Source organism: Actinophytocola sp., from assembly GCF_036378875.1.
Lineage (GTDB): Bacteria > Actinomycetota > Actinomycetes > Mycobacteriales > Pseudonocardiaceae > Actinophytocola.
The window spans coordinates 1-57,671 of the sequence record NZ_DASUVO010000015.1; the positions used below are offsets into that span (position 1 = coordinate 1).

51 protein-coding genes, 1 tRNA gene and 1 pseudogene (1 of these 53 running past the window's edge) are annotated in these 57,671 nt (G+C 69.0%); 12 read left to right on the forward strand and 41 right to left on the reverse strand.

What is annotated here, in order from left to right:
• Nucleotides 1-417, forward strand: a pseudogene (locus tag VF106_RS03975) (2-oxoacid:ferredoxin oxidoreductase subunit beta); the annotation flags it as partial.
• 33 nt (nucleotides 418-450) lie between these two features.
• On the opposite strand, the gene VF106_RS03980 reads toward VF106_RS03975, so the two are convergent.
• The 19 genes from VF106_RS03980 to VF106_RS04070 form a co-directional block, all read right to left on the reverse strand.
• Nucleotides 451-1,287: a sunset domain-containing protein gene (locus VF106_RS03980; protein ID WP_330838165.1), complete on the reverse strand. Its 837-nt coding sequence runs from the start codon at nucleotides 1,285-1,287 to the stop codon at nucleotides 451-453.
• Nucleotides 1,288-1,395: 108 nt separating this feature from the next.
• A complete protein-coding gene (locus VF106_RS03985) occupies nucleotides 1,396-2,988 on the reverse strand; it encodes a sunset domain-containing protein (protein ID WP_330838166.1) in 1,593 nt (530 codons plus the stop codon).
• 122 nt (nucleotides 2,989-3,110) lie between these two features.
• Nucleotides 3,111-4,124, reverse strand: a complete 1,014-nt coding sequence (locus VF106_RS03990) for a polyprenyl synthetase family protein (RefSeq protein ID WP_330838167.1) — start codon at nucleotides 4,122-4,124, stop codon at nucleotides 3,111-3,113.
• A 98-nt stretch (nucleotides 4,125-4,222) separates the two neighbouring features.
• Nucleotides 4,223-4,585 carry a VOC family protein gene (locus VF106_RS03995; RefSeq protein WP_330838168.1) on the reverse strand — a complete coding sequence of 121 codons (363 nt, stop codon included), beginning with the start codon at nucleotides 4,583-4,585 and terminating at the stop codon, nucleotides 4,223-4,225.
• Between the two features lie 66 nt (nucleotides 4,586-4,651).
• Entirely contained in the window at nucleotides 4,652-6,244 is a 1,593-nt protein-coding gene (nuoN, locus tag VF106_RS04000) for an NADH-quinone oxidoreductase subunit NuoN (protein WP_414638850.1), read from the reverse strand.
• A 22-nt stretch (nucleotides 6,245-6,266) separates the two neighbouring features.
• Nucleotides 6,267-7,841, reverse strand: a complete 1,575-nt coding sequence (locus tag VF106_RS04005; protein ID WP_330838169.1) for an NADH-quinone oxidoreductase subunit M — start codon at nucleotides 7,839-7,841, stop codon at nucleotides 6,267-6,269.
• Nucleotides 7,842-7,986: 145 nt separating this feature from the next.
• Nucleotides 7,987-9,936: an NADH-quinone oxidoreductase subunit L gene (gene nuoL, locus VF106_RS04010; RefSeq protein WP_330838241.1), complete on the reverse strand. Its 1,950-nt coding sequence runs from the start codon at nucleotides 9,934-9,936 to the stop codon at nucleotides 7,987-7,989.
• Nucleotides 9,937-9,964: 28 nt separating this feature from the next.
• Complete coding sequence (nuoK, locus tag VF106_RS04015; RefSeq protein ID WP_075127779.1) at nucleotides 9,965-10,264, reverse strand: NADH-quinone oxidoreductase subunit NuoK; 300 nt, start codon at nucleotides 10,262-10,264, stop codon at nucleotides 9,965-9,967.
• Entirely contained in the window at nucleotides 10,261-11,106 is an 846-nt protein-coding gene (locus tag VF106_RS04020; protein ID WP_330838170.1) for an NADH-quinone oxidoreductase subunit J, read from the reverse strand. The genes nuoK and VF106_RS04020 overlap by 4 nt, the downstream gene beginning before the upstream one ends.
• On the reverse strand, nucleotides 11,103-11,651 hold the full coding sequence (gene nuoI / locus VF106_RS04025) for an NADH-quinone oxidoreductase subunit NuoI (protein ID WP_330838171.1): 549 nt from the start codon (nucleotides 11,649-11,651) through the stop codon (nucleotides 11,103-11,105). Before nuoI ends, VF106_RS04020 begins: the two co-directional genes overlap by 4 nt.
• Nucleotides 11,638-12,960: an NADH-quinone oxidoreductase subunit NuoH gene (gene nuoH / locus VF106_RS04030; protein ID WP_330838172.1), complete on the reverse strand. Its 1,323-nt coding sequence runs from the start codon at nucleotides 12,958-12,960 to the stop codon at nucleotides 11,638-11,640. The genes nuoI and nuoH overlap by 14 nt, the downstream gene beginning before the upstream one ends.
• Nucleotides 12,961-12,963: 3 nt before the next feature.
• The gene (locus VF106_RS04035) at nucleotides 12,964-15,456 is read right to left on the reverse strand and encodes an NADH-quinone oxidoreductase subunit G (RefSeq protein WP_330838173.1); all 2,493 of its coding nucleotides are present in this window, start codon (nucleotides 15,454-15,456) and stop codon (nucleotides 12,964-12,966) included.
• Entirely contained in the window at nucleotides 15,457-16,758 is a 1,302-nt protein-coding gene (gene nuoF / locus VF106_RS04040) for an NADH-quinone oxidoreductase subunit NuoF (RefSeq protein ID WP_330838174.1), read from the reverse strand.
• Nucleotides 16,755-17,627, reverse strand: a complete 873-nt coding sequence (gene nuoE, locus VF106_RS04045; RefSeq protein ID WP_330838242.1) for an NADH-quinone oxidoreductase subunit NuoE — start codon at nucleotides 17,625-17,627, stop codon at nucleotides 16,755-16,757. The genes nuoF and nuoE overlap by 4 nt, the downstream gene beginning before the upstream one ends.
• 8 nt (nucleotides 17,628-17,635) lie before the next feature.
• Nucleotides 17,636-18,955: an NADH-quinone oxidoreductase subunit D gene (locus VF106_RS04050; RefSeq protein ID WP_330838175.1), complete on the reverse strand. Its 1,320-nt coding sequence runs from the start codon at nucleotides 18,953-18,955 to the stop codon at nucleotides 17,636-17,638.
• Nucleotides 18,952-19,734: an NADH-quinone oxidoreductase subunit C gene (locus tag VF106_RS04055; RefSeq protein WP_330838176.1), complete on the reverse strand. Its 783-nt coding sequence runs from the start codon at nucleotides 19,732-19,734 to the stop codon at nucleotides 18,952-18,954. Before VF106_RS04055 ends, VF106_RS04050 begins: the two co-directional genes overlap by 4 nt.
• A gap of 6 nt (nucleotides 19,735-19,740) precedes the next feature.
• Nucleotides 19,741-20,289 carry a NuoB/complex I 20 kDa subunit family protein gene (locus VF106_RS04060; RefSeq protein ID WP_330838177.1) on the reverse strand — a complete coding sequence of 183 codons (549 nt, stop codon included), beginning with the start codon at nucleotides 20,287-20,289 and terminating at the stop codon, nucleotides 19,741-19,743.
• A gap of 13 nt (nucleotides 20,290-20,302) precedes the next feature.
• Entirely contained in the window at nucleotides 20,303-20,722 is a 420-nt protein-coding gene (locus tag VF106_RS04065) for an NADH-quinone oxidoreductase subunit A (protein WP_414638846.1), read from the reverse strand.
• 219 nt (nucleotides 20,723-20,941) lie between these two features.
• Nucleotides 20,942-22,144, reverse strand: a complete 1,203-nt coding sequence (locus VF106_RS04070) for an MFS transporter (RefSeq protein ID WP_330838178.1) — start codon at nucleotides 22,142-22,144, stop codon at nucleotides 20,942-20,944.
• A 56-nt stretch (nucleotides 22,145-22,200) separates the two neighbouring features.
• Between VF106_RS04070 and VF106_RS04075 the strand changes: the two genes are divergently transcribed.
• Complete coding sequence (locus VF106_RS04075; RefSeq protein ID WP_330838179.1) at nucleotides 22,201-23,133, forward strand: ArsR/SmtB family transcription factor; 933 nt, start codon at nucleotides 22,201-22,203, stop codon at nucleotides 23,131-23,133.
• A gap of 235 nt (nucleotides 23,134-23,368) precedes the next feature.
• On the opposite strand, the gene VF106_RS04080 is transcribed toward VF106_RS04075, so the two are convergent.
• A complete protein-coding gene (locus tag VF106_RS04080) occupies nucleotides 23,369-24,169 on the reverse strand; it encodes a Bax inhibitor-1/YccA family protein (RefSeq protein ID WP_330838180.1) in 801 nt (266 codons plus the stop codon).
• A 214-nt stretch (nucleotides 24,170-24,383) separates the two neighbouring features.
• Between VF106_RS04080 and VF106_RS04085 the strand changes: the two genes are divergently transcribed.
• The 3 genes from VF106_RS04085 to VF106_RS04095 are packed head-to-tail and all read left to right on the forward strand — an operon-like array spanning nucleotide 24,384 to nucleotide 28,473.
• Nucleotides 24,384-25,496, forward strand: coding sequence for a polysaccharide deacetylase family protein (locus tag VF106_RS04085; protein WP_330838181.1), 1,113 nt, complete (start codon nucleotides 24,384-24,386; stop codon nucleotides 25,494-25,496).
• A gap of 40 nt (nucleotides 25,497-25,536) precedes the next feature.
• Nucleotides 25,537-27,531, forward strand: a complete 1,995-nt coding sequence (locus VF106_RS04090) for an SDR family oxidoreductase (RefSeq protein WP_330838182.1) — start codon at nucleotides 25,537-25,539, stop codon at nucleotides 27,529-27,531.
• Nucleotides 27,532-27,591: 60 nt separating this feature from the next.
• Complete coding sequence (locus tag VF106_RS04095; RefSeq protein WP_330838183.1) at nucleotides 27,592-28,473, forward strand: coiled-coil domain-containing protein; 882 nt, start codon at nucleotides 27,592-27,594, stop codon at nucleotides 28,471-28,473.
• A gap of 289 nt (nucleotides 28,474-28,762) precedes the next feature.
• Here VF106_RS04095 and VF106_RS50810 read toward each other — a convergent pair whose 3' ends face one another.
• The 12 genes from VF106_RS50810 to VF106_RS04150 all read right to left on the reverse strand — a co-directional run bounded on the left by VF106_RS50810 (nucleotide 28,763) and on the right by VF106_RS04150 (nucleotide 38,229).
• Complete coding sequence (locus tag VF106_RS50810; RefSeq protein WP_414638847.1) at nucleotides 28,763-29,122, reverse strand: transposase family protein; 360 nt, start codon at nucleotides 29,120-29,122, stop codon at nucleotides 28,763-28,765.
• 278 nt (nucleotides 29,123-29,400) lie between these two features.
• Complete coding sequence (locus VF106_RS04100; protein WP_330838184.1) at nucleotides 29,401-29,817, reverse strand: PPOX class F420-dependent oxidoreductase; 417 nt, start codon at nucleotides 29,815-29,817, stop codon at nucleotides 29,401-29,403.
• A gap of 34 nt (nucleotides 29,818-29,851) precedes the next feature.
• Nucleotides 29,852-30,667 carry an alpha/beta fold hydrolase gene (locus tag VF106_RS04105; protein ID WP_330838185.1) on the reverse strand — a complete coding sequence of 272 codons (816 nt, stop codon included), beginning with the start codon at nucleotides 30,665-30,667 and terminating at the stop codon, nucleotides 29,852-29,854.
• A gap of 239 nt (nucleotides 30,668-30,906) precedes the next feature.
• Nucleotides 30,907-30,983 (reverse strand) — tRNA-Leu (locus tag VF106_RS04110).
• A gap of 141 nt (nucleotides 30,984-31,124) precedes the next feature.
• Entirely contained in the window at nucleotides 31,125-32,450 is a 1,326-nt protein-coding gene (locus VF106_RS04115; protein ID WP_330838186.1) for an NAD(P)/FAD-dependent oxidoreductase, read from the reverse strand.
• A 64-nt stretch (nucleotides 32,451-32,514) separates the two neighbouring features.
• Nucleotides 32,515-33,069: a hypothetical protein gene (locus tag VF106_RS04120; protein ID WP_330838187.1), complete on the reverse strand. Its 555-nt coding sequence runs from the start codon at nucleotides 33,067-33,069 to the stop codon at nucleotides 32,515-32,517.
• Nucleotides 33,066-34,412, reverse strand: a complete 1,347-nt coding sequence (locus VF106_RS04125) for a DUF58 domain-containing protein (RefSeq protein WP_330838188.1) — start codon at nucleotides 34,410-34,412, stop codon at nucleotides 33,066-33,068. The genes VF106_RS04120 and VF106_RS04125 overlap by 4 nt, the downstream gene beginning before the upstream one ends.
• A complete protein-coding gene (locus VF106_RS04130; RefSeq protein ID WP_330838189.1) occupies nucleotides 34,409-35,374 on the reverse strand; it encodes an AAA family ATPase in 966 nt (321 codons plus the stop codon). The genes VF106_RS04125 and VF106_RS04130 overlap by 4 nt, the downstream gene beginning before the upstream one ends.
• The gene (locus tag VF106_RS04135) at nucleotides 35,371-35,823 is read right to left on the reverse strand and encodes a hypothetical protein (RefSeq protein ID WP_330838190.1); all 453 of its coding nucleotides are present in this window, start codon (nucleotides 35,821-35,823) and stop codon (nucleotides 35,371-35,373) included. Before VF106_RS04135 ends, VF106_RS04130 begins: the two co-directional genes overlap by 4 nt.
• Complete coding sequence (locus tag VF106_RS04140) at nucleotides 35,820-36,473, reverse strand: DUF4129 domain-containing protein (protein WP_330838191.1); 654 nt, start codon at nucleotides 36,471-36,473, stop codon at nucleotides 35,820-35,822. Before VF106_RS04140 ends, VF106_RS04135 begins: the two co-directional genes overlap by 4 nt.
• A gap of 56 nt (nucleotides 36,474-36,529) precedes the next feature.
• Nucleotides 36,530-37,027, reverse strand: coding sequence for an HAD domain-containing protein (locus tag VF106_RS04145; RefSeq protein ID WP_330838192.1), 498 nt, complete (start codon nucleotides 37,025-37,027; stop codon nucleotides 36,530-36,532).
• Between the two features lie 506 nt (nucleotides 37,028-37,533).
• The gene (locus VF106_RS04150) at nucleotides 37,534-38,229 is read right to left on the reverse strand and encodes a uracil-DNA glycosylase (RefSeq protein WP_330838193.1); all 696 of its coding nucleotides are present in this window, start codon (nucleotides 38,227-38,229) and stop codon (nucleotides 37,534-37,536) included.
• A gap of 35 nt (nucleotides 38,230-38,264) precedes the next feature.
• Between VF106_RS04150 and VF106_RS04155 the strand changes: the two genes are divergently transcribed.
• The 4 genes from VF106_RS04155 (at nucleotide 38,265) to VF106_RS04170 (ending at nucleotide 44,990) form a co-directional block, all read left to right on the forward strand.
• The gene (locus VF106_RS04155) at nucleotides 38,265-39,728 is read left to right on the forward strand and encodes a S10 family peptidase (RefSeq protein WP_330838194.1); all 1,464 of its coding nucleotides are present in this window, start codon (nucleotides 38,265-38,267) and stop codon (nucleotides 39,726-39,728) included.
• Nucleotides 39,729-39,802: 74 nt separating this feature from the next.
• The gene (locus VF106_RS04160; protein WP_330838195.1) at nucleotides 39,803-41,461 is read left to right on the forward strand and encodes a COG1470 family protein; all 1,659 of its coding nucleotides are present in this window, start codon (nucleotides 39,803-39,805) and stop codon (nucleotides 41,459-41,461) included.
• 20 nt (nucleotides 41,462-41,481) lie between these two features.
• Nucleotides 41,482-43,119 carry a hypothetical protein gene (locus tag VF106_RS04165; protein ID WP_330838196.1) on the forward strand — a complete coding sequence of 546 codons (1,638 nt, stop codon included), beginning with the start codon at nucleotides 41,482-41,484 and terminating at the stop codon, nucleotides 43,117-43,119.
• A 119-nt stretch (nucleotides 43,120-43,238) separates the two neighbouring features.
• Complete coding sequence (locus tag VF106_RS04170; RefSeq protein ID WP_330838197.1) at nucleotides 43,239-44,990, forward strand: hypothetical protein; 1,752 nt, start codon at nucleotides 43,239-43,241, stop codon at nucleotides 44,988-44,990.
• Nucleotides 44,991-45,041: 51 nt separating this feature from the next.
• On the opposite strand, the gene VF106_RS04175 is transcribed toward VF106_RS04170, so the two are convergent.
• The gene (locus VF106_RS04175) at nucleotides 45,042-45,326 is read right to left on the reverse strand and encodes a hypothetical protein (protein ID WP_330838198.1); all 285 of its coding nucleotides are present in this window, start codon (nucleotides 45,324-45,326) and stop codon (nucleotides 45,042-45,044) included.
• Between the two features lies 1 nt (nucleotide 45,327).
• Between VF106_RS04175 and VF106_RS04180 the strand changes: the two genes are divergently transcribed.
• Both VF106_RS04180 and VF106_RS04185 read left to right on the forward strand, forming a co-directional pair.
• Nucleotides 45,328-46,776: a hypothetical protein gene (locus VF106_RS04180; RefSeq protein ID WP_330838199.1), complete on the forward strand. Its 1,449-nt coding sequence runs from the start codon at nucleotides 45,328-45,330 to the stop codon at nucleotides 46,774-46,776.
• 80 nt (nucleotides 46,777-46,856) lie between these two features.
• Nucleotides 46,857-47,675: an inositol monophosphatase family protein gene (locus tag VF106_RS04185; protein WP_330838200.1), complete on the forward strand. Its 819-nt coding sequence runs from the start codon at nucleotides 46,857-46,859 to the stop codon at nucleotides 47,673-47,675.
• 57 nt (nucleotides 47,676-47,732) lie between these two features.
• Here the strand turns inward: VF106_RS04185 and VF106_RS04190 are convergent, their stop codons facing one another.
• The 7 genes from VF106_RS04190 to VF106_RS04220 form a co-directional block, all read right to left on the reverse strand.
• Entirely contained in the window at nucleotides 47,733-49,415 is a 1,683-nt protein-coding gene (locus tag VF106_RS04190; RefSeq protein ID WP_330838244.1) for a S8 family serine peptidase, read from the reverse strand.
• A 70-nt stretch (nucleotides 49,416-49,485) separates the two neighbouring features.
• Nucleotides 49,486-50,508 (reverse strand): ABC transporter ATP-binding protein, encoded by a 1,023-nt coding sequence (locus tag VF106_RS04195; protein WP_330838201.1) that lies wholly within the window; start codon nucleotides 50,506-50,508, stop codon nucleotides 49,486-49,488.
• On the reverse strand, nucleotides 50,501-51,511 hold the full coding sequence (locus VF106_RS04200; RefSeq protein ID WP_414638848.1) for an ABC transporter ATP-binding protein: 1,011 nt from the start codon (nucleotides 51,509-51,511) through the stop codon (nucleotides 50,501-50,503). The genes VF106_RS04195 and VF106_RS04200 overlap by 8 nt, the downstream gene beginning before the upstream one ends.
• A gap of 2 nt (nucleotides 51,512-51,513) precedes the next feature.
• On the reverse strand, nucleotides 51,514-52,464 hold the full coding sequence (locus tag VF106_RS04205) for an ABC transporter permease (RefSeq protein ID WP_330838202.1): 951 nt from the start codon (nucleotides 52,462-52,464) through the stop codon (nucleotides 51,514-51,516).
• Nucleotides 52,457-53,383 (reverse strand): ABC transporter permease, encoded by a 927-nt coding sequence (locus VF106_RS04210; protein ID WP_330838203.1) that lies wholly within the window; start codon nucleotides 53,381-53,383, stop codon nucleotides 52,457-52,459. The genes VF106_RS04205 and VF106_RS04210 overlap by 8 nt, the downstream gene beginning before the upstream one ends.
• Nucleotides 53,384-53,450: 67 nt before the next feature.
• Nucleotides 53,451-55,112, reverse strand: a complete 1,662-nt coding sequence (locus VF106_RS04215; RefSeq protein ID WP_330838204.1) for a peptide ABC transporter substrate-binding protein — start codon at nucleotides 55,110-55,112, stop codon at nucleotides 53,451-53,453.
• Between the two features lie 211 nt (nucleotides 55,113-55,323).
• Nucleotides 55,324-56,277 carry a Ppx/GppA phosphatase family protein gene (locus tag VF106_RS04220; RefSeq protein ID WP_330838246.1) on the reverse strand — a complete coding sequence of 318 codons (954 nt, stop codon included), beginning with the start codon at nucleotides 56,275-56,277 and terminating at the stop codon, nucleotides 55,324-55,326.
• Between the two features lie 73 nt (nucleotides 56,278-56,350).
• Here VF106_RS04220 and VF106_RS04225 point away from each other — a divergent pair, with 73 nt between their 5' ends.
• Nucleotides 56,351-57,115: an oxidoreductase gene (locus tag VF106_RS04225; RefSeq protein WP_330838205.1), complete on the forward strand. Its 765-nt coding sequence runs from the start codon at nucleotides 56,351-56,353 to the stop codon at nucleotides 57,113-57,115.
• Nucleotides 57,116-57,176: 61 nt separating this feature from the next.
• Here the strand turns inward: VF106_RS04225 and VF106_RS04230 are convergent, their stop codons facing one another.
• Nucleotides 57,177-57,671 carry the 3' portion of a lytic transglycosylase domain-containing protein gene (locus VF106_RS04230; RefSeq protein ID WP_330838206.1) on the reverse strand. 699 nt of this gene lie beyond the right edge of the window, so only the last 495 of its 1,194 coding nucleotides appear in the window; the start codon falls outside the window, past its right edge; the stop codon is at nucleotides 57,177-57,179.

The window sequence follows — 57,671 nt, forward strand, 5'->3', positions numbered from 1 at the left end:
ATCTACCAGAACTGCCCCATCTTCAACGACGGCGCCTTCGACGTACTGAAGGAACCCGGCGAGAAAGAGCAGAGGCTCATCCCGCTGGAGGACGGCAAACCCATCCGCTTCGGACCCGACGGCGAATACGGCGTCGTCCGCACCGAACTCGGCGGACTCGAGGTCGCGAAGATCAGTGAGGTCGGCGAGGACCGGATCGTGGTGCACGACGCGGGAGTCGAGGACCCGTCCTACGCGTTCGCGCTGTCACGGCTCTCGACACAGGACCTGTCCCACACGGTCACCGGCGTGTACCGCAACGTTCAGCGGCCGACGTACGACGACATGGCGCGCCAGCAGGTGGCCGCCGCTACCGAGGCGAAACCGCCGAACCTGCAGGCGTTGCTGAACGGCAACGACACCTGGACTGTCGGCTGAGAAGAGGCCCCGGCCTTGCCCGGGGCCTTTCTTCTACTTCTTGGCCGCGGCGCGCTTCTTGTGGTCCCAGGCCTGGAAACCCGCGCTCTCCGCGTCGGCCTCGCTCTTGAACCAGACGTCGGCCTTGGTGCGGGTGAAGTACGGGGACTTCTGCGTGTGGAAGAGCTTCGAGGAAGCCTTGGCCTTGACCGTGAAGTCCGCGGAGGGAGCGGAGCCGTCGGCGGTCGGCTTGCCGGAGCCGGGGCCGTAGGGGCCTTCTGCGATGAGCTCGGCGGTGCGGCCGTCGTCGTCGAGCGTGTTTATCGCGGGGTTCGCGGCCTCGACCGGAACAGCCTCGGCGTCCAGGACCGCCTCTGCAGCCCCGGCAACGGACGACTCCTCAGCAGCAGCGTGCTCAGGCTCCGCGTCAACGACGGAGTCGGGGACGGCCGACTCCTCGGCGGGCTCCGGCTCGGCCACCGCGGCAGCGGGTTCCACCTCGGCGGGTTCTGCCTCGGCTTCCGGCTTCGCGTCGACGACAGATTCGGTGACGGCCGGTTCCTCGGCCGCCGCTTCTTCGCTGGCGGCAGCGGAGTCGGAGGCGGCAGGCTCGGCGATGTCAGACGCGGTGGCCGGCTTGGCTTCCGTTGCGGCGGCCGGCTCGACGGCGACCGTCTCCTCTGCGGGAGCAGGCTTTTCGGCAGCTGCCTCCGGGGTGACGTCGTCCGGGACGTCCTCAGTGAGGACCGTGGTCACGGGGGCGGCCTTCTCCGCGGCTTCAGGGCTCCCCGCCTTCACGGACGTGCCCGCCGCTGTAGTCGGCTCGCCTTCGGCACCCTTGCGCCGCCCGACCGACTTCAGCTTGACGACAAGTTGCTGCAACCAACTCACGGCGTCTGCCTCCTCGCGGATAACGCGGTAACGATCACCGGTTGGCGAGAAGAATAGGGTATTTGCAACCACGTCCGGAGACCGGCCGTCAAGTCAGTGTCGAGAAGATCATCCAACCGGACGAAATCCCACCCGTTCGGCGTCAGCGGCGGTGCGGAACCAGACCTCGGCCACCGTACGGCCGAACTGCGGAGACTCCGGGGTGCAGTACCGCAGGGCCGCGACACTCGCCTTGATCGTGAACTCCGGCGACGGGGACGCACCGCCCGGCAACGGCATCGCCGAGCCTGGGCCGAACGGGCCACGGCCGCCGCCACTGCCCTGCCGCAGGCGGTGTGGAGGTGGTGGGGTGGCCATACCTTCATCGGTCGCCGGGATGATCGGCTCGAACAGCGATCGTGGCGCCTCGTCCACGGCGGCGGCGACGGCGGCGGGTGCGGCGACGGGCTCCGGGGTCGGCTCCACGCCGAACGGGAGGTGGTGCCTCGGCTTGCCCGGCACCCGCTTCGGCAGCGCGTTCGGGGTTGGTTCCACCTTCACCGCCACGCCCGGCGTGATCCGGTTCTGCTGCGGCACACGGCGCGGGAGGTCGCTGGCCGAACGCGAGGGTGCCGGCTCTTCCTCGACCGCGGGGGTCGTCGCCACGACCTCCGTCTGTTCCTGCGGCTGCTCCGGTGGCACGTCCGGTTCCGTGAACGCCGACGGCGCCGGCTCGGCGAAGGGCTCGCGGTCGGCGAACGCCGGCTCCGACTCGTCGGCGGTCTCGGCGTCGGAACGTTCGCTGGACTCCGCCGGCTCGTAGTCGTCCTCGGCGGCGACCGGCTCGGGCTCGTCGGTCCGCTCACGGTGGTCGGCGTCGAACTCCGCCGGCTGCTCGTCCACGCGGTCGTCGGCCTCGGCACGCGCCAGCTCTTCCTTGCCGGCCTCGTCGATCTGGCGGATCAGCTCACCCGGGATCGGGTGCGTCCGCTGGGTGAACACGGTGCCGCCCGAGTCGTCCTCGATGGCGGACCTGGGCTCCTCCGCCCCGTCGAGGGCGCTGCTGATGCCCGAGCCCTCATCCGCGTCGTCGGCAAGGCGGGAACCGAACGGCTCGTCCGGCTCGGCCAGGTGGTGGCGGTTCCTCGGTACCGCCGGCTGGTCTTCCGGCGCCTGGTTGGCCGCGTCCGCGTCGAGCTCGTCGTCGAACCAGCCGCGGTCCGATGGCGGCTGGGACATCGTCGGGACCTCGGGCGGCGCGGTGAGGGAACCGGCCGAGACGTCCAGGTACTGGGTGGCGACCGCACGTGGCTGTTCGGCCAGTTCGGTGTCGGGGATCTCGGGCGGTGCGGTCAAGCCACCACCGAACGAGGGTTCCTGCGACGGCGGGAAGTCGCGGTTGGGCGGGCCGTCGTACGGGGCGAGCCGTTCGCGCTCCGGCGGCAGCGGCGGCGGGACGTCGTCCAGCCGGTACCCACGCGTCAGCTGGTCAGAGGAGTCGTCACGATCGCCGAATCCTGGTACCACGGAACGTAGGTCGTCACGTGTACCGAGGGACTCGGGGCGCGCCGGTGCCGATGGACGGCGCGACTGCGTGGCGAGCTGAGCCTCCAGCTCACCGACGCGGTTGCGAGCCGGTCTGGCCACCAGCAACCAACAGAGCAGCGCTCCGAGCAGGAAGGCCAGCGAACTCCACAACCAGACCTGCCCAAAGATCGGCATCGATCGAACTCCCTTCGCGCGACGCGCGAGCGCACAAGCAGGGCGGTGACAGGCTACTGCGGTCGGCATCCGCGTGAGCACCGCCCACGCGGATTCGGCAAGGCCAACACGCCGAGCGTCACCTACCGCGTACGTGCCACCACGTAGCGTGCCAGCATGTCCAGTGCGTCGCGTGCTGAACAGGCCGGAAGCGTGGCCAGCTCGGCGCGCGCCCGATCGGCGTAGTCACTGAGTGTGCGGGTCGCCTGCTCGAGGCCCGGCGACTTGCGCAACAGGATGAGGGCCTCGTCGACGGCGTCGTCGTCGGTGATCGGACCGGCGAGCAGCTCCGCGAGCCGTGGGTCCGGGTCCTGCGCGAGCGCGTAGAGCATCGGCAGGGTCCGGACGCCCTCCCGCAGGTCGGTGCCCGGGGTCTTGCCGGACTCGTCGGCCGGGGAGGCGATGTCGATGATGTCGTCGGAGATCTGGAACGCCGCGCCGATCAGGTCGCCGTACCGGTACAGAGCCTCCGTGTGCTCGGCCGTCGCGCCGGAGAACATGCCCCCGTACCGGCCGGACGTCGCGATCAGCGAGCCGGTCTTCTGGCCGATGACGTCGAGGTAGTGCCGCACGGGGTCGTCGTCCGGGCCGGGTCCGACGGTTTCTCTCATCTGGCCGGTGACCAACTTCCCCATGGTCTCCGCGATGATGCGCGCGGCATCGCTGCCGAGGTTCGCGACGAGCCCGGACGCGTGGGCGAACAGGAAGTCGCCGGTGAGGATGGCGATGGTGTTGTCCCAGCGCGCGTTGACGCTCTTGGCGCCGCGCCGCATGGTCGCCTCGTCCATGACGTCGTCGTGGTAGAGCGTCGCGAGGTGCACCAGCTCGACGGCCGCCGCGGCCGTGATCACCTCGTCGGTGCCGCCGTCGGCGAACTGCGCGGACAGCAGCGTGAACAGGGGGCGGAAACGCTTGCCGCCCGCCTTGACCAGGTGCAACGCCGCCTGGTTCACGAAGTCGACGTCGCTCTGCACCACCGTACGCAGGACTTCCTCGACCTTGATCAGGCCGGCGGTGATGTTCTCGACAAGCTGCGGATCGGCGTCGTCGAGCCCGAGCGACGCCGGAAGCCGTGGCACGGTTTGGTCAGCAGTCACTCGGCACGCTCCCCACGAAGAAATCCCTGGGTACAGCCTAATGTCCTGGGCTTTCAGCCACTCCACGAGTGTGCTGTGACACAGGCGACTGGCACTGGTCAGCGCTGCGATTCCACGCAGAACTCGTTGCCCTCAGGGTCGGCCAGCACCACCCAGCCCTTCCCTTGCGGTCCGCGCTGGTCCGCGACCAGAGTGGCGCCGGCAGCGGTGAGGCGGGCGACCTCCTCGTCGCGGGTGCGTTCCGTCGGGACGAGGTCCAGGTGCAGGCGGTTCTTCACGGTCTTGGTTTCGGGGACACGGATGAACAGCAGCTCCGCCATCGCCTTGTCCGGCGGCTCCAGCAGCACCTCGTCGTCACCTGGCTGGTCGATCTCACTGATCGGCCAACCCGTGGCCGTGCTCCAGAACCGTGCCAACTCGTACGGCTCGGCACAGTCGATGGTGATGTGTTGGACGCGCACGACACTCCTGGGACGAAGAACGGCGCCCGCCGGGACAACCAGCGGGCGCCGTCGATGAACGAGCGGTTACTGGATCGCGAACGTGCCGCCGCCCGCCCAGTCCAGGGCGAAGGCGGGCACGATGCCCAGCAGCAGTGTGATCACCACGCCGAGGGTGATGGCTGCCGTGGTGAAGGCGCCTGGGACCGTGACCGACGGGCCGTCGGGCGCCGGCTCGCTGAAGTACATCAGCACGATCACGCGCAGGTAGAAGAACGCCGCGATGGCCGAGGCCACCAGAGCGACCACCACGAGCGGGGCCATGCCGTCGGCGAGTGCGGCCTGGAAGACCACGAACTTGCCGATGAAGCCGGACGTCAGCGGGATGCCGGCCAGTGCGAGCAGCAGGAACGTGAACACCGCGGCCACCAGCGGGGACCGCTTCGCCAGGCCCGCCCACTGCGACAGGTGCGTCGCCTCGCCGTCGGCGTCGCGGACCAGCGAGATCACGCCGAAGGCGGCGACCGTCGTGAAGCCGTACGCCAGCAGGTAGAACAGCGTGGAGGACACGCCCTCCGGCTTGAGCACGATCGCGCCGATCAGCAGGAAGCCGGCGTGTGCGATGGACGAGTACGCGATCATGCGCTTGATGTCGGTCTGGGTCAGGCCGAGCACCGCACCGATGATCATCGACACGATCGCGACGCCCCACAGGATGCCGCGCCACTCCCACTGCGTCGACTCCAGGCCGACGGACAGCACCCGCATGATCCCGCCGAACGCGGCCACCTTCGTGCAGGCGGCCATGAACGCCGTGATCGGGGTCGGCGCGCCCTGGTACACGTCGGGGGTCCAGGCGTGGAACGGGCCGACCGAGCCCTTGAACAGGAGGCCGACGATCAGCAGGGCCATGCCGCCGAACAGGAGCGTGTCGGCGCGGTCGGAGCCGGCGGCCGCGTTGGCGATGGCCTCCAGCTTCACCGAACCCGCGTAGCCGTACAGGAGCGCGAGGCCGTACAGGAAGAACGCCGACGCGAACGCGCCGAGCAGGAAGTACTTGACCGCGGACTCCTGCGACAGCAGCCGCCGGCGCCGCGCCAGGCCACACATCAGGTACAGCGGCAGGCTCAGGACCTCGAGCGCGATGAACATCGTCAGCAGGTCGTTCGCCGAGCAGAACACCATCATGCCGCCGAGCGCGAACAGCGTCAGCGGGAAGACCTCGGTCTGCATGCCGAAACGGGCCGCGTCACGGCGGTTCGGGTGGGCGCCCAGCCGCTGCTCACGGTCCTGGACCGTGCCAGGCCGGATGGCCGCGGTGGCCACGAAAGCACCGCCCGGCTCCACCGAGCGGTCCGCGATCATGAGGACCGCGCCAAGCGACAACGCCAGCAGCGTGCCCCACAGGAACAGCGCCGGACGGTCGACGGACACCGTGCCCGACAGCGTCACCTCACCGGTCGCCGGCGCGTCGGTCAGGTAGAACGCCAGCGCGATGCCGGCGCCGACCAGCGACAGCAGCGTCAGGAACACCTGGGCCGACCACCGCTGGTGCTTGGGCAGGAACGCCTCGAGCAGCACCCCGACGCACGCCGCGCCCAGGATGATCAACACCGGCAGGATCGCCGGGTAGTTGACCGGCGGCAGCGTCTCCTTGTCGGCGTCCTGCGCGAGCAGGATCACCGAAGACAGTGCGGACAACTCAGTTGCCTCCGTCCGAGATGCCGACCGACGACAGTGTCGCGTCCACGGTCGGCGTGATCACGTCGAGCACGGGCTTCGGGTAGATCCCGATGCCGACGACCAGGACCAGAAGCGGTGCGAGCACGAGCTTCTCGCGGCCGCTCAGGTCGAGGATGGCCTTGCGGGCGCCGACCTCGGGCGCGATCGCGGTGCCGGGGCCGCCCGCCACGTCCACGAGCGCGTTGCCGCGGACCGGGCCGTGGAACACGCGCTGGTACAGCCACAGCACGTACAGCGCGGCCAGGATCATCCCCACGGTCGCGAGGATCGTGTACACCGGCTCCCGCCCGTACGAGCCGATCAGCACCAGGAACTCCGAGATGAACGAGTTCGTGCCGGGCAGCGACAGCGAGGCGAGACCGGCCACGAAGAACACGCCGGCCAGCGCGGGCGTGATCTTGGCGAGGCCGCCGTAGTCGGCGATCAGCGACGAGCCACCCCGCGCGATCACCATGCCGATCACCAGGATCAGCATGCCGGTCGAGATCGAGTGGTTGAGCATGTAGGACACCGCGCCGACCTCGGACTGCGCCGAGAACGCGAAGATGCCGATCGACATGAAGCCGAAGTGCGCGATGGACACGTACGCGATGAAGCGCTTCATGTCCCGCTGGCCCGTGGCGAGCAACGCTCCATAGAGGACACCCGCGACACCCATGACGAGCACCAGCGGGGCAAGCTCGACGCTCGCGTCCGGCGTCATCGGCAGCAGGTAGCGCAGGAAGCCGAACGTGCCGACCTTGTCCAGGACGGCGATCATGATCACGGCGACGCCGATGGGCGCCTCCGCGGCCGCGTCCGGCAGCCAGGTGTGCAGCGGCACCAGCGGCGCCTTCACCGCGAACGCGAGGAAGAAGCCGAGGAAGATCCAGATCTGGTTCTCGAGCGGCGCGTTCGACACGACCCGCACCAGCGTGGCCCAGTCGAACGAGCCGGAGCCCAACTCCTCGGCGGCCAGCGAGTAGGCGCCGATGGCCGACGCCAGCATGATCAGGCCGCCGAGGAACGAGTACAGGAAGAACTTGACCGCCGCGTACTGCCGCCGGGCGCCGCCGTAGCTGCCGATGAGGAAGTACATCGGGATCAGCATGACCTCGAACAGCACGTAGAACAGGAACACGTCGGTCGCCGCGAACACGCCGATCGTGATGGCCTGCGTCAGCAGGATCAGCGACCAGAACCCGCCGGCACTGCGCTCGGCCGGCAGCTTGTCCGCCCAGCCAGCACCGATCACGATCGGCACCAGCAGCGCGATCACCGCGATCATCACGAGCGCGATGCCGTCGATGCCGAACGCCAGGTGCACGCCGAAGGCCGGGATCCAGTCGATCGAGAACGCCTGCTGGAGCCGAGCGCCGGACGGGTCGTAGGAGATCCAGGAGATCACCGCGACCACGAACTCGACGAGCGAGACGCCGAGCGCCACCTGCTTGGCGAGCTTGTCGTTGTCCCGCAGGAACGCCACCACGATGGCGCCGACCAGCGGGATCAGCAGGAGCGCGACCAGCAGGGCCGCACCGGATGTGGAGGTCATGCTGATGCCCCCTGTGTCAGAGCCGCATGCTCCCCGACCGCACCCAAGGGGAACGGGACGCAAGCCAGCCACAAGTACGTGATCAACGGGACCGTCGAGTCCCGACGGAACCAACAGTCAAAATCGCGGGGAGGCGGAACAGCGCTCACGCGTACCTCACCGCCAGGAAGGCAATCAGCACCAGGATGGAGCCGGCGAGCATCGATGCCGCGTAGGAGCGGACGAAGCCGGTCTGGAGTCTGCGCAACCGGCCGGAGCTGCCGCCGAAGCCGGCGGCGATGCCGTTCACGAGCCCGTCAACTCCCTTGTTGTCCACGTACACCAGCGCCCGCGTCAGCCAGGTGCCCGGCCGGGCGACCAGGACCTCGTTGAGGGCGTTGCCGTACAGGTCCTTGCGTGCCGCGCGGACCGGGAACGACACCGGCTCTGGCTTGACCACCGGCACGTCGCGGCGGCCGACGACCAGCCACGCGACCAGCACACCCAGCAGTGACAACGCGATCGTCAGGTACGGGATGAGGCTGTGGTCGATGGCCGTGTGCTCGGCCTCCTGGAGCGTGCCGAGCGACGGGGACAGCCACTCGGCGAGCAGGTCACCGGAGGAGAAGAAGAAACCGGCGCCGACCGAACCGATCGCCAGGATCGCCATCGGCACCCACATGACCGGACCGGACTCGTGCGGGTGGAAGTCCCTGCCGTCCTCGGACTTCAGCTCCTTCCACCGCTGCTTGCCGAAGAACGTCATGAACATCAGGCGCGTCATGTAGAAGGCGGTGAGCCCGGCACCCAGCAGCGCGGCGAGGCCGAACGCCCAGCCACGCCAGCCCTCGGCGCCGAACGCGGCCTCGATGATCGCGTCCTTGGAGAAGAAGCCGGAGAACGGCGGGATGCCGATCAGGGCCAGGTAGCCGAGGCCGAACGTCACGAAGGTGATCGGCATGACGCGAGCCAGGCCGCCGTACTTGCGCATGTCGACCTCGTCGTTCATGGCGTGCATGACCGACCCGGCGCCGAGGAACAGCCCGGCCTTGAAGAAGCCGTGCGTCAGCAGGTGCATGATGCCCAGCGCGAACCCGAACGGGCCGAGGCCGACGGCCAGCATCATGTAGCCGATCTGGCTGACCGTGGAGTACGCGAGGACCTTCTTGATGTCGTCGTACGCGCAGCCGATGATGCAGCCGACCAGCAGCGTCACCGCGCCGACGATCGTGACGACCAGCCGGCCGTCCTCGCTCTGCATGTAGATCGGGTTGGCGCGGGCCACCAGGTACACGCCCGCGGTCACCATCGTCGCCGCGTGGATGAGGGCGGAGACCGGGGTCGGGCCCTCCATGGCGTCGGGCAACCACGCCTGCAGCGGGACCTGGCCGGACTTACCGCAGGCGCCCAGCAGGAGCAGGATCGTGATCGCGGTGATCGACGCCGGCGACAGCTGGTCGAGGTTGGCGAACACCTCGGTGTACTGCGTGGTCCCGAGCTCCGCGAAGAGGATGAAGATCGCGATGGCCAGGCCGACGTCGCCGACCCGGTTCATCAGGAACGCCTTCTTGGCCGCGGTCGCCGCGGACGGGCGGTTCGTGTACCAGCCGATCAGCAGGTACGAGGCGAGACCCACGCCCTCCCAGCCGAGGTACAGCGACACGAAGCTGTTGCCCAGCACCAGGATCAGCATCGCGGCGACGAACAGGTTGAAGTACCCGAAGAACCGCCGCCGGTCGGGGTCGTCGGCCATGTAGCCGATCGAGTAGATGTGGATCAGCGAGCCGACGCCGGTGATCAGCAGTACGAAGCTGATCGACAGCGGGTCGATCCGGAGTCCGAAGTCGACCTGCAACTGTCCGACCGGGATCCAGTCGAACACGTGCAGGTTCTGCACCCGCTCGCCCTCCGGCAACCCGGTGGAGGAGAAGAACAGGATCACGCCGTACACGAAGGACGCGACGACCGTCGCGCAACCGAGCAGGTGACCCCACGCGTTGGTGGCCTTGCCGCCGAGCAGCAGGACGGCCGCGCCGATCACCGGGAAGGCGATCAGCAGCCAGGCGCTGCCGGCGGCACCGCTGGCCGCTGTAACGCCCCCGACCTCCTGGGCCAGCTGGAAAGTAGACGACACGGATTACCCCTCAGTACTTCAGCAGGTTGGCGTCGTCCACAGAGGCCGACCGGCGGGTACGGAAGATCGACATGATGATCGCGAGTCCGACGACCACCTCGGCCGCCGCCACCACCATCACGAAGAAGGCCATGATCTGCCCGTCGAGCGAGCCGTTGATCCGCGCGAAGGTGACCAGCGACAGGTTCACCGCGTTCAGCATCAGCTCGATGCACATGAACACGACGATCGCGTTGCGCCGGACCAGCACACCGACCGCGCCGATGGTGAACAGCAGCGCGGAGAGCAGTAGGTAGACCGTTGGGGTCACTGGGTTTCCCCTTCCCGAGTCGGGTTCAAGGCTCGGGCTTCGGCGGCGTGGGCGCTGCCCGCGACGGCCTTGCGCTCGTCGTCGAAGGACTCCGCGGCGGCCGAGTCGATGAGCCGCGACAGCGACTCCGGCGCGACCGAGCCGTCCGGCAGCAGGGCGGGCGTGGCGACCGACGACGACGTGGCGAACACACCGGGCCCTGGCAGCGGCGACGGGCGGTCGTGCTCGCCGCGGAAGCGGGCCTCGACCGTTTCCTTCTGCGTCTTGCGGCCTCGGGTCTGCCGGTCGACGTAACCGAGCACCATGGCGCCGACGGCGGCGGTGATCAGGAGCGCGGACGTGAGCTCGAAGGGGAACAGCCAGTCGGTGAAGATCGACCGGCCGATGTTCTCGACGTTCCCGTTGCCGCCGTTGGCATTGCTGCCCTGCAGGCCCACCGGCGTCACCGAGGTGAGCGAGCGGGCCAGCGCGGTGACGATCAGGACGGCGAGGCCGATGCCCAGGAGCGTGGCCAGCAACCGCTGTCCACGAAGGACCTCGACCACCGAGTCCGACGAGTCCCTGCCGACCAGCATCAGCACGAACAGGAACAGCATCATGATCGCGCCGGTGTAGACGATGATCTGCACGAAGCCGAGGAACGGCGCCTGCTGGACCATGTACAGCACACCGAGGGACAGCATCGCCAGCACCAGGAACAGCGCCGAGTGCACCGCGTTGCGCGCGAAGATCATGCCGAGCGCGCCGAGCAGTGCCAGCGGGCCGAGCACCCAGAACGAGATGGCCTCACCGGTGGACATCACGTTCTGGACGTCCTGAGCCAGTACGAAAGCTGCGCTCACTTGGCCGCCTCCTTCGTCGGGTCGGGGTAGCCCCACTTCCGAGCGAGCCGAGGCGCGTCGACGTAGTAGTCCTGCTCGTTGTCGCCGAGGCGCATCGGGTGCGGCGGCTGCTCCATCCCCTTCATCAGGGGTGCCATGAGCTGTTCCTTGGTCCAGATCAGGTCCTGGCGGTTGTCGTTGGCCAGCTCGTAGTCGTTGATCATCGTCAGCGACCGGGTCGGGCAGGCCTCGACGCACAGGCCGCAGCCGATGCACCGCAGGTAGTTGATCTGGTAGTCCATGCCGTAGCGCTCACCGGGCGAGAACCGCTCCTCGTCGGTGTTGTCCCCGCCCTCGACGAAGATCGCGTCCGCCGGACAGGCCCACGCGCACAGCTCGCAGCCGACGCACTTCTCCAGCCCGTCCGGGTGCCGGTTGAGCTGGTGGCGACCGTGGTAGCGCGGCGCGGCCGGCGCGCCTGCCTCCGGGTACTCCTCCGTGACGACCTTCTTGAACATCGTCGAGAAGGTGACCCCGAAGCCCTTGAACGGATCAAACATCCCCATCGGTGGACTCCTTCGCAGTGTCGCCGGCCGAGCCGGTACCCACGGTGGCCCGCTGGCGACGGCGTTCCCGGCCGCGGACGGCCTTGCGTTTCGGCGGCCCCGGGATCTCCAGGTCGAGCGGCGGCACCGGGTACCCGCCACCGGTGATCGGCACGCGGTCCTCGTCGTCCTCGATCTTGCGGTCCGGCAGCAGCAGCGTCAGCAGGATCAGCGCCAGCACGCCGAGGCCGAGCCAGAGCACCCACTGGCCGGTGGACACGTTGTTCTCGCTGCGGAACGCCCGCACCGCCGACACCAGCACGATCCACACCAGGTTGGCCGGGACCAGGATCTTCCAGCCGATCTTCATGAACTGGTCGTACCGGAACCGGGGCAACGTGGCGCGGACCCAGATGAACGCGAACAGCAGCAGGAAGGTCTTGGCGAAGAACCAGAGGACCGGCCACCAACCGGTGTTGAAGTAGTTGTCGTTGATCAGCGAGATCGGCCACGGGGCCATGTACCCGCCGAGGAACAGCGTGGTGGCGAACGCCGAGACGATCACCATGTTGACGTATTCGGCGAGGAAGAACAGCGCGAACTTCATCGAGCTGTACTCGGTGTGGAAGCCGCCGACCAGCTCCGACTCCGCCTCCGGCAGGTCGAACGGCGCGCGGTTGGTCTCGCCGACCATCGACACGAGGTAGATCAGGAAGCTCGGGATCAGCAGGTAGAAGTACCAGCCGCTCTGTTGCGCGTCGACGATGTCGCCGGTGGACAGCGACTGCGCGTACAGCACGACCGCGACGATCGACAGACCCATCGCGATCTCGTAGGAGATCACCTGCGCGGCTGAGCGGAGCCCGCCGAGCAGCGGGTACGGCGACCCGGACGCCCAGCCGGCGAGCACGATGCCGTACACGCCGAGCGAGGAGCACGCGAGGATCACCAGCACGCCGACCGGCAGGTCGACCAGCTGCAGCACAGTCTCCTCGCCGAAGATCGACACCTTCCCGCCGATCGGCATCACGGAGAACGCCGTGATGGCCGGGATCGTCGAGAGGATCGGGGCGAGGAAGTAGACCTTGCGGTCCGCGCCCTCGGGGATGATCTGCTCCTTGAACGGGAGCTTGATCGCGTCCGCGACGGACTGGAGCAGGCCGAACGGACCGACCCGGTTGGGGCCGGGGCGCTGCTGCATGCGGCCGATGATCTTTCGCTCGGCCACGATCAGGATCATGGTCATGATCGGCCCCAGCAGGAGCAGGATCACGACCTTGATCAGGATGAGCCAGAGTGGGTCGTCGGCAAGTAGTGCTGCCCTGTCCATAACTCACTCGCCTCCCGAGCTACCGGTAAGCAGGTTCTCGGCGGTCACGGTGACCACGTCGCCGTGACCGGCCCGCAGCACACGCCGGAGCTTCGACGCACCCGAGTTGCCGGGAAGCCAGACGACTCCGTCCGGCAGGTCCGCGTGCTCGACCGGCAGGGTGATCGACCCGTGCTCCGTCTTGACCGTGGCGCTGCCGTTCAACCCGAAGCGGCGCGCGGTCTCCACGGACAGCCGGACCACCGCCGGGCGCTGGGTGCCGGCCAGGTGCGGCTCGTCGGACTGCAGCGAGCCGTTGTCCAGCAGCTGGCGCCAGGTGGCCAGGACCGCCTGCTTCTCGCCGAGCGACGGCGCGGGAGCGGCGACCTCGACGGGAAGCGACGCCTTGCGGAGCACCGAGGGCAGCTTGGCCAGGTCGCCCGCGGCGGCCTTCGGGGTCTGGGTGAACAGGTCGACGTCCATCTCGACGCCGAGCGTGTCCAGCACCCGGCAGTCCGGCAGCGTGCCAGTGCCCTCGAGGGTCTCGCCGAACTCGCGGCGGCGGCCCTCCCAGTTGACGAACGTGCCGGACTTCTCGACGGCCGGGGCGACCGGCAGGACCACGTCGGCGAACTCGGTCACCGCGCTGGCCCGTAGCTCCAGGCTGACGACGAAGCCCGCCGTGCGAAGGGCTTCCTCGGCCAGTGCCGGGTCGGGCAGGTCGTCGATCTCGACGCCGCCGACCAGCAGCGCGTCGAGCCGGCCGCCGGCCGCCGCGGCCAGGATGCCGCTGGTGTCGCGGCCAGGCGCGGACGGGAGCGTGCCGGCCGCGAGGCCCCAGGCCTGCTCGACCTCGGCGCGGGCGCCGGAGTCGGTGACCAGGCGGCCACCCGGCAGCAGAGCCGGGACGGCGCCCGCCTCCAACGCGCCCCGCTCACCGGCGCGGCGCGGGATCCACGCGAGCTTGGCGCCCGTGACCTCGGCCAGCTTGACCAGCTCGGTCAGCAGGCCGGGCACCTGGGCGGCGCGCTCGCCGGCGAGGATGACCGCGCCAGGCTTGGAAAGGGCTTCGGAGACATCCGGCGCGTGCGTGACGAGGCCCTCGACCGCGGCGGTCTCCCCGCCGGGCGGGCACGCGAGCAGCGTGCCGATCGAGCCTTTGTCCACACTGAACGGACGGATCGTCTTCTCGACACCCGGCGACGTCCACTGTCCGATGTGGAAGACCTGCGCGCGGTGCTTGCGGGCCGCCTTGCGCAGCCGCAGGAACACGATCGGCGCCTCTTCCTCCGGCTCGAACGCCACGCACAGAACGGCCGGCGCGGCTTCGATGCCCGAGAAAGTGACCCCGTCCGCCGGCGTGGTGCCGACGACGCGGGAGGCCAGGAAGTCCAGCTCCTCCTGCGAGTGCGGGCGGGCCCGGAAGTCGACGTCGTTGGTGTTCAGGGCGACGCGGGCGAACTTGGCGTACGCGTAGGCGTCCTCGACGGTCAGCCGGCCGCCGGGCAGGACACCCGCGCCCTTGCCGTCACGGGCCTTCGCGAGGCCCTCGGCCGCCACCCGCAGCGCGTCGGTCCACGACGCCGGGGCCAGCTCACCGGTCTTGGCGTCCCGCACGAGCGGCCGGGTGATCCGGTCGCCGGCGGTCACGTACCGGAACGCGAAGCGGCCCTTGTCGCAGATCCACTCCTCGTTGACCTCCGGGTCGTCGCCGGCGAGCTTGCGCATCACCTTGCCGCGCCGGAAGTCCGTGCGCTCGGCGCAGCCCGACGAGCAGTGCTCGCAGACGCTCGGCGTGGACACCAGGTCGAACGGGCGGGACCGGAACCGGTACGCGGCGCTGGTCAGTGCGCCCACCGGGCAGATCTGGATGGTGTTGCCCGAGAAGTAGGACTGGAACGGCTTGTTCTGCGCGATGCCGATCTGCTGGTGCGCGCCGCGCTCCAGCAGGTCGATGAACGGGTCGCCGGCGACCTGGTCGGAGAACCGGGTGCAGCGCTGACAGAGCACGCACCGCTCACGGTCCAGCAGCACCTGCGTGGACACCGGGATCGGCTTCGGGAACGTCCGCTTGGTCTCGACGAACCGGGAGTCCGCGCGGCCGTGCGCGAGCGCCTGGTTCTGCAGTGGACACTCGCCGCCCTTGTCGCAGATCGGGCAGTCCAGCGGGTGGTTGATGAGCAGCAGCTCCATCACACCCTGCTGGGCCTTGTCCGCGACCGGCGAGGTCACCTGCGTCTTGACCACCATGCCGTCGGCGACGGTGATCGTGCAGGAGGCCTGCGGCTTCGGCATCGGCCGGCCACCCATCTCCACCTCGACCAGGCACTGGCGACAGGCGCCTGCCGGGTCGAGCAGCGGGTGGTCGCAGAACCGCGGGATCACGGTGCCGAGCCGCTCGGCGGTGCGGATCAGCAGCTCGCCCTTGGGCGCGATGACCTCGACCCCGTCGATGGTCAGCCGCACGTGCCCCTCGGGTACGGGAGCCGCCTCCGGCTTTTCTTCAATGGCAGTCATTTAGTGGGCTCCCGCAAGCGCAGGGGTGGTCTTGTTCTGGTCGCACAAGGCGAGGAACTCGTCCCGGAAGTACTTGATGCCGCTGGTGATCGGGCTGACCGCGCCGTCGCCCAGTGCGCAGAACGAGCGGCCCAGGATGTTGTCGCAGATGTCCAGCAGCGTCTCGATGTCGGACTCGGTGCCCTTGCCGTCGACCATCCGCTCGAGGATGCCGGCGAGCCAGTAGGTGCCCTCGCGGCACGGGGTGCACTTGCCGCAGGACTCGTGCTCGTAGAACTGCGTCCACTTCATCACGGCCCACGGCACGGACACGGTCTCGTTGAACACCATGACCGCGGTGGTGCCGAGCATCGAGCCGGCCGCCGCGGCGCCCTCGAAGTCCAGCGGGGTGTCCAGGTGCTCGGCGGTGAACATCGGCGTGGACGAACCACCCGGCGTCCAGAACTTCAGCGGGATGCCGTCCTTCATGCCACCCGCGAGCTCGAGGAGCTGGCGCAGTGTCGTGCCGAGCGGCGCCTCGTACTGGCCGGGGTTCTCGACGTGGCCGGAGATCGAGTAGATCTTCGGGCCGGGCGAGCGCTCGGAACCCATGGTGCGGAACCAGTCCGCGCCACCGTTGACGATGAAGGGAACCGACGCGATCGTCTCGACGTTGTTCACTGTGGTGGGTGCGGCGTAGAGGCCCGCCGCCGCCGGGAACGGCGGCTTGAGGCGGGGCTGACCGCGGCGGCCCTCGAGCGAGTCGAGGAGCGCGGTCTCCTCACCGCAGATGTACGCGCCGGCGCCGGCGTGCACGGTGATCTCCAGGCCGAAACCGGAGCCGAGGATGTCGTCGCCGACGTACCCGGCCGCCCTGGCCTCGCGGATCGCCGCGTTGAGCCGGCGGATGCAGTGCGGGACCTCGCCGCGGACGTAGATGAAGGCGTGGTGCGACCGCATCGCGTACGAGGCGATGATGACGCCCTCGATCAGCGAGTGCGGGTCCGCCATCATCAGCGGGATGTCCTTGCAGGTACCCGGCTCGCCCTCGTCCGCGTTGATCACGAGGTAGTGCGGCTTGTCCTCGTTGGGCGGCATGAACGACCACTTCACGCCGGCCGGGAAGCCCGCACCGCCCCGGCCCCGCAGGCCGGAGTCCTTGATCAGCTGGACCAGCTGCTCCGGGGTGCCGCCCAGCGCCTTGCGCAGCGCGGTGTAGCCCTCGAGCTTCTCGTAGGTGGAAAGCCGCCAGGAGTTCGGCGACAGCCAGCGCTTCGTGAGCACCGGGGTCACCGGGTCGGGACGGTTCTCTGTTGTCGTCACTTCTTCTCGACCTCCGGAAGCTCCGGCGCCTTCTCGGGCATGGCCGGGGCGGTCCAGCCGCGGTCCGCGGCCAGCTTCGCGCCCCGCAGGGTCTCCACAGCGGCCGACGGGCCGTCGATGCGAGCGCGGAAGTCGGCCTCGTCCTCGGGATAGAAGCCGGCCAGCTCCAGCTCGACCGTGCGCAGGTCGGTGAGCGGTGCGCCACGGGTCGGCGCGGGCTTCTCGCCGCGCCGCAACGCGTCGACCAGCTCCACCGCCGACTCAGGAGTCTGGTTGTCGTAGAACTCGTAGTTGACCTGCAACACCGGACCGAGGTCGCAGGCCGCGAGGCACTCGGCGTGCTCGATCGTGATCGAGCCGGGCTCGCCCGGGGTGCCGGAGGTGTCCTCGTGCTTGAGCGGCGTGCCGTCGTCCGACAGGTGCTCGGTGAGGCGCTTGTAGATCGCGTCGCCACCCAGCACCGCGCACAGCGTGTTGGTGCAGACGCTCACCAGGTGCTCGCCGCACGGCCTGCGCTTGTACATCGTGTAGAACGTGGCGACCGCGGCGACCTCGGCGTTGGTGAGGTTCAGCTGCCGGGCGCAGAACTCGATGCCCGCCTGGCTGACGTACCCCTCGACCGACTGCACCAGGTGCAGCATCGGCAGCAGCGCGGACCGGGACTCCGGGTAGCGGCTGATCTGCTCGGCCGCCTTGGCCACGATGTCCGGACCGAACACCGAGAGGTCCGGAGTGGACAGTGTGGTCAGAGCCTCGTTCTCGGCCGTGCTCAGCGGGGACGCGGCGTTCAGGTCCGTGTCGGGCCCGCCGGCGGCGTAGGTCTCCCCCGCGCCGACGCTAGAACCACCGTACGTAGCGCCGGTGCTCATCGGTTCGGTCACCGGTCCACCCCTCCCATCACCGGGTCGATCGAGGCGACGGCCGCGATGACGTCCGCGACCAGGCCGCCCTCGGACATCGCGGGCATCGACTGCAGGTTCACGAAGCTGGGCTCGCGGACGTGGACCCGCATCGGCCGGGTGCCGCCGTCGGACACCAGGTGGTAGCCCAGTTCGCCGCGCGGCGACTCGACCGGCACGTACACCTGACCGGCCGGCACCTTGAAGCCCTCGGTCACCAGCTTGAAGTGGTGAATCAGGGCCTCCATCGACTGGCCCATGATCTTGCGGACGTGGTCGAGCGAGTTGCCCATGCCGTCGGCGCCGATGGAGAGCTTCGCGGGCCAGGCGATCTTCTCGTCCGCCACCATGACCGGGCCCGGCTCGAGCTTCTTCAGTGCCTGCGTGATGATCCGCAGCGACTGGTGCATCTCCTCGACCCGCAGCAGGTACCGCGCGTAGGAGTCGGCCGCGTTGGAGGTCGGCACGTCGAACTCGTAGTCCTCGTAGCCGAGGTACGGCTCGGTCTTGCGCAGGTCCCACGGCAGGCCGGCGGAACGCAGGATCGGCCCCGTGACGCCGAGCGCGAGGCACGCGTCGACCGGCAGGTAGCCGATGCCCTTGAGGCGGTTCTTCCAGATCGGCTGGCCGGTGAGCAGCTTGTCGTAGTCCGGCAGCCTGCTGTGCATGACCTTGATGAAGTCGCGGACGACCTGCTCGAAGCCCTCCGGCAGGTCCTGCGCGACGCCGCCGGGCCGGATGAACGCGTGGTTCATCCGGAGACCGGTCAGGTACTCCAGCAGGTGCAGGCACTCCTCGCGCTCGCGGAAGCCCGCGGTCATGGCGGTCATCGCGCCCAGCTCCATGCCGCCGGTCGCCAGTGCGACCAGGTGCGAGGAGATGCGGTTGATCTCCAGGAGCAGGACCCGGATGATCTGCGCGCGGGGCGGCGCGGTGACGCCGAGCAGCTTCTCGACGGCCAGGCAGTAGGCGGCCTCGTTGGACAGCGGCGCGAGGTAGTCCATGCGCGTCACGAACGTGACGCCCTGGGTCCAGGTGCGGTACTCGGTGTTCTTCTCGATGCCGGTGTGCAGGTAGCCGATGACCGACCGGGCCTGCGTGACCGTCTCGCCCTCGAGCTCCAGCACCAGCCGCAGCACGCCGTGCGTCGACGGGTGCTGGGGACCCATGTTGATGACGATCCGCTCGTCGTGGATCGCGTCCTCGAGCGCGGAGTCCCAGTCGCCACCGGTGACGTTGTAGATCGTGCCCTCGGTGGTGTCGCGCGGAACCGCGTACTGGTCGGTTTGGTCACTCACGAGTACGACCTCCGCTGATCGGGCGGTGGGATTTCCGCGCCCTTGTATTCCACGGGGATGCCGCCGAGCGGGTAGTCCTTGCGCTGCGGGTGGCCGTCCCAGTCGTCCGGCATGAGGATCCGGGTGAGTGCCGGGTGTCCGTCGTAGACGATCCCGAACATGTCGAACGTCTCGCGCTCCTGCCAGTCGGCGGTCGGGTAGACCTCCACGACCGACGGGCAGTGCGGCTGGCCGTCCTCGTCGCCGTTCCACTCGATGGCGACCTCGAGCCGGATCCGGCGGCGGTAGGTCATCGAGGTGAGGTGGTAGACGGAGTGCAGCCGCTGCGGCACGTCCACCCCGTAATCCACACCGGACACAGAGCTGCACAGCTCGAAGCGCAGTGCCGGGTCGTCGCGCAGCATCTTGCACAGGCGGACCAGGTACGCCGGGTTGACGTAGTAGGTGATCTCACCGCGGTCGACGGTCACCTGCAGGATCGCCTCGGCCGGGATGCTCCGCTCGCGCATGGCGGCGAGCAGCTGGTCGGTGAACTCGTCGAACCAGCCGCCGTACGGCCGCTCGGCCGGCGCGGCGACGTGCGCCGGCAGACGCAGACCGCCGAAGCCCGAGGTGTCGCCGGAGCCGGAGACGTTGAACATGCCCTTGCGGGCCTTGCCGGTGACCAGCGGGTCGGCCGGCTTCGGCAGCGCGTCCTCGCCGGTCGGGCGAAGCTCTGCCTCTCGCTCGGCGCTGGACCACTTCTCGCCGGGCGCCGGTGTGGTGGGTTCGTCAGCCATGTCCGTTCACTTCTTCGCGTACTTGACCGAGGAGGCGATCATTTCGGTGCGCTTGCCCTCGGCCTCGCGCAGCGCCGCGCGGCGGGCGCCCAGCGGCTCGTCCTGGATCTTCGCGTGGAGCTTGAGAATCGCGTCCAGCAGCATCTCGGGGCGGGGCGGGCAGCCGGGCAGGTACATGTCCACCGGCACCACGTGGTCGACGCCCTGCACCACCGCGTAGTTGTTGAACATGCCGCCCGATGACGCGCAGACGCCCATGGCGAGCACCCACTTGGGCTCGGCCATCTGGTCGTAGATCTGACGCAGCACCGGCGCCATCTTGTTGGTGACCCGGCCGGCGACGATCATCAGGTCGGCCTGGCGCGGCGTGGCGCTGAAGCGTTCCATGCCGAACCGGGCGATGTCGTAGCGCGGGCCGCCGGTCGTCATCATCTCGATCGCGCAGCAGGCCAGGCCGAAGGTGGCCGGCCACAGCGAGTTCTTCCGGCCCCAGTTGACCAGCTTTTCCAGGCTGGCCAAGAGGATCCCGTTGGGAAGCCGTTCTTCGAGTCCCACGTTTCGCCTCCCGTCAGTTCCAGTCGAGCCCGCCGCGCCGCCACACGTAGGCGTAGGCGAAGCCGAGCGTCGCGATGAACAAGAAGATCTCCACCAGTCCGAACAGCCCGAGCGCGTCGGCGGAGACGGCGAACGGGTAGAGGAAGACCATCTCGATGTCGAACAGGATGAAGAGCATCGCCGTCAGGTAGTACGCCACCGGCACGCGGCCCCCGCCGACCACGGGCTGCGGCGACGGTTCGATGCCGCACTCGTAGGCCTCGAGTTTCGCCCGGTTGTAGCGCTTCGGGCCGACGAGCGGCCCGAGGAGCGCGGAGAACGCCGCGAACCCCGCGGCGAGTACGAAGAGCAGGAGCAGCGGGAGATAACTTCCGAGCCCCGCCGACACGTTCTCGTTCTGTGCTACAGATGTGCCGACAGCCGCGAGTGACACCTTCGCCGTCCTTTCCCCGTGAGCGGAGCTCACCATCTGGCACTACTCGTCGGGCACCCTATGGGGCTTCCCGACGCCGCTGCTGGTTAGGCAGCCCTAACCGCAGCTTGTGAAAATCTTCACAAGCGCTCCCGTACTGCGTGTGAAGCGCTTCACAAGCCCGGCGCTCAGTGTAGAACTCGTAAAATCCCGCCGTAACACGGCATGGCCATTGCTGTTTCAGTTGTCCAACTCACGCGTCTTTCGCAGTGGCGAAGCCAGAATCGGGACCCAGACCAGCGCGATGGCCACCGCACCGGCGGTCAGCGCGGCACGCGGTGAGGCCACCTCGCCGATGGCGCCAGCGGCCGCCGCGCCCACCGGCAGCGCACCCGTCAGCAAGAAGCGGAACGACGCGGTCATGCGGCCAAGCAACCGGTCTGGCGTCACGGCCTGGCGGAAGCTCACCAGGAGCACGTTGTTGGCGCCAACGACCGCGGTCAGCACCACCCAGCCCGCACCGGCCAGCCACATCCTCGGCCCTTCCGCCACGAACGGCGTACCGAAACCGCACGGCGCCGCGACGAGCGCGCCCAGCAGTGACAGCCGGCCCGCGCCGACGCGGTCAGCCAGTCGGCGGGCCACCAGCGCACCGAGCAACATGCCCACGCCGCCGGTCGCCAGGAACAGGCCGAGCAACGCCGGGGACATGCGCAGCTCGTCGACCAGCACGACCGGCAGCATCGTCACGATCAGCACGATGCCCAGGTTGACCAGGGATCCGGACATCGCGATGGCCCGCAGTACGGGGTGGCGGGCAACGAACGCGATCCCCTCGGTCATGTCGCGCCAGAGCGCGGTGTCGGTCCGGGTAGGCGCCGGCTCGCGATGGCGGACCCGCAGCACGCACCACGCCGACACGAGGTAGGTCGCCACGTCGACGAGGACCGCCACCGGCGCGGTCACCAACGCGACCAGGTAGCCCGCCACGCCTCGGCCGGCGATGTCGTTGACCGCGTCGACACTGACGAGGCGGGCGTTCGCGGCCAGCAGCGCCGAGCGGCCGACCACCTGCGGCACGTAGGACTGGTTGGCCACGTCGAAGAACACGGTGCCGACGCCACACAGCAGGACCACCGCGTACAGCTGGCCGATGTGGAGCACGCCGAGCCACCACGCCACCGGCACCGAGCACAGGACGACGGCCCGCGCCACGTCCGAGGCGATGAGCACGCCGCGGCGGCGCACACGGTCGGTCCACGCTCCCGCCGGCAGGCCGATGACCAGGAACGCGATCGTGCTCAGCGTCGCGAGGAGGCCGACCTCGCCCGGGGTGGCGTGCAGGGCGGTGACCGCGATCAGCGGCATGGCGACGTAGCTGACGGAGGTGCCAAGGCGGCTGACCGCGGAGGCGGCGAAGAGCAGGCGGAAGTCTCGGTTCACGCGGCCGAAGGTCACACGCCCGCCGCGCTCGCTCCGATTGATTTAGCCTTGGCTAAATGTTGGAGCTGTCCTTCACCGCGGCGGACGTGGCGTACACGCGGTTCGCCCTGTCGCCCCTCTGGGAGGTCGTGGCGTCGGTGCGAGTGCTCAAGAGCGCCGTGACACACGACCTCCACGGCCGCTGGGTCGTCCAGGCGCGGGACCGGCTCAGGGGCTTCGACTGGCGGCCGCTCGGCGACCTGGTGCCCACGCGGGTGATCCCCGGGTTCCTGTGCCCGCCGCCCACGTCTCCCCTGCCTGACCTCGACAGCGAGCTGGCGATCCTGCGGGCGACGCCGGCCGAGCAGGTCGCCCGCGAGGTGGCGGTGATTCCCGAGATCACGTCGGTGCCGCCGGAGGTGGACGCACTGGCCGAGATGATCGAGGAGTACTGGGACCGGGCGCTCGCCCCGTTCTGGCCGAGGATCCAGCGGCTGCTGGAAGCCGATGTGCAGTACCGCGCGCGGCGGCTGACCATGGGCGGCGCGTCCGCCCTGTTCGCCGACCTCAACCCCGCGGTGCGGTGGCGGGAGGACCGGCTGTTCATCGACCATGTGACGTTGTCGGCGCGGCGCGGGCTGCGCGGCAAGGGACTGCTGCTGGTGCCGTCGGTGTTCGCGTGGCCCCGGGTCTCCTCGATCACGGTGCCGGGGTGGCAGCCGACGCTGCGGTACCCGCCACGTGGCGTCGCCGAGTTGTGGGTCGACCGAAAGGTGACACCACCACAGGCGCTCGTGGGCGTGTTCGGGACGACCAGGGCCCGACTACTCGCCGAGCTGGACAACCCGGCGTCGACCACGGACCTGGCTCGACGGACCGGGCTCACGGCCGGTGGCGTCAGCCAACACCTGACCGCGTTGAAGGCCGCCGGCCTGCTGTCCGCACACCGCGTCGGCCGGCAGGTGCTCTACTCGCGGACGGCCGTCACGGAGGAACTGTTCCGGACATAGCGGAAGGGACGCCCTGCCCGCACAGCAGAACGCCCCTTCCTGGGGTCCGGCCACGACAGACCGGCAAGACGACAGCCGGGTCAACCTGGCCAGCCCGGCGGATGGGGGTCCGGGGGCTCGCCCCCGGCTGGGGGTGTGGGGGCTCGCCCCCCACAAGACACGACGAAGGCCGACTCAGGCGAAGGTGGCCTAGCCACCGAGCAGGGTCGGCCTTCGGTCGAGGGCAAGGACTCGTTCAGTCCTGGTTCAAGTAGTAGAGCAGGCGAAGGATCTCGAGGTACAGCCACACCAGCGTGGTCATCAGACCGAACGCCGCGTACCACGCCCACTTGGACGGCATGCCCGCGCGGATCATCTGGTCGGCCATGTCGAAGTCCAGCAGGAAGTTGAACGCCGCGATGCCGATCACGATGATCGAGAAGATGATCGCCATCGTGCCGCCGTCACGCAGCATGTTCAGGCCGAACAGCGAGGTGATCAGGTTGATCAGCATCAGGCCGGCGGCCGCGACCGTGGCCCCGATGATCCACTTGGTCAGCTTGGGCGTGACCTTGACCGCGCCGGTCTTGTAGACGACCAGCATCACGACGAACACCAGCCCCGTGCCCAGGATGGCCTGGAACGCGATGCCTGGCACGAATGCCTCGAACACGCCGGTGATCGCGCCGAGGAACAGACCCTCGGCCGCCGAGTACGACAGCACCAGCGCCGCGCTCGGCTTCTGCTTGAAGATGATGACCAGGGACAGCACGAGGCCGACGATGAGACCGATGATCATCGGCGGGAACGGGCTGAGCGCGCCGGCGAGCACCGCTACCGCGGTGGCGACACCGACGACCAGCGCGAGGCCGAGCGTCAACGCGGTCTTGGTGACCACGTCGTCGACGGTCATCGGCCGCTCACCGGTGGTCGGCGGCGCCTGGTAACCGCCGTATCCCGGCATGCCTGGTTGCGGCTGGGTCTGGAAGCCCGCGTAGCCGCCGCCGAACCCGCCCTGGGGCAGGTTCCGGAACGCGGGATTACTGGTAGAACGCACCTGTTCCTCCTGGGCCTGATGGCTCCTGCACCGGCTTCAACGACCAACCATGCCGGTCAGTTCCCGATGAGTAAAGCAGACTTTACCCGCCGAACCTGCGAGGTGTCGCTGAGCCTGCGCGAAGACTAATCGTGACCGCACCACCCCGACCAGCGGTCCCCGGATCAGGGACTACTCTCCGTTAGCCTTACGGAGCATCACTGGGGAGGCGCACATGAGCCGGCGCTGGGGTCCGATAAGCACGGGGGTCGCGCTCGCCCTCACCTTCCTCGTCCTCATCGCGCTCGGCACGGTCGGCGGACCCGAGCCCCCACGGCCGGCCGGCGAGGAGTCGGTCGCCCAGGGCAAGGCAGCGCCGCCGGACTGGATGCGCAAGCTGCGACCCGGTGAGAAGCCGCCCCAGTTCGTGCTGTTCTCGTTCGACGGCGCGGGCTCCCACCCGCACTGGCAGCGGCTCCTCCCGCTGGCCGAGAAGGTGAACGCGCACGTCACCGGCTTCCTGTCCGGCATCTACCTGCTGCCCGACCAGCTGCGCGGCGAGTACACCGGACCCGGGCACGCCACGGGCCGCGCGTCGATCAGCTTCGGCGGCGCGGAGGCCGACGTCGCCACCCGCATCGCCGACCTGAACGCGGCGTTCGACCAGGGCCACGAGATCGGCACCCACTTCAACGGGCACTTCTGCACCGGCAACGAGCCGAGTGGCCGCGTGTGGTCACGGGCCGACTGGACCGCCGAGCTCGACCAGTTCTTCACGTTCGTGCGTGGCGCGGCCGCCCGAGGGCTGCGGGTGCCGGAGACCTCGATCAAGGGCGGCCGGCTCCCGTGCCTTGAGGGCGACCCGAAGAAGTTCCTGCCGGCCATGGGCGAGCGGGCGATGACCTACGACAGCAGCCTCACCGTCGACGGCATCGCGTGGCCGCACGAACAGGACGGCCTGTGGGAGTTCCCGGTGCCGATCGTCCGGGTGCCCGCGCTGTCCGGCAAGAAGGTCGTCATGCAGGACTACAACCTCTGGTACGCGCTCAACGGCGCGAAGGAGGACCCGTCCCGTGACGCCGAGTTCACCGCCGCGACACTCGACACCTACCGAGGCGCCTACCTGGCCGCGTACAACACCAACCGGGCGCCGCTGACCGTCGGCACCCACTTCAACGACTGGTCAGGCGGCGCGTTCAGCCAGGCGACCGAACAGTTCATGGCCGAGGTGTGCGTGCGGGCCGAGACGGTCTGCGCCACCTACACCGAGGTGCTGCGGTGGATGCGGCTCCAGGATCCGACGGTGCTCGACAACTTCCGGGCAAAACCACACGCGCAGATCTCGTGACTCAATGGGATGCTGTGATCCGTTCGGAGAGGAGCGGGTGATGGCGACCTACCTGGTGACCGGTGCGACCGGTCTGATCGGCCGGCATTTCATGGCGGAGATACTGGCGCGACCGGACACGGACCGGGTGTGGGTGCTGGTGCGGGAGCGCTCACGCGACCGGCTCACCGAACTCACCCACGACTGGCCGGGGGCGGACAAGGTGCGTCCCCTCGTCGGCGACATCCGCGCCGAGCGGCTCGGCATCACCGACGAGCAGGTCACGGAGCTGTCCGGGACCATCGACCACCTCGTGCACCTCGCCGCCCTGTACGACATCGCCGCCGACGACGACGCCAGCATCGCCGCGAACGTGGCCGGCACCCAGCACGTGCTTGCGCTGGCCGGCGCGATCCGGGTCGGCTGCCTGCACCACGTCTCGTCGGTGGCCGTCGCCGGTGACCACCGCGGCCGGTTCACCGAGGAGATGTTCGACGCGGGGCAGCGCCTGGTCACCGCGTACCACCGGACGAAGTTCGAGTCCGAGCGGCTGGTGCGCACGCAGTCGGACGTGCCGTGGCGGATCTACCGGCCGGCGATCGTGGTCGGCAACTCCGTGACCGGCGAGATGGACAAGATCGACGGGCCCTACTACTTCTTCTCGGCGCTGCAGCGGCTCGCGTCGCTGCCGAGCCTGCCGTTCGTGTTCCCGGACATCGGCGACACCAACATCGTGCCGGTGGACTACGTCGCGGCGGCCATGGCGAGCCTGGTGACCGCGCCGGACCTGGACGGTCGCGCGTTCCACCTGGTCAACCCGGCCCCGCAGTCCGCGCGCGAGGTGTACAACGCGTTCGCCCGCCCGGCCGGGGCGCCGCTCGCGACCGTCGAACTGGGTGCCGGCTTCGCGAAGCCACTGGTCAACCTGGTGAAGCTGGCCGAGCACGTGCCCGGCGTGACGATCGCGCGGGACGCCGTGCTCGACCGGCTCGGCATCCCGCCGGTGCTGCTGTCGACGGCGACGTTCGACCCGGTCTTCGACTCGACGGAGACCCGCAAGGCGCTCGCCGGCTCCGGTGTGGACGTGCCGCCGCTGGAGGACTACGCGGACGTGCTGTGGCGGTACTGGCGCGAGCACCTCGACCCGTTCCGCGCGCGGCGCCACGGGCAGCGCGGTGAGCTGGACGGCCGGCGCATCGTGATCACCGGCGCGTCGTCGGGCATCGGCCGGGCGACCGCGCTGAAGATCGCCGAGGCCGGCGGCGTTCCGCTGCTCGTGGCCCGGCGGCAGGCGGAGCTCGAGGAGGTCCAGGCGGAGATCGCGGCGGCAGGCGGACAGGCGTACGTCTACCCGTGCGACCTGACCGACGACGAGTCGGTCAACAAGACCGTGGAGCTGATGCTGGCCGAGCAGCCCGGCATCGACATGCTGGTGAACAACGCGGGCCGGTCCATCCGGCGGTCGGTGCAGCTGTCCTACGACCGCATGCACGACTACGAACGCGCGATGGCCATCAACTACTTCGGTGCCGTTCGCCTGATCCTCGCGTTGCTGCCGCACATGATCGAGCGGCGGTTCGGGCACATCGTGAACGTGTCGTCCATCGGCGTGCAGGGCATCGCGCCCCGGTTCTCGGCGTACGTGGCGTCGAAGGCCGCGCTCGACTACTTCTCGAAGATCGTCGCGACGGAGACGCACGGCGCCGGGATCACGTTCACGACCGTGCACATGCCACTGGTCAGGACGCCGATGATCCGTCCCACCAAGATCTACGACGCGTTCCCAACGAAGGCGCCGGAAGAGGCCGCGGACATGGTGATGGACGCGCTCGTCAAGCGGCCGAAGCACATCGGCACGCCGACAGGCCAGATGATCGCGGCGGCGTACGCGGTGGCACCGGGCCTGGTCGACGCCATCGCGTACCAGGGTTACCGGGTCTTCCCCGACTCCACCGCGGCTGGCGGCTCGGGCCGTCTGAAGATCGGCAAGGGCGACCGTCACCTGGGCGCGGCGGCGACGGCGCTGGCCCGACTCACCCGAGGCTTCCACTGGTAATGTCCAAAATGGACATAGGATGAGTGTTGCGGTCTGTGGCTATCCGGGTACGGTGCCAACATGGCAGTTGCCGACGACCGGGACCCCGTTGGTTTCACAGTGGTACGCCACGGCTTCGATCGTGGACAGGTCAGACAACGCCTTGCGGAGCTGACCGAGGCGGCCGAGAAGGCGGCCGGTGAGCGCGACGAGGCGCTCGAACAGGTGGCCGAGGTGCGAGGCGAACTGGAGATCGCCCGCCGCGAGGTCGCCGCGCTCACCGAACGGCTGGAGACACAGGCCGACGAGGAGAGCGCGACGAGACTGCTCGCGGTGGCGAAGTCCCAGGCCGCGGAAGTGACCGCACGAGCGAAGGCAGCCGCGGAACAGACGTGGACGGCGGCCGAGCAGGCGTCGGCGGAACTCCGCGACCACTACCGCGCCCTGCTGGCCAGCCTCGACGAACAGCACGCCGAGCTGACCAAGACGCACCACTCGATGATGACGTCGGCGAAATCACAGGTCGACCGCATGACGACCGAGGCGGAACGCCGCCGCGAGGCCATCGACAAGGAGGCCGAGCAGGACCGCGTCCGCATCGACCGCGAGTTCTCGGAGTCGATGGCCGCGAAGCGCGAGGCCCTCAAGCGCGAACTGGAGGAGGCCAGGACCGCCAACGAACGCGAGGTGGCCGAACGCCTGGCCGCCGCCGACGAGGAGGCCCGCCGCCGCGTCGACTCAGTGGCCGACCAGGTGCAGCGCCTCGCGTCCGTGCGGAACCAACTCAACGAGCGACTGCGCGACACGAAGGAACTGCTGGACCTGAGCACGTCACTACTGGAACCGGTAGACGGCGAAACCACCACGGCGCCGGAAGAGGACCCGACGACAGCCGACGCCACCCCGACAAAGCGGACGGTTCCCCCACAACGCAACCAGAAACGCCAACCAGCAAAACGCTGACCCGGTCCCGAGAGGCCCGACAGCGTTAGTTGGGCGCACGAGTGTCCCATTCGCTCGGACTGGCCACCGAAAGTTGTCCACAGGGGCCCGCGACCAGGGGTTTTGTCGGTGTGGCTTGGTACGATGGCCTCGGGGTGGCCCCCCGGGTATGGGTGGGGGATGCCTGCGCAACCATCTGTGTTGGCGTTGATCATGAAAACGGTTTCGGGTGATGTCGCGGGCCATGCGGCGCAGTGTTGGGGCGATGTTGGTGGCGCTGGTATGGGCGAACGTGTCCCGCAACGACTTGTCATCCACTGCGATGACCAGCGGCACCGGCACCGGCAGTTGCGGCGGTGCTGAGGCCCCCGGACACGGCATGAGCGGCGGCATCAGCACGCGTCGTAACGTGGCCCCCCGGCACGACAAACCGATTCCGGTGCGGGCTCCAACGCGCACCCAGCGCCCGCAGCGCGCCCCACTGCGGCAGGTCATTGACCCAATCCCAGATCGCCAACATCGACCGCGCTCCCGACGCGACCGCAACCGCCGCAATGGTCAACATCGAGGCCAACGAATGCCGAGTACCCCGCCGAGCACGCCGATCGGTCACCCGCCCCAGACACACCCGCAGGCACAGCTCTCTCACACGATCGTGCGACGTAGACACTCACATGATCAACCAGAGACCGCGCCCGCACTCAGACGGGTGATCGACTTTGACGAACCCCTGCGGGTACGGGTGGGGATGCCTACGCAACCATCTGTGTTGGCGTTGATCAACGATCGCGACTTGCCGAAGCCTGAAGGTGGACCCGCCGCGCGGTTTCGGCCGGCGGCCATGCTCAGGTCGTGCTGGCCGCGCGCGCTCCACGGGCAATGTCCTGAAAGACGCGCTCATGTCGTTGACCGTCCCCATCGCGTCTTTCAGGACACGAGCCAGGGGCGCTACGCCATCCCGTAGACGCGGGTCACGGGAATGCGCAGCACCAGGCGCTCGTCGGCGACCATAGCGGCGCGGTACTCGGCCCAGTCCGGGTGCTCGCCCGCGATCGCGCGGTACACCTCGACCAACTCGTCGGCTGTGGCGTCGTCCGGGGACTTCGTGACCGGGGTCAGCTCCGCCTCGCCTTCCGCCACCACGTAGGACCGGAAATCGGGAGCGCTCACGTAAAAGCTCACCCGAGGGTCGCGGCGGAGGTTCTTCGTCTTCGCGCGGCCCTCCGTGATGGAGACGCGGATGAGGCGCGTCTCCGCGTCGTAGGTGTAGCCGACGTTGGACAGTTGCGGCCGACCGTCTCGTTTGAGGGTGGTCACGACCCCGCTGCTACGTTCGGCGAGCAGTGCCAGTAGGCGATCTTCCATACCGCTGATTCTGCTACCTCCAGCGAAATCGAGGTCAAGCCGCGCGGTCGGTCGCCGCGGCCGCGCACGTCGACAGGATCAGCGACGCGACCTGCTCCGGCTCGTCGATCATCGGGACGTGGCCGGCCTGGTACAGCCACACGTGCCGCGCCTTCGGCAACAGCGCGGCCGCCCGCCGCGCCTGCCTCGGCCACAGGATGCGGTCCCGCGTCCCCCACGCCACGGTCACCGGTACGGTCGGCTCCGGCGAGGAGAACACATAGCCCCGACCCGCGTCCGCCACCAGGTCGAAGGCCTTCGCGCCGACCATGGACAGCAGGTCGGCCAGCATGATCTCCTCGGTCATCCGGGACGGGTGCCCGTACAGCAGGCTGCCAGCCGCCATCCGGCAGAGCCGGTTGCGGATGAACGCCGTGCGCAGCGTCTCCGGCGCGCGACCGCTCAGCCTGATCAGCTTCAGCACCCGCAGCGCCCACGCCCGGTCCCTCGGCGTCCAGAACCCGGCCGGGGCCAGCGCGGTGGCGGACGACACCAGCCCACGCGACGCCAGTTCCAGGCCGATCACCCCGCCGAGCGAGTTGCCGGCGACGTGCGGGCGGTCGAGGCCCATGTCCGCGAAGATGTCCGCGCACGCCTGGACCGCGCTCGGCATGTCATAGCCGCGGCCCTCGGGCAGCAGCGGCGACAGTCCGAAACCCGGCAGGTCCACCGCGATCACGTCGTGCTCGGCGGACAGCGCGTCCAGCACCGGCGCCCACGCCTGCCAGCGGTGGCCGATGCCGTGGAGCAGCACCAGCGGGCTGCCGTTTCCGCTCCGTTCGAACGCGACCTCGATGGGCTGCCGAGCCATCCGCCACCTCCACACTGAGTGTTACCGCGATTAACAGTAACTCAGCATCCGCCCCTGTGTCGCGCAGGGTTAGCGCTTTCCTCGTCGCGGAACGCGATCAAGCGTGTATTCAGCGTGTTGACAACGCGCTCACCTGCATAGATGGCAACGTTTGCAGGAAATGAAACAGGAAATGCAACACACTACGTATCAGTACAATTGCTGGGAGTCGCGAAGAACGGGCGAGAAACCGCCGCGTGTGGTGCCCCCGACCGGATTCGAACCGGCACTCCACCCCTTTTAAGGGGGCTGCCTCTGCCAGTTGGGCTACGGGGGCAGCCGCAGCTTAGGACGAGATCATGCGTCTACGGAGCGGTTTCCGGAAAATCCGTCCGCTGGACCAATCCGCGATACGCCGTTTAGCTCTATCCACGCTGGATGAGTAAGGCTACCCGACGCGTTAGCCGAAATCGTTATGTCAGCTTCGTGACACGCGGTCGAACTCGGCTCGCGGATTGTTGATCTGACCCATCGAGATGACCTCGCGGCGTAACAGTCCACTCAGTAACCAGTCGGCTACTACACGGAATTTCCGGTTGAAGGTGGGGACGCGCGAGACGTGGTAGCCGCGGTGCATGGCCCACGCGACGAAGCCCTTGGCCTTGCGGTTGTAGACGTCCGCGACGCCCTTGTGCAGGCCGAGGCTCGCCACCGAGCCCACGTTCTTGTGGAAGTACTCCTTGGGCTGCTTGTCCCGCAGCACGGCCACGATGTTCGCGGCCATCTGCTTCGCCTGGCGCACCGCGTGCTGCGCGTTGGGGGCGCACAAGGCGTTCGGGTCCTCGTCGATGCGCGACAGGTCGGGCACCGCGGCGTTGTCGCCTGCGGTCCACACGTCCGGCACGCCGTCCACCTGGAGCGTGGCGGTCGCCTTCACCCGGCCGCGCTCGTCGAGCGGCAGGTCCGAGGTGGCCAGCACCGGGTTGGCCTTCACGCCGGCGGTCCACACGATCGTGTCGCTGTCGAACTCGGTGCCGTCCGACAGCATGACGTGCCCGTGCTCGAACGACTTGGCGAGCGTCGACAGGTACACCTCGATGCCGCGCTTCTCCAGCTGCAGCACCGTGTAGACGCCGAGGCTCTCGCGGACCTCCGGCAGGATCCGGCCCGCGGCCTCGACGAGCACCCACCTCAGGTCCGACGGCTCGATGTTCTCGTAGTACCTGGTCGCGAACCGCGCCATGTCCTCGAGCTCGGCCAGCGCCTCGATACCGGCGAACCCGCCACCCACGAACGTGAACGTCAGCAGCTTGCGCCGCAGCTCGGTGTCCCGCGTGCTCGACGCGGCGTCCAGTTTGGACATCACGTGGTTGCGCAGGTAGATGGCCTCACCGATCGTCTTGAACGCGATCCCCTGCTCGGCGAGCCCCGGGATCGGCATCAGCCGCGCCACAGACCCGAGCGCCACGACGAGGATGTCGTAGTTGATCTGCTCGTGGTGGCCGTCCGGCGCCTCGATCTCCACGCTCTGCTCGGCGTGGTTGATCTTCGTGACGCGAGCGGTCAGTACGTGGCAGCGCTTCAGCGTCCGCCGCAGCGGAACCACCACGTGCCGCGGCTCGATCGCGCCGGCCGCCGCCTCGGGCAGGAACGGCTGGTAGGTCATGTGCGGCTGGGGGTCGATGACCGTCACGGACGCCTCGTTGCCCTTCAACTTCCGCTGCAGGCCCAACGCCGTGTAGAGGCCGACGTAGCCGCCGCCCAATATCACGATCCGCTTCGGTTGCGAAAGTCCTCGACCCATATCCCCATGGTGTCACCTCGGTCTTGACAACGCCCGCCACCCCGCCCCAGGTGTTACCTAACACTCATTTCACACGCTGCAACCAGATGACCAGCACCGCCACACCCGCGAGCCCGGCTAGTCCGAGTGCCTCCACCAGCGGGTGTGTGCGTGTGGTGGGCAGCACAGCGGCCAGTCCTATGAGGACCGCCATGACGGCCTGAACGGACACGAACCGCAGCACCGGCGCCCGAAGGGCACTGAGGTGCACCCGCCCGCTGACCGGCACGACGCCGGCGAGCCCGCAGGTGATGTGGAACAGGTGGACGAGCGGGACGAGCATGAGCACCTCGGCCCGCAGGGGGTCACCGCCGGAAAGCGTGACGAGCACGGCGGCCGACACGACGACCCCTGCCGGCGCCGGCGAGGCGGGCGCGTACACGGACGCGATCACGGCGGGCAACAACACGACCAACGTGCCGACCCCCGCCCCTTCCCGCCACGGCACGAGCACGATCACGGCCCCGACCAGAAGGATCACGACCCGCAGGACGACGGCGGGCATCCCCCGCCCGACGAGCAACGCCGATGTCCTGAGGGTGCCCTTCAGGGCGTCCGGGGTCTCCCGCGCCGCGCTCACGATCGGCGCCTCCTTCTCACCGCGCGCAGTAGTGCGCCGACCGGGGGGCCGCTTTCCCACTTGAGCACCACCACGCCGTGTTCCTCCAGCGCTCGGATCCGCACCTCGTGCTCCGCGCGGAGGATCGACACCACGGCCGGTCCCCACGGGGTGGTCCGGTCCGGGGTGAGTTCCGCCGGCAGCAGGTCGATCGCCACCACGAGGCCACCTCGGCGGGTGAGGCGGGTGACCAGCCCCACCAGTTCGTCGTCGAGGAACGGGGACAGCACCATCACTGTCGCGCCCTTCGGGACCTGGGCCTGGTTCAGGATCGGGTCGCCGCTGCCCGCGACGCGCCGGGCGGTGTGGACCAGTTGGTGGCGGATCCGCTGCAGGTGCCGGCGGCCCGAGCCAACCGGGACGCCGCCGCGCGGGTGGCCGAGGTCGATGAGGCCGACCCGGTCGCCCTGCCGAAGGAACATGGCCGACAGCGAGCTTGCCGCCCGTACGCCCAGGTCCAGGCTGCCGCCGGGGCGCGTGTCCGCACCCACTGTCCGAGCGTTCCACTGCTCCACCGACCGGTCCACGTCCAGGCGGGTGTCCAGTGCCACGACGATGTCGGCGTCGGCTTCGGCGTGCCGTTCGCGGACGTGCAGCGTGCCGGGGGCGAGGGTGCCGTCGCTGGCCGCCGCGGCTCGCAGTGACACCCGCCAGTCCACGCGTCGCAGGCGGTCGCCGGACCGGAACGGCCGGATGTCACGCAGCTCCATGCCGTCACCGGGCCGGGCGGAGCGGTGCGCGCCGACCAGACCGGCCGCGCGAGGCGGCAGCGGGCCGGGTGGGATCGGGTCGACCGGCGGCAGAACGGTGTGGTGGGCGGCGACGCCGACGACCGGGCCGAACATGTACAGCCCGTCCTGGCCGGCGAACAGGTAGTCCGGCCGCAGGTAGATGCTGTGGCCCCACGCCTGCCACACGGCCTTCGTACGCACCTCGCCCTCGACGGCCGGGAGCAGGTGGACCGGGCCGGTGCCCGGTGTGGCGGGCATCGGCATGCGCAGTGCCGTGAACGCGGCGCCCTCCCCCGGCGCGACGGTCACCGCGACCGTGGCGTCGACGGCGGCGTCGACGGTGTCGGGATGCGGCCTGGACACCACGGTCGGCGTGCCGACCGGTGCTGGCGTCAGCAGGAGGCCGATGACCAGCGGCAAGCCGACCAGCACCAGCTCCAACCGGTGGAAGAGCATCCCGACGGTCACCAGGCCGAGGCCACACACGACGGCCCGGACCAGCGCGTCGGTCCGCCGCCAACCCTCGGTCCGCGCGGCACGCCGGGCCTTGAACCACTCGCGGGCGCGGTTCATGGTCGGGTGGTGACCGGTGCGCTGGCCGGCCCCGGAACCTGGTCGAGCAGCTCGGTCACCACCTGTATGCCGGTCACGCCCGAGGTCCACGTCTCGGCACGCATGGTGAGCCGGTGCGCGAGGGCGGAGACCGCGCAGTCCTTCACGTCCTCCGGCAGCACGTACTCGCGGCCGTCGAGCACGGCGAGGGCCCTGGCCACCAGCAGCAGCGCCTGGGAGCCGCGTGGTGAGGCGCCGACCTCGACCGCGCGGTGCGCGCGGGTGGCGGCCGCGAGGTCGACGCAGTACCGCAGCACATCCTCGTCCACGTCGACGCGTTCGAGCGTGGCCTGCAGCTCGGCGAGGCGGGTGGCGTCGATGACCGGGGCGAGCACGGTTTCCTCCCGCTGCCGGGCGATGCGGCGGCGCAGCACCTCGACCTCCTCCTCGGCGGGCGGGTAGCCGACGTCCAGCCGCAGCAGGAAACGGTCGAGCTGGGCCTCCGGCAGCGGGTAGGTGCCCTCGTACTCGATGGGGTTGGCGGTGGCGAGCACGTGGAACGGCCGCGGCAGGGAGAACGTGCGGCCCTCGACGGTGACCTGCCGCTCCTGCATGGCTTCCAGCAGCGCGGCCTGCGTCTTCGGCGGCGTGCGGTTGATCTCGTCGGCGAGCAGCAGCCCGGTGAACACCGGGCCCTGGCGGAAGTCGAAGTCCCGCTCGGTCGGGTCGTAGACGAACGAACCGGTGATGTCGGCCGGCTGCAGGTCGGGCGTGCACTGGATGCGGCGGAACTCGAGGCCGAGTGCCTGGGCGAGGCTGCGGGCCATCAGCGTCTTGCCGAGGCCGGGCACGTCCTCGAACAGCACGTGCCCGCCGGCGAGCACCGCGGCGAGCGCGAGCCGCAGCGTCCGGTCCCGGCCGACGACGACTTCGCCGACGGTCGCCAACACGGCGGTGGCCTCGGCACGGATGTCGGTGGTCAACAAAGGTCCTCCAGGCGTCGCATCAGCGTGGCGAACGTTTTCGGGTTCGGCAGCTGGGCGTCGGGCGCGGTGAGCAGGTGATGCAGCTCGGGGCCGAGCTTTTCCTTGGCCCCCGGCGTGTTCAGGTCCCCCCGGAGCGCGGCCGTTGCGATACGGCGCAGGCGCGGCTGGACACGCGAGGTGAAACGGTACTGGTCGATGACGGAACGTTCGAGGCGTTCGGTCAGAAACGTCGCGTGCAGGGTGACGCTCGCGGTGGGCGGCTCCGGCTCGGCGGTCCAGTCGGCGTCGAAGTTGCCGGAGAGCAGACCACCGGCGAGCGTGACTGACCCCGCGGGCAACGCCATGAGCACGGCCCAGTGCACGGGCACGTTCACCGCGACGACCGCGACGACGCCGGTGAGCACGGCGACGACGGCGGCGAGGATCAAGGCACGAAGGAAGGTCATCGGATCGTCGCCAGGATGCGGTCGAGGGCGTCCCGTGCGGCGGCCGCGTCGCGCTCGTCGCTGCGGTGGCCGAAACGGGCGCGGTGGTAGAGCGTGCGCAGTTGCCGCACGGCCTCCTCGTCGGCGGTTTCCTTCGCCAGCAAGGAGATCGTGAACTCGGTGGCGGTCTGGTGCGGTGCGCGGGTGTGCTCGCCGGCATGCTCGAGGGTCACCCAGGCACGGATGACGGCGTCGCCCGGTTCGCCTTCCGGCCGGGCGAGTGTCTCCCGCGCCTGCTCGGCGGCTTCCTTGAGACGCAAGCGAAGCACGGTGTCGATCGTGCCCTCGACAGGGTCGATGACATCCCCGACACCGACGCGGTTCCGTTTGCGGGCACGCAGGGCGGCGAGCACGGACAGCACCAACGCGAGCACGAAGAGACCGCCCGCGACCCAGGCGACGATCGCCCCGAACGTCACGGGGTCGTCCACGACGTACTGCAGACCGTTGTTGGGGTTGCCGGGATCACTGGCCTTGGCCGGCGGCAGGCCGTAGTCGATCTGCACGTCGTTCAGGTGGCTGGGCACCGCCGACTGCCCCCGCGCCGCGACGACGACCAGCAGGAGCACTGCGGCGGCAGCGAGCAACAACGCCGGCCGGGATCCCCTCATCCGGGAAAGCATGCCTGACCGGTGACCACCCCGCGAGATGTTGTCCGGATCGAGACCTACCGCGGCAGCCACCGCTCCACCGAGGCCAAATCGGCGTCGGTCACGCCGACCGCGGGGTCGATCGGCACGAGCAGCGTCGGCACGTCCCGGCGCGCGAGAAACTCCTCCTTCGCCCCGGCGCGCAGGTCGAAGTCGTCGTCGAGCCAGGCCAGCGGCCGCCCGTAGGCGAACCGCGCCACCGCCCGGTACTTCCACGCCGGCCCGGTGTCGGCATGCGGACCGGCGAACTCGATCACTGGCAACGGCGGAAGCCCGAGCACGGCGCCGACCGTGATGTTGGCGTCGTGCGCCCAACTGCTGGCCCACACGAGTTCAGCACCCGTCCGCTCGGCGAGCCCCCGCAACGCGGGACCGTGTTCGGGCCGCAGCCACGCTTGCCTGCGCTGCCCCCACCACCCACGCCTGAAGTGGTGCGCGACATAGCCCGGCGGGCACGTCCGCGCGGCCCACGGGTTGAGTACCCCGTCGATGTCGAGCAGCAGCAGTGCCCTCATGCCCGCGTCAACACCACTTGTCGGGGCGGCGGTAGGCACGGCCCTCCCTGCCGGCCACTTCGTCAGGCAACAAGGAATCCCGGAGGTGATCTCTGTTGATCAGAAAGGAGGTGACATTGGCCGACAGACGGAGTTGGGGAGGTTGACGGCCAGGCGGACAAGCTAGGTAATTTGGTCTCGTGGGCGCTAGTTCGGCCGTGGCGTGAACGGCCGGAGTCAATTCAGTATCCGTGGTTACCAAGACTGTTGGATCCCCATAACTAACCTCCCACGCACCACCTCGACCTCAGGCCGCAAGGCGGTCAGCGCGGCCAGGTAGGTCTCCTGCCGACGAGCCGCCTCGGGCTCACCAGCCACGATCGTCGTGAAGCACCGAACTCTGACGGCATTGTTTACTCTGCGTTCTCCTGAGTACCGTCTGTGGTTGCGTACTCTAAACACATACGACGCCGATCATGGCCGGCAGGGTGGCCCCTTCAGGGGCCACATTTTTCTCGCGAATGCGCTCACTCGAGGCCGGCGACCTTCTTCGCCTCTGTCAGGACGGTTTCCAGCATCGCTGGGGTCAGTTTGCCGGTGAACGTGTTCTGTTGGCTCACGTGGTAGCAGCCCAGCAGTGTCAGTGGGGCTGGGCCGCTCAACGGGACGGTCGCGCCGTGGCCGAACTTCGGGCGGGGTACGGGGATGTGCCAGCCGGCGGCCGCGAGTACCGGTAGCAGGGCCTGCCAGCCGAACGCGCCGAGCACGACGATCACGCGGAGCGTCGGTGCCAGTAGGGCCAGTTCGGCGGCGAGCCAGGGGCGGCAGTTGTCCCGTTCGGTCGGGGTTGGTTTGTTCTCCGGTGGGGCGCACTTGACCGGGGCCGTGATCCGCACGCCGTACAGCTCCAGGCCGTCGTCCTTCGAGACGGCTGTCGGCTGGGAGGCGAGGCCAACCGCGTGTAGGGCCGCGTACAGGACGTCGCCGGAGCGGTCGCCCGTGAACATGCGGCCGGTGCGGTTCGCGCCGTGGGCCGCCGGGGCCAGGCCGACGATCGCGATGGACGCGTCGGCCGGGCCGAAGCCCGGTACCGGGCGGCCCCAGTAGTCCCAGTCCGCGAACGCGGCGCGTTTGACCTGGGCCACCTGCTCGCGCCAGGCGACCAGGCGTGGGCAGCGGCGGCAGGTCGTCACCTGTTGATCGAGTTCTGCCAGGTCGGTCACCCGACCCAGCTTGCCAAAGCCGTAATCTGCGGCGCATGGCAGACAGCGAAGAAGAGAGTCGCAACCCACCTGACCCCACCGACGACCTCGTCACCACCTCGCACACGCTCACCGTCAAGCGCCGCAAGCTCAACTACACCGCCACCACCGGCCGGCTCGTGCTGCGGCAGGAGGTGTTCACCGACGGCAAGTTCGACGGGCACCTGCCCAAGGCCGAGGTCTTCCTCACCGCGTACACGCTCGACGACGCCGACCCGACCCAGCGACCCGTCACGTTCGCGTTCAACGGTGGGCCCGGCTCCTCCAGCGTGTGGCTCCACCTCGGGTTGTTCGGCCCACGCAGGGTCGTGTCCGGCGACGCCGGGGACCTCGCGCCGCCGCCCTACGGGCTGGTCGACAACCCCGAGTCGCTGCTCGCGCACAGCGACCTCGTGTTCATCGACCCCGTCGGCACGGGCTACTCGCGGGCCGTGAAGAACGAGAAGCCCGCCGACTACCACGGGTTCCAGGCCGACCTCGACTCGATCGGCGAGGTCATCCGGCTGTGGACCACGCGCAACGGCCGCTGGCTGTCGCCGAAGTTCCTCGCCGGCGAGTCCTACGGCACGACCCGCGCCGGCGGGCTCGCGCACCACCTGCAGCAACGCCACGGCATGTACCTCAACGGTCTCATCCTGATCTCGGCGGTCCTCGACTTCGCCTCGCTCGACTTCACCAAGGGCAACGACCTGCCGTACTCGACGTTCCTCCCCACCTACGCGGCCATCGCGCACTACCACGGGCTGCTCGGTGACCGTCCGCTCGCCGAGCTGCTGTCCGAGGCGGAGGAGTTCGCCGCCCGCGACTACCCGTGGGCACTGTCGCAGGGGCACCGCCTGTCCGCCGAGGACCGGGCGGCGACCATCACGAAGCTCGCGTCGCTGACCGGCCTGTCCGAGGACTACCTCGACCGGGTCGACATGCGGGTCGAGCACGTCCGCTTCTACACCGAACTGCTGCGACACCGCCGCCAGGTCGTCGGGCGGCTGGACGGCCGGTTCACCGGATGGGACCCCGACTACGGCCGCGAGCACTGGGAGGACGACCCGTCGTTCACCGCGCTCACCGGCGCGTACACCGCGGCGCTCAACCACTACGTGCGTGCCGAGCTGGAGTACCCGAACGACCTGCCCTACGAGGTGCTGAGCCTCTCCACCCACGAGGCGTGGTCGTACAAGGAGTTCGAGAACAAGCACGTGACGGTCGTCGACAAGCTCGCCACCGCGATGCGGGCCAACCCGCACCTGAAGGTGCACGTAGCGTCCGGCTACCTCGACGGCGCGACGCCGTACTACGCGACCGAGCACGTGCTCGCGCGCCTCCAGCTGCCGGCTGACCTGCGGGAGAACATCGAGATCGCGTACTACGAGGCCGGACACATGATGTACGCGCACGAGCCGTCGAGGGTCCAGCAGTCGAAGGACATCGCGGAGTTCATCCGCTCGGCCGCCAACCGTTGACAATGGACTGAACGAGTTATAATCACCCAACTTTTTCACTGGGGTGATGTTTCGTGCGTTCTTTTCGTGGTCCGTTGGCCAGATTCGGCCTGTTACTCGCCGCGGCGGTCCTCGGTCTCGTCACCACCACGACCGGGGCCGCCGCGGACCCGACGGAAACGCCCGAGACGGTAGAGACAACAGAGACGCCGACGGAGGCTCCCGCCGAAGGGCCCAGCACGAAGTCCACCGTCTACGACCTCGCCATGACCGCCACGTTCGACAAGCCGTCCTACGACACCGGCGAGAAGATGGTCATCACGGTGACCGTCACGAACAACGGCACCGGCGCCGTGAACACCCGCGCGAGCTTCTTCCGCCAGATGCCGGACCTCATCCGGATCGACGCCGAGGGCCCCTTCGTGAACGGGGAGCGGTTCGTCCTCGAGGCCGGTGAGACCGTCACCCACACGCTGACGGGCCAGATGCCCAACCCGGACATCACGACCGGCACGCTCTACGGATGGCTGACCGACGAGACCGGCGCGACACAGCCATATCTGTTCACCGTGCCGATCGAGCGGACGGTCACGCACGCGGCGGGTGTCGTGTACTACGACAAGAACCGCAACAAGCAGTTCGACGAGGGTGAGGGACAGCGTGACGTCATGCTGACCTGGACCCTCATATGGCACAACAGCTACAACCGCCCGGTGACGACGGACGCGAACGGTGTGTTCCGGTTGGACGACCTCCCGACCGGGGCCTACGGCGTGGGCGGCACGGGCCTTGGCGGGTTGCAGGTCGGCTACACCGCGGTGGACGTCGGCAAGTCCGGTGTGGACGATCTGGCGCTCCGTGGCACCGCACCGGTCTACGGGCTGACCCCGAAGCTGGAGTTCACAAAGGACAGCTACGCGGCAGACGAGTCCCCCGTGGTGCGGGTGACGCTGACCAACACGAGCGACGTGAAGCTGACCGGGATCGTCGCGACCTGCAACCGGGCGGCCATGCCCACCAGCCTCAACGGCACGGGCGACGGCTGGGGCGCCCTGCGGGACGGGGTGGATATCCCGCCGCACTCGACGGTGACCTTCGAGGTCACCGAACCCATGCCGCCCTTCTCCCCCGCTCTCGGGCTCGTCACCGTCGGCTGCGAGTTCCGTTATCCGGAGGTCGAGTCCTCGCACAACCCGTACAGCTTCGACCGGGCCGCGGTGCCCGGAGTACAGGGACGCCTCAGCGGCACCGTGACCAACGACTACTCCGGGCCAGGAGTCGGCGGAGTCCGGCTCGTCATGGTGCCGGACCTGGAATACATGCCGGCGACGTGCGCGATCGTCGCCGAGACCACGACCGCCGCGGACGGCACATTCACGTTCCAGCAGGTGCCCGTCGGCATCTACCTGATCTACATATTCCCGCCCCCGGGCTTTCGGGCGGAGCACGGCAACCCGTGGGGAACCGACGTGTACGGCGACGGGGACAACCGCATGGGCATCGTGGTGGTGCCGGGCGAGGCCCGGGCGCCGGAACTGCCCGCGTGCGTGTCCGGCACAGGCGGACCAACCCAAGCCACCACGACCACACCGAGGACACCGGTCACCACGACCAGGCCGGCCCCGCAGGGCGGGCGCGTCCCAGCGCTGGCCAACACCGGCGCGAGCATCCTCACCCCGGGCGTCACCGGACTGCTGGCCCTGCTCGCCGGCACCGGACTCGTGGTCACGTCCCGCCGACGCAGAACGAACTGATTTCACTGGGGTGATGTCTCGTGCGTGGTCCCTTGGCCAGACTCGGCCTGTTACTCGCGACGGCCGTCCTCGGTCTCGCCACGACCGCGACCGGTGCCGTCGCGGACCCGACGGAGACGACCGAGCCACCGGGCACGCGGTCGACCGTGTACGACCTCGAGATGACCGCCACGTTCGACAAGCCGTCCTACGACACTGGTGAGGACATGACGATCACCGTGACCGTCACGAACAACGGCACGGAACCGGTCACCGCGCGGACGAACTTCTTCACCTTCGGACCGGGCTCGGTCACGGTCAATCCCGAGAACCCCTTCGAGCAGAACAACCCCGTCACGTTCGAGCCCGGCGTGAGCGTCACCCACACGATCGTCGGTGCGATGGGCGACCCGAACGTCACGACCGCGACGCTCTACGGCTGGCTGTCCGAGGAGTCGGGCACGACACAGCAGTTCACCTTCACCGTGCCGATCGTCCCGACACTCGGGCACGCCTCGGGCCTCGTGTACTACGACAAGAACCGGAACGGGAAGCCCGACGATGGCGAGGGACAGCGGGGCGTCACGCTGAGCTGGACCAACCAGCTGCACTACGAGACCTCCCTGACCGTGACGACGGACAAGAACGGCATGTTCCTGCTGGAGAACATCCCGACCGGGCCGTACGGCGTGTCCGGTGAGGGGCTGGGTGGGCTGCAGGTCGGCTGGGAACGCGTCGTCATCACCGAGTCCGGTGTGGACGATCTGCTGTTCCGGGGCGCGGCGCCGCTGCACGGGCTGATCCCGAAGGTGGAGTTCACGAAGGACAGCTACGCACCCGACGAGGACCCGGTGGTGCGGGTGACCCTGACCAACACCGGCGACCTGCTCCTGGCCGGGATCGTCGCGACCTGCAACCGGGAAGGCAGCAGCGGGAGCCTCAACGGCACGAGCGAGGGGTGGGGCGACCTGGCACAGGACGGCGTGAACCTCGAACCGCACTCGACCATGGTTCTCGAGGTCACCGAGCCCATGCCGCGCCGCGCACAGGCCTACGGTGTCGTGACCGTCTACTGCGAGTTCCGCTTCCCGGAAGTCGAGTCCTCGCACAACCCGTACAGCTTCGACCGCGCCGCGGTGCCCGGGCTACAGGGAAGCCTCGGCGGCACCGTCGCCCACGAGGAGGTCGGCGTCGGCGGTGTCCGGCTCGTGCTGGTGCCCGACCTCGAACGCATGCCGGGGGCGGTCTGTGGGATCGTCGCCGAGACCACGACCGGCGCGGACGGCTCCTTCACGTTCGGGCAGGTGCCGGCGGGCCTCTACCAGATGTACCTGTTCCCGCCCCCGGGTTATCAGGTGCAGTTCGACAATCCGACCCAGCTCTACGTGTTGGGCAACGACGAGGCCATGGTGCTCCCCACGGTGGTGCCGGGCGACGCGCCGGCCCCGAAGCTGCCGACCTGCGAGTCCGGCGCCGGCGGTCCCACGACGGCCACGCCAACCACCACGACGACACCGAAGACGCCGGTCACCACGACCAGACCCGCACCGCAGGGCGGGCGCGTCCCCGCACTGGCCAACACCGGCGCGAGCATCCTCAACCCGGGCGTCGCCGGACTGCTGGCCCTGCTCGCCGGCACCGGACTGGTGCTCGTTTCCCGCCGGCGCGGGACGAACTGATCGTCCAGCGTTCTGTCGCGAGAAGACGGGTCGCGCGCTGACGGAGTTACGCTCGCGCGAATAGTGTCGCTGGCGGTCGCGGGGGTTCCGACCGCTCCCTTTCCCCTGGGGTGATCGCTGTGCCTTCCTCACGCAACCCGTTGGCCAGACTGGGTTTGGCGTTGACCGCCGCCGTGCTCGGTCTCGGCGTGGCCACGGCGGCGGCCGTCGCCGACCCGACCGAGACCACCTCGCCGCCGGTCGAGACAACAGAGACCACACCAACCGCCGAGCCGACCGAGGAGTCGACGGAACCGGCGACGACCGAACCCACCGAGCCGTCCACCCAACCGTCCACATCGGACCCTACACTGACGCCGACCGAGGAGCCGGAACCCGGCCCGGCAAAGGAAGAACCGGCCGTGGCGTCCATTCTGGACGTACAGATGACGACCGTGTTCGACAAGCCGTCGTACGACACCGGCGAGCAGATGACGATCAAGGTGACGGTCCGGAACGCCGGCGCTGACCCGGTGGACGTCCGCGTGGACTTCGTCCCGTTCGGGGCGGACGCGATCCTGGTGGACTACCCGAACCCGTTCGATGGCGGGAACCTGTTCACCCTCGCCGCCGGCGCGGAGCGAACCCACACGATCACCGGCGCCACGGGCAACGCGAACATCACGAGCGCGAAGCTGCACGGTTGGGTGTCCGCCCCCAACGGGCAGACCCGGGCGTTCTCCTTCGCCACGCCGATCGAGCAGACGACCGGACGCGTGGCGGGCACCGTGTACACCGACCGGAACGACAACGGCAGGTTCGACGCCGGCGAGGGACAGGGCGGAATCACCCTGACCTGGGTGAGCTGGTGGCAGCACGGCCCGACGCTGACCACCACGACCAACGCGACCGGCGGCTTCTCCCTGAACCTGCCAACGGGGCGGTACAGCATGAGCGGCACCGGGCCGGACGGGCTGCGGGTCGGTTACCAGCAGCTCACCATCGACGAGTCGGGCATGGACGATCTGCTGCTCCGCGCCGTCGGACCACTCTCCGGGCTGACCGTGGACATGGAGTTCACCAAGGAGACGTACGCCAGGGACGAGGCGCCCGTGGTTCGGGTGACGCTGGTCAACAGCGGTGACCGGACACTGCACGGGATCGTCGCGAACTGCAACCGCGGCGGCTCCAGCCACGAGTTGGCAGGCACCGGCCCCGGCTGGGGCGCCCTTGCCGACGACGGACTGACCCTCGCTCCACACTCGACCACGGTCCTCGAGGTGACCGAGCCGATGCCGGAGTTCGCCTACGAGTACGGCGACGTGTTCGTCCTGTGCGACTTCGGCTACGAAGGCGTCGACGAGCTGAGCAACCCCAGCGACTTCGACCGGGCCCTGGTGCCGGGCCAACGTGGTGACGTCGAGGGCTCCATCCGTGCCGAGGGCACCGGCATCGCCGGCGTGCGGGTCGTGCTGGTGCTCCAGGACGGCGCCTGCCCGGTCGCGGAGACGGTGTCCGACGCGGCGGGCAGGTTCGCGTTCAAGCTGGTGCCGGTCGGCATCTACGACGTGTACCTGTTCACGCCCACCGGTTGGCGGGTCACCTATGAGAACCCGACCAGCATGCAGGTGATCGGCCACGGGACGGCGTCCCTGTACCTCGAGGTGGAGCAGGGCACCGCGGTACCGCCGACGCTGCCGAACTGCCCGTCCGGCACACCGGCACCGGCCAACCCGGCCCCGGTGGCGCAGGCCCGACCCGCGCCAAAACCGGCTCTGGCGTACACCGGGGCGAGCATCGCCGCACCGGCGATCGTCGGTGGACTGGCACTGCTCGTGGGCACCGGCGCGGTGGTCGCGACCCGCAGGCGCAAGCCAGCTGATGAAAACTGACCGACCAGGCAACCGGACGCACGGTTTGGGCGTGCACCTCGGGAGACACTGTCACGCGACCGAGGTGATAGCCGTGCGTTCCTCGAACAGACGCGTGTCCAGACTGGGGTTGGCAATAGTCGCCGCGATACTCGGTCTGGTCACGACCACAGCACTCGCGAGTGCAGACCCGACGGACACTCCGTCGACACCGCCGTCGACGGAGTCCTCGGCACCCACCCAGCCGTCGGAACCATCCGAGCCGTCCGAACCGTCGACACCGCCGTCGTCGGAGACCTCGCCACCGCCGGGGTCCGACGAACCACCGGCGCCGAAGTCGACGACGAAGGACGTCACGGTGACCGCCGCGTTCGACAAGGCGTCCTACGGCACCGGAGAGGACATGACGATCGGCCTGGCGCTCAAGAACACCAGCGCCGACGACATGAGAGTGTCGGTGTCCTTCGACCGGCGGGCATCGAACCCGAACTCGGTCTACGTGACGGCCACGACCACGTTCAAGGAGTACGCGGAGTTCACCATCGCCGCCGGCGCGACCGTCACCAACGTGCTGACGGGCACCGTGATCAACCCGAACGCCACGGCCGGCACACTGATCATCTCGCTGGCCGGTCCTGGCGGACCAACGGAGTCCACCTTCACCGTGCCGGTGACGAAGAAACTCGCGACCGCCGCCGGAACCGTGTTCTACGACCGCAACGGCAACGGCGAGCAGGACCGGGGAGAAGGCGTACGCGCCACGCTGTCGTGGGAGAGCAAGGTCGACCTGCAGTACGAGCCGACGACCACGGCGGGCGCGGGTGGCGCCTTCTCGGTCGAGCTGGTTCCCGGGAAGTACATCGTCCGAGGCACCTCGGGTGACTTCCTGGTGACACCGCAGGAGGTGACCGTGCCGGCGTCCGGTGTGGACAACCTGGTGTTCGAGGCACGCCCGACGCTGACCGACCTCGACGTGGAAATGGTCTTCACCAAGGACACGTACAAGCCGACCGAGGCGCCGACCGTCCGCGTGACGCTGACGAACAACGGCAACACACCGGTGAGCGAGGTCATCGCGGACTGCTTCCACAGCAGCGACTGGCCGGGCCTCACGGGCACCGGCGCTGGCTGGGGCGACCTGGCCGGCGGCGGTGTGGCCGTGGCGGCGAAGTCGACGAAGGTCCTCACCGTCACCGAGTCCATGCCGGCACAGGCCGAGAACTTCGGTTACGTGTCGGTCGACTGCGTCTTCGCCTACGCGGAGCTGACCGGGGACCTCGACAACCCGCGAGCCGGCGACAAGGCCACCGTGCCGGGCAAGTCCGCCGTCGTGAAAGGTGCGGTGAGCGTGGGACCCGACCTGTCCGGCGCCGGTTTCCGCGTGGTGCTGACCGGCGCGGACGGCAAGTGCCCGATCATCGCGGAGGCGACGACCGACGCGAACGGCAGGTTCACCCTTGGCGAGGTGCCGGTCGGGGAGTACATCGCCTACGTGCTACCCCCGACACCGCGGTGGATCTTCAAGGGCAACAACGACAAACCGGTGACCGTGATCGCGGGCAGGGAGAACTTCATCGGCTATGTGGCCTTCCCGGCCGAGGCCGACAACGACTTCCTGAAGCAGCCACCGACGTGCGGTGGCGGCGGCGGTGGACCGGGCGCCACTCCACCCGGCCCGCAGGGCAGCACCAAGCCGGGGCTGGCGTACACCGGAGCGAGCATCATCGTGCCGGGTGTCGCCGGGCTGCTCGCGCTGATGGCGGGAATCGGGGCGGTGCTGGTGACTCGCCGACGCAAGGCCAGTTGATCTGTCCATAGTGGAGGGCCGGTGTTGGCCGCCACCGGCCCTCGGGGCAACCACGAGCACGAGCGGTACGTCCACCACCCATGAGCACTCTCGAAGGTCCGCCGGTCGACCAGGATCTGCTCGACTTCGCCGTCGACCTCGCGTGCCGGGCCGGCTCGCTGGCAGCCGACCGGTTCTTCGCCGGCGACGCCCACAGCTCGGTCAAGCCGGACGGGACCGAGGTCACCGAGTCCGATCTCGCCGTCGAGGAGCTGATCCGCGGCGAGTTGGCCCGACAGATGCCCGGTGACGAGGTCTACGGCGAGGAGGCCGGCACGACGGCCGGCACCTCGGGTCGTCGCTGGGTGATCGACCCCATTGACGGCACCTACTACTTCGCCCGCCGGATCCCCATTTTCAACACCCGGCTCGCCTTCGAGGACGAGCACGGCCCCGCCATCGGCGTCATCCGGGAGCCGATCGCACAGCAGACGATCTTCGCGGCGCGCGGACGCGGGTGTTGGCGATCCACCGGCACGGATGCCACACCCATCCGGGTGAGTGACCGCACCAGGTTCGGCGGCGCCAGGACCGGCATGGGCAACCCCGGCACATGGCCAGAAGAGCTGCTGCTCGCCCTCCACCGCCGCGTCTTCCTCAGCACGAGCGGCGACGACGTCGGACTGGTCACCGGCCAGATCGACGCATACGTCATCGCCGGCTTTCCGATGGGCTACGAGGACCTCGCCCCGCTCCCCGTCATCGTGGGTGAAGCCGGTGGACGCGTCACCGACCTCGCCGGCAACCCCGTACTGACCGGCGACGGCACCGTCCTCGCCACGAACAACCACCTGCACGACGAGTTCCTCGCGCTGGTGGCCGGCCTCCCCACGGCCCGGGACTGGCGAGCCCTCAGCTGACCCGAGACACGCCGCGGGGCCGGGCGCGCGAGCACCCGGCCCCGTGACGACCGAAACCTAGTTCAGATACTGCTCACCGTTGGTCACCGCGGCCCAGGCGTCCACGTTGCCGTTGCCGTAGAAGCCGTTGAACTCCGTGGTGCCCGCGCAGGTCGCCGTGTACGAGTCGTCGCGGCCCTCGTCCAGGTAGTCGACCGTGCGAGGAGTGGGGCACGGCTTCGCGAACGCCGTGTTCTCCAGCACCGTCTGCACGTCGTCCGGGTCCATCGACACGCCACGTCCGGTGTACCGGCCGTACTCCGACACGATCAGCGCCGCGACGCCGGTCGCGTGCGGGGCGGCCATCGACGTGCCCTGCAGGAACTGGTAGTAGCCGCACACCGTGCCACGGCACGCCTTCTGCACGCCCAGTGCCACGCCGTCCGGCGTGATCTCGCCGGTGGCCGGGTCGATCGTGCCCTCGGCGATGCCGACGTTCTTCGGGTACGTCGAGAGGATCATGTTCTCGTTCGTCCGGAACAGCGGGGTGCCGAAGTAGTCCCGGAAGAAGCCGCCCGGTGCGGACACCGAGATCTGCTCCAGGCCGTAGCTGGAGTAGTCCGCCTTCGCGCCGGACGGGCCGTACGCCGAGACACCGATCGTGTTCGGGCCCTCGATCGGCAGGACCAGGCAGCTCGCGTTGTCGATGTCACGCGGGTGCGTGGTGCCCACCGGGAAGTTCGGGCTGCTCAGGTCGTCGTGCGGGTCGCCGTTGTCCTCGTGCTGGTTGCCGAGCGACACGACCTGGGTGACGCCCTTGCGGTGCGCGTAGTTCAGCGCGCGCGTCATCGCGGTGGTGATGGTGCGCTGCTGTGCCTGCTGCTCGGGCGAGTCCGCCGGGTTGGCCTGGCAGTTGTACAGCCACGGGTCGACGAAGAACGACATGTTCACCACGTCCAGGCCAGCGTCGCCGGAGTAGGTGATCGCGTCCACGACCGGCTGTAGGAAGAACGAGCCGGAGTCCTGGCCGCCGCGGATGTTCACAATGGACACCCGCGGGGCCACGCCGGAGACGCCGAGGCCGTTGGCCGCCGCGGCGATCGTGCCGGCCACGTGTGTGCCGTGACCGCCGTCGTCCCAGTTCGCCGGGTCGACGCAACCGCGGAACTCGCACGGGCCGTCGACGGTGTTGCCGTTCTCGTCGACCGGGATGTCGTGGGTGAAGTTGCGGGACAGCACCCGGTCGAAGTTCGGTGCGATGTCCGGGTGCGAGCCGTCGACACCGGTGTCGAGCACGCCGACCTTCACCCGCCGGTCACCGGCCTGCACCGTGCGCGAAAGGTCGGAGCGGACCGACGTCAGGCCCCACAGCTGGCCGTCCAGCGGGTCCATGCCGACCGGCGCGGCCCGCTTCTGGCCCTGCCCGGCCACGCCCGTGCGGTTCTCCTTCTCCACGGCGTTCTCGTCGGCCAGCGCCCTGGTGGTCGGCGCGTGTCCGATGGGGACGGTCCGGCTCGTGTACAGCACGTCCGGCACGCTCGCGAGCCGCTCGGCGAAGCCGTTCTCCGGTGCCGTCACGGTCAGCAGGCCGGCCACCGCGTTGGCACTTCTCACCGTGCCGCCGGCGGCCCGCACCACCCTCGTGACGGAGTCGACCCGCACCCCGTCCCTGGCCAGCACGCTGTACTCGACGGTGCTACCGGACAGCTCGGGCTGGGCGGCGGCGGTGGCGACAGGCAGCGACATCACGGACGCGGCCATGGCCACCGGCAGTGACAACAACGACGCCAGCAACAACTTCCGTTTCACGCACTTCCTCCTCGCGGTTGGTTCAGGGCACGACAGATCTTTCCTCAGCGAAGTGACATGCGCTCGGGTGACCACCCTCACGCGGAACCAGTTCCGGCACCTCCTGGGCACAGATCTCCTGCGCTTTCCAACACCGGGTGCGGAACCGACACCCGGATGGCGGATCGACCGGGCTCGGCACGTCACCCTCGAGGCGGATGACCTGTCGCTGCCCGCGCACGGTCGGATCGGCCACCGGCACCGCGGAGAGCAGCGCCTGCGTGTAGGGGTGGGTGGGGTGGTTGTAGATCTCCTCCTCGGTGCCGATCTCCACGATCTTGCCGAGGTACATGACCGCGACCCGGTCCGAGAGGTGCCGCACCACGGACAGGTCGTGCGCGATGAACACATAGGACAGTCCGAACTCGGACTGCAAGTCCCCCAACAGGTTCATCACCTGCGCCTGGATCGACACGTCGAGGGCGGACACCGGCTCGTCGCAGATGATCACGTCCGGCCGCAGTGCCAGCGCGCGGGCGATGCCGATGCGTTGCCGCTGCCCGCCGGAGAACTGGTGCGGGTACCGGTTGATGTGCTCCGGGTTGAGCCCGACGACGTCCAGGAGCTCCCGGACCTTACCGGCACGGGAACCTTTCGGCGCCACTTCCGGGTGAATCTCGAACGGCTCCCCCACGATGTCGCCGACGGTCATCCTCGGGTTGAGCGACGTGTACGGGTCCTGCAGCACGATCTGGATGCTGCGCCGCAGCTTGCGCAGCTCGGCGCCCCGCATGGCGAAGATGTCCCGTCCCTGGAACAGCGCGCTGCCGGCGGTCGGCGGTTCGAGCCGCATGAGCACCTGCGCGAGCGTGGACTTGCCACAGCCGGACTCGCCGACCACACCGAGCGTCTCGCCCTTGTTGAGCTCGAACGAGACGCCGTCGACGGCCCGCACGTGCCCGACCGTGTGCTTGAACATCACCCCGACCCGGACCGGGAAGTGCTTGACCAGGTCACGAACCTCGAGGATCGGCTCAGCACCCGATGTTTCGCTCCGCTCAGACACGGCTGACCAGCTCCTCGGCGAAATGGCACTTGGACGTCCGCCCGAAACCAAGACCGTGATCCCCTGGCGCGTCGGTCGAGCATTTGTCCTGCGCCATGAAACAGCGCGGATGGAACGGGCAGCCGGGCGGAATGGCGAGCAGGCTCGGCGGTAGGCCCTTGATCGTGTTGAGCGTCGCGCCCTTCTGGTCCAGCCTGGGCAGCGACTCCAGCAGCGCGGCCGTGTACGGGTGGCCCGGGTTGCGGTACAGCGACACCGCGTCCGCGTGTTCCACGATCCGGCCCGCGTACATCACCGCGATCCGGTCCGCGACCTCCGCCACCACCCCGAGGTCGTGCGTGATGAGGATCAGCCCCATCTTCCGCTCGACCTGGATCTCCTTCAGCAGGTCCATGATCTGCGCCTGCACGGTGACGTCCAGCGCGGTGGTCGGCTCGTCGGCGATCAGCACCTCGGGATCCAGCGCCAGCGACATCGCGATCATCGCGCGCTGCCGCATGCCACCGGAGAACTCGTGCGGGTACTGCCGCACCCGCCGTGCCGCGTTGGGGATCCGCACCAGGTCAAGCAGCTCGACCGCACGGGCGCGGGCGTCCTTGCGGGACATGCCGAGCCGCACCCGCAGCTGCTCCTCGATCTGGAAACCGACCGTGTAGACCGGGTTCAGTGCGGACAGCGCGTCCTGGAAGATCATCGCGATGCCCTCGGCGCGGACCTCGTTGCGCCGCTCCTCGCTCGCGACCAGTAGGTCCTCGCCGTGGTAGCGGATCTCGCCGCCGGTGAGATGCGCCGGTGGCATGTCGAGGATGCCCATGATCGCCTGCGCGGTGACGCTCTTGCCGGAGCCGGACTCGCCGAGCACGGCCAGCGTCTCGCCGGCGGCCACGTGGTAGCTGACCCCGTTGAGCACCTTCGCCACGCCGTCCCGCGTGCGGAACTCCACGAACAGGTCCTCGACCTCCAGCAGCGGCGCGTCCGTCAGCGCGCCTGGCTCGTCGAGCATGATCACCTCAGCTTCGGGTCGAGAGCTTCGCGGATCGCGTCACCCAGCATCACGAACGCCAGGACGGTCACCGCCAGGAAGCCGGCGGGGAACAGCAGCATGTGCGGTGCGACGCGCAGGTAGGTCTTGGAGTCGGACATCATCACGCCCCACGACACCGCGGGGTCACGCAGACCGATGCCGAGGAACGACAGCGTGGCCTCCGCGCTGATGAACGCGCCGAGCGCGATGGTGCCGTACACGAGGACCGGCGCGAGGCAGTTCGGCAGCATGTGCTTGAAGATGATCCGCGAGGAGCTGGCACCGAGCGCGCGTGCCGCCTTCACGTAGTCCTGCTGCTTCGCCGTGATCGCCGCGGACCGCATGATCCGCATGGCCACCGGCCACTGCAGCACCGCGATGGAGGCCACCACCGCGAACACGATCGGCAGCGCGCCGCGGATCTCCGCGTTGCGGACCAGGTTGAGGATCACGATCGCGCCGAGCACGAACGGCAGGCCGAAGAAGATCTCGCCGATGCGGGACATCAGCGCGTCCACCCAGCGACCGAAGAACCCGGCGAGGATGCCGAGGATGCCGCCGAGCAGCACGGTGAGCACGCTCGCCGCGATTCCTACCAGCAACGTCCATCGCGTGCCGTAGATGACGCGGGCGTACACGTCCCGGCCCTGCCCGTCGTAGCCGAACCACGCGTCGCCGGACGGCGGCTGCCGGAAGAAGTCCAGGTCCTTGTGGTTCGGGTCCGCCGAGGTGAACCAGCTCGGGAAGATCGCGATGACGACCAGCAGCACGACGATCCCGCCGGCGACGAGGAACATCGGCCGGCGCCGCAGGTCACGCCACGCGTCGGCCCCGAGGCTGCGTGGCTTGCCCGGCCCGGACTCCTGGTGCTCGGGCGCGGTCACGTAGGCGGCCGCATCCGTCCCGGTGACACCGGTACTCGGGTCAGTCATAACGGATCCTCGGGTCGATGACGGCGTACATCAGGTCGATGAACAGGTTGACCAGCAGGAACACCAGCACCAGTAGCACGACCACGCCAGTCACGATGGCACCCTGCTTCTCGAGGATCCCGTCGTACACGAGCCGGCCGATGCCGTGGATGCCGAAGATGCCCTCGGTGACGATCGCGCCGGCCATCAGGTTGCCGATGTCCGTGCCGAGGAAGGTGATCACCGGGATCGCTGAGTTGCGCAGCAGGTGGACACCGACGATCCGCCGTTTCGGCTGGCCCTTGGCCAGCGCGGTGCGCATGTAGTCGGCACGCAGGTTCTCCGCGATCGACGTCCTGGTCAGCCGCGACACGTACGCCATGGACAGGCTGCCGAGCACGAACCCCGGGATGATCAGCTCACCCCACGTCGCCTCGGACGACACGGTCGGGGTGAGGATCTCCAGCTCGAAGCCGAGCACGATCTGGATCACGAACCCGATGACGAACGTGGGGATCGCGATCAGGAACAGCGTCGACACCAACACCAGGTTGTCCACGAATCCCCGGCCCCGCAGGCCGGTGAGGATGCCCGCGGTGACACCGATGACGGCCTCGATGGCCACCGCGACGACCGCGAGCCGCAGCGAGACGGGTGCCGCGTTCCCGATCAGCTCACTGATCTCCTGCTCGGCGTAGGTCTGCCCGAAGTCGCCGGTGAGCAACGCGCCCATGTACTTCAGGTACTGCACGACGACGTTGTCGTTGAGGTTGTACTTGTCGGTCATCGCCGCCACGAACTGCGGCGGGCACGGCCGCTCGCCACACATGCCCGTGAACGGGTCGCCAGGCACCGCCCACACCAGGAAGAAGATGAGGAACGTGGTCCCGATGAAGACGGGTATGAGCTGTAACAGGCGGCGGAGAACGTAGCGCCCCATGGAGTCTCCCTAGAACCCCCGAGGGGCCGGCTCTCGCGAAAGGAGAGCCGGCCCTGTCTGCCAGCGGTTACTTGACCTCGACGAAGGAGAGGTCCAGCTCACGCTTCGGGGTCAGCCGCACGTTGGTGAGACGCTCCGACCAGCAGGCGATGGACGGGGTGTTCCACAACGGGATGACCGGCATGTCCTCGGCGATCATCTCCTCGGCCTCGTGGTAGAGCTTGTAGGCCTCGTCCTCGGTCTCCGCCTGGTCCGCGGCGGCCAGCTTCGCGTCGACCTCGGGGTTGGAGTAGCCGTTGTCGTTCGAGGAGCCGCCGGTGCGGTACAGCGGGTTCAGGAAGTTCTCGATCAGCGGGTAGTCGGCGAGCCAGCCGGAGCGGTAGAGCGTGTCCAGCTCCCGCGCCTCGATCGCCTGCCGCGCCTGGCTGAACTGCTGCACCGGCTCGAAGAGGCACTCGACGTCGAGCGCCTCGGAGATCGAGCCACACACGGCCTCGATCCACTCCTTGTGGCCACCGTCGGCGTTGCTGGTGATCTCGATGGGGCCGGACCAACCCGACTTGGCGAACAACTTCTTCGCTTCCTCGGGGTTGTACTCGCAGTACTCGCCACAGGCGCCTGGCTCGAAGCCCGGCACGAGGTCCATGCCGTAGCCGGTGAGCGGCTGGCGGTTGCCCTCGTAGATCGTCTTCGTGATCTTCTCGCGGTCGATAGCCATCGAGACCGCGTGCCGGAAGTCGACGTTGCCGTACTTGGTGTGGTAGATCGGGAACGCGATCCCCTGGATCGCCATCACCGGGTAGGCCTTGGCACGGCCGGGCAGGTCGTCCTGCCACACGTTGCCGGCGATGGCCTGCGGCGGCGCGGTGTCGAGGAAGTCGAGCTGGTTGCCCTTGATGTCGGCGTAGGCGGCGTCGGAGTCGGTGAAGACGAACTTCACCTTCTTGATCTTCGGCTTGTCGTCGCCCTGGTAGTCGTCGAACCGCTCGATCTTCAGTTCCTGGTCAGGCACCCGCGAGACGTACTTGAACGAGCCGTTGCCGACCGGGTTCGCCTTCCACGCCTCGGCGTCGGCGAAGAACGAGTCGGGCATCGGCATGTAGGCCGCGTAGCCGGTCTTCACCTTGAAGATCGCGTGCGGCGCCGTGAACTTGATCTTGAACTGGTAGTCGTCGACCTTGGTCAGGCCGGACATCTCGGTGGCCGCGGGCGTCGCGGGCTGCTCCGGGCCGTCCGGGCCGTCCGGGTCCGGCGTGTTGACCTGGTCGAAACCCTCGATCTGCGCGAAGAAGCTCGCGTGCTGCTGCGCGTTGGGGCTGTAGGCCGTGTAGTTCCAGGCCTTGATGTAGTTGTCGGCCTTGACCTCGGTGCCGTCGTGGAACTTCCAGCCCTTCTTCAGCTTCACCGTGTACTCGTCCGGCGCGCTCAACTCGAAGGACTCGGCGTGGGCGAGGCCCGGCTCACCCGAGACCGGGTCGTACTCCATCAAGCCGGTGAACAACGCGTCGACGATCTTGCCGCCGCCGGTCTCCGCCGTGTCACCCGGCACGAGCGGGCGAGCCGGCTCCGTGCCGAACACGTTGATCTCGACCGACTCGTTCTTCGCCGGATCACCGCCGCCGCTCTGCTCCTCGCCGCCACCCCCCTCGTCACCGCTGCTGCAGCTAGAGATGGCGAGTGCGACCGCGAGCGGAATCACTCCGGCCGTCACCCAGCGCGGTTTACGCATCAGGTACTCCTCCCAGTCTGACACCCTCGGCGCTCCGCCGTCCGCGTCCTGATCCCCAAGCACGCCCGTGCTCTTCGGAATGGGGGGACGCTAACGGGCTTAACCACACCCGCCCAGGCGCACAGGCGTCACAAAGGAATCACAATCTTGGGCGAACAGGCCAAACCGGGCCCCGTTGCACCGCAAGGACTAATCGCGGGAGGAGTACGGGTTAGCGCAAGGAAAGCGCGATCCCATCGAGGATGTCGTGCTCGGAGACCAGCAGCTCGCCGATTCCCGCTGTCTGCCAGAGCTTTTCCGACAGAACCTCGGTGATCAGCGCACCGCCGGCGATGACGTCCACCCGGCCGGGATGAATCGTCGGGTTCGCGGCCCGCTCCTCCTTACTGGCAGCCAGAAGCCGCTGGGCCGTTCGGGTGATCTCGGCACGCGAAAGGCGGGACAGGTGCGTGCGTTCGGAGTCATACGCCGGAAGTTCTTGTGCCACAGCGGAGATCGTGGTGATGGTCCCCGCGACCCCGACCCAGGTGCGGGCGTCCGCGACCGGCACGGCGTCGAACGCCGGCTGGAGCGTCTCGGCGGCGAACGCGTGTGCCTGCGCGATCTCCTCGGCGGTCGGCGGATCGCTGGGCAGGCAACGCTCGGTGATCCGCACACAGCCGATGTCGACCGACAGCGCACCGGTCACCTCGGCCCGCTTGCCGTCCCACGTCCCGACCACCAGCTCGGTCGACCCACCGCCGATGTCCGAGACGACGAACGGGCCGTCCTCCGGTTCGAGGTCCCCGACCGCGCCGGTGAAGGACAGGCGGGCCTCCTCGTCCCCGGAGATCACCTCGGCCTCCACTCCGAGAAGCTCGCGGGTCATGGAGAAGAACTCGTCCCGGTTGGTGGCGTCGCGCGTGGCGGAGGTGGCGACCATGCGCACCCGCTCCGCCCCCTTGCGGCGGCAGATCATCGTGTAGTCGGCGAGCGCGTCCCTGGTGCGCTTGAGCGCCGCGACGGACAGCCGCTTCGTCGCGTCGACCCCTTCGCCGAGCCGGACGATCCGCATCTCGCGGTGCACGTCCCGCAGGCTCGCCGTGCCGTCCTCACGTTCGGTGAGGTCCGCGACCAGCAGACGGATGGAGTTGGTACCGCAGTCGATCGCCGCAACGCGTGCCATGCCGTCAGCGTAGGCGAACGCCATGGCGACTTCCCGCCAGCACCTCGGCTCCGCCTCGGTGAGTCTGGTTGTCATGGATCTCAACCTGAAGGGCAAGACCGCCCTGGTCACGGGCGGTACCAAGGGCATTGGCCTTGCCATCGCACAAACGCTTGCGGCAGAAGGTGTCTCGGTCGTCGCCGGCGCGCGGTCGGCCGTCGACATCGACGGGGTCACCGTGGTCGAGGCGGACCTGGCGACGCCGACCGGCCCGGAGTCACTGGTCGCCGCGGCCGTCGACGTGCTGGGCGGTATCGACGTGCTGGTCAACAACGTGGGCGCGAGCGAGCCGGCGGCCGGGGTGCTGGCGTTCACCGACGAGGTGTGGCAGCGGATCTTCGAGGTGACGTTCTTCTCGACGGTCCGCACCGTCCGGGCGGCGGTCCCGCACATGCCAGAGGGCGGCTCGATCGTGAACGTCGGCTCGCTGAACGCACGGAAGCCGGCCGGCATGATCGCTCCGTACAGTGCGGCCAAGGCGGCACTGACGAACTTCGGCACGGCGCTGGCTGAGGAGCTCGCGCCGGCGATCCGGGTGAACACGGTGTCCCCTGGCCCGGTGCGCACCCCGATGTGGACGGCGGAGGACGGCTTCGCGCGGCTGTTCGCCGAGCAGCTGTCCACCACCGTCGAGGACGTGATGGACCGCGCCATCCCGGAGATGATGTCGATCCCCGCGGGCCGGGTCGGCGAGCCGGCCGAGGTGGCCGACCTGGTGGCCTTCCTCGCCTCGGACCGCGCCGCCTACATCACGGGCGCGGACCACATCATCGACGGCGGCATGCACAAGACGGCCTGACACGACTGATCGGGCGGCCCTGTTCTGGACCGCCCGATCGGTCAGGCTTCGTGCGCGACGATCAGGAGCAGGTCGGGCTCGTCGTCGTGGGTGGTGTCGTCGTGGACGACGTCGGCTCCGACGGCGGAGTCTCGCTCGAGGTGGTCGGCGTCGGCTCCGTGGTGGTCGGGCTGGTGGTGGTCGGGATCGGCGGGATGCACGGTGTCGAGGTCGGCCCCGGTTGGTTTGTCAGGGTCGGCGAGATCGACGTGGGTGGCGTCGTCGTGGACGACGTCGGGCCGCCGTCCGGCGACGTGCCGGGCGGCGCTGGTGGCGGCGGCTGCTGTGGGTTCTGCGGGTTCTGCGGCACGACGGGCGGCGGTGGGTTGTTGCCGACCGACGGCGGGCCGAGCGCGTCGAAGTCGTCCTCCGACGGCACGAAGTCGTCCTCGAGCGGGGTGACGCCGTCCGCGTACGCGTCCGCCCACAGGAGGACCGTCGCCACGTAGCTGTCCGAGTGGTTGTAGCGGAACACCGCGGCCGCGCGGTCCTGCGGGTTCGACATGTCGAGACCGCC

What these genes read in the sequence shown, in the direction of transcription:
- VF106_RS03985 (WP_330838166.1), bottom strand. Translation starts at nt 2,988, where the DNA reads ATGCCGATCTTTGGGCAGGTCTGGTTGTGGAGTTCGCTGGCCTTCCTG.
- VF106_RS04005 (WP_330838169.1), bottom strand. Translation starts at nt 7,841, where the DNA reads ATGACCTCCACATCCGGTGCGGCCCTGCTGGTCGCGCTCCTGCTGATC.
- nuoI (WP_330838171.1), bottom strand. Translation starts at nt 11,651, where the DNA reads ATGGGGATGTTTGATCCGTTCAAGGGCTTCGGGGTCACCTTCTCGACG.
- nuoH (WP_330838172.1), bottom strand. Translation starts at nt 12,960, where the DNA reads ATGGACAGGGCAGCACTACTTGCCGACGACCCACTCTGGCTCATCCTG.
- VF106_RS04035 (WP_330838173.1), bottom strand. Translation starts at nt 15,456, where the DNA reads ATGACTGCCATTGAAGAAAAGCCGGAGGCGGCTCCCGTACCCGAGGGG.
- nuoE (WP_330838242.1), bottom strand. Translation starts at nt 17,627, where the DNA reads ATGAGCACCGGCGCTACGTACGGTGGTTCTAGCGTCGGCGCGGGGGAG.
- VF106_RS04055 (WP_330838176.1), bottom strand. Translation starts at nt 19,734, where the DNA reads ATGGCTGACGAACCCACCACACCGGCGCCCGGCGAGAAGTGGTCCAGC.
- VF106_RS04075 (WP_330838179.1), top strand. Translation starts at nt 22,201, where the DNA reads ATGTTGGAGCTGTCCTTCACCGCGGCGGACGTGGCGTACACGCGGTTC.
- VF106_RS04085 (WP_330838181.1), top strand. Translation starts at nt 24,384, where the DNA reads ATGAGCCGGCGCTGGGGTCCGATAAGCACGGGGGTCGCGCTCGCCCTC.
- VF106_RS04090 (WP_330838182.1), top strand. Translation starts at nt 25,537, where the DNA reads ATGGCGACCTACCTGGTGACCGGTGCGACCGGTCTGATCGGCCGGCAT.
- VF106_RS04095 (WP_330838183.1), top strand. Translation starts at nt 27,592, where the DNA reads ATGGCAGTTGCCGACGACCGGGACCCCGTTGGTTTCACAGTGGTACGC.
- VF106_RS04100 (WP_330838184.1), bottom strand. Translation starts at nt 29,817, where the DNA reads ATGGAAGATCGCCTACTGGCACTGCTCGCCGAACGTAGCAGCGGGGTC.
- VF106_RS04105 (WP_330838185.1), bottom strand. Translation starts at nt 30,667, where the DNA reads ATGGCTCGGCAGCCCATCGAGGTCGCGTTCGAACGGAGCGGAAACGGC.
- VF106_RS04115 (WP_330838186.1), bottom strand. Translation starts at nt 32,450, where the DNA reads ATGGGTCGAGGACTTTCGCAACCGAAGCGGATCGTGATATTGGGCGGC.
- VF106_RS04125 (WP_330838188.1), bottom strand. Translation starts at nt 34,412, where the DNA reads ATGAACCGCGCCCGCGAGTGGTTCAAGGCCCGGCGTGCCGCGCGGACC.
- VF106_RS04135 (WP_330838190.1), bottom strand. Translation starts at nt 35,823, where the DNA reads ATGACCTTCCTTCGTGCCTTGATCCTCGCCGCCGTCGTCGCCGTGCTC.
- VF106_RS04140 (WP_330838191.1), bottom strand. Translation starts at nt 36,473, where the DNA reads ATGAGGGGATCCCGGCCGGCGTTGTTGCTCGCTGCCGCCGCAGTGCTC.
- VF106_RS04145 (WP_330838192.1), bottom strand. Translation starts at nt 37,027, where the DNA reads ATGAGGGCACTGCTGCTGCTCGACATCGACGGGGTACTCAACCCGTGG.
- VF106_RS04155 (WP_330838194.1), top strand. Translation starts at nt 38,265, where the DNA reads ATGGCAGACAGCGAAGAAGAGAGTCGCAACCCACCTGACCCCACCGAC.
- VF106_RS04185 (WP_330838200.1), top strand. Translation starts at nt 46,857, where the DNA reads ATGAGCACTCTCGAAGGTCCGCCGGTCGACCAGGATCTGCTCGACTTC.
- VF106_RS04190 (WP_330838244.1), bottom strand. Translation starts at nt 49,415, where the DNA reads ATGGCCGCGTCCGTGATGTCGCTGCCTGTCGCCACCGCCGCCGCCCAG.
- VF106_RS04200 (WP_414638848.1), bottom strand. Translation starts at nt 51,511, where the DNA reads ATGCTCGACGAGCCAGGCGCGCTGACGGACGCGCCGCTGCTGGAGGTC.
- VF106_RS04205 (WP_330838202.1), bottom strand. Translation starts at nt 52,464, where the DNA reads ATGACTGACCCGAGTACCGGTGTCACCGGGACGGATGCGGCCGCCTAC.
- VF106_RS04210 (WP_330838203.1), bottom strand. Translation starts at nt 53,383, where the DNA reads ATGGGGCGCTACGTTCTCCGCCGCCTGTTACAGCTCATACCCGTCTTC.
- VF106_RS04215 (WP_330838204.1), bottom strand. Translation starts at nt 55,112, where the DNA reads ATGCGTAAACCGCGCTGGGTGACGGCCGGAGTGATTCCGCTCGCGGTC.
- VF106_RS04220 (WP_330838246.1), bottom strand. Translation starts at nt 56,277, where the DNA reads ATGGCACGCGTTGCGGCGATCGACTGCGGTACCAACTCCATCCGTCTG.
- VF106_RS04225 (WP_330838205.1), top strand. Translation starts at nt 56,351, where the DNA reads ATGGATCTCAACCTGAAGGGCAAGACCGCCCTGGTCACGGGCGGTACC.